Annotated in this window: 54 protein-coding genes (2 of these 54 cut by a window edge); 20 read left to right on the forward strand and 34 right to left on the reverse strand. The window is 62.5% G+C overall.

All coding sequences use genetic code 11. The features are described 5' to 3' along the window. A protein-coding gene (locus ACIPZC_RS15240; protein ID WP_400627803.1) for a molybdopterin oxidoreductase family protein crosses the window boundary here: on the forward strand, positions 1-754 show its end. Its footprint begins 1,355 nt before the window's first position; 754 of the gene's 2,109 nt are visible here — the last part of the coding sequence; the start codon falls outside the window, past its left edge; the stop codon is at positions 752-754. A gap of 91 nt (positions 755-845) precedes the next feature. Next, positions 846-1,181, forward strand: coding sequence for a Grx4 family monothiol glutaredoxin (gene grxD, locus ACIPZC_RS15245; protein ID WP_241804870.1), 336 nt, complete (start codon positions 846-848; stop codon positions 1,179-1,181). A gap of 57 nt (positions 1,182-1,238) precedes the next feature. Here the strand turns inward: grxD and bfr are convergent, their stop codons facing one another. Both bfr and ACIPZC_RS15255 read right to left on the reverse strand, forming a co-directional pair. Further along, positions 1,239-1,712: a bacterioferritin gene (gene bfr / locus ACIPZC_RS15250; RefSeq protein WP_241804871.1), complete on the reverse strand. Its 474-nt coding sequence runs from the start codon at positions 1,710-1,712 to the stop codon at positions 1,239-1,241. Positions 1,713-1,911: 199 nt separating this feature from the next. Further along, the gene (locus ACIPZC_RS15255; RefSeq protein ID WP_039601808.1) at positions 1,912-2,133 is read right to left on the reverse strand and encodes a bacterioferritin-associated ferredoxin; all 222 of its coding nucleotides are present in this window, start codon (positions 2,131-2,133) and stop codon (positions 1,912-1,914) included. A 213-nt stretch (positions 2,134-2,346) separates the two neighbouring features. Between ACIPZC_RS15255 and ACIPZC_RS15260 the strand changes: the two genes are divergently transcribed. After that, entirely contained in the window at positions 2,347-2,949 is a 603-nt protein-coding gene (locus ACIPZC_RS15260) for a peroxiredoxin (protein ID WP_012273884.1), read from the forward strand. Between the two features lie 190 nt (positions 2,950-3,139). On the opposite strand, the gene rnt is transcribed toward ACIPZC_RS15260, so the two are convergent. Both rnt and pyrC read right to left on the reverse strand, forming a co-directional pair. Then, on the reverse strand, positions 3,140-3,751 hold the full coding sequence (gene rnt / locus ACIPZC_RS15265; protein WP_372490474.1) for a ribonuclease T: 612 nt from the start codon (positions 3,749-3,751) through the stop codon (positions 3,140-3,142). Between the two features lie 59 nt (positions 3,752-3,810). Beyond that, entirely contained in the window at positions 3,811-4,857 is a 1,047-nt protein-coding gene (pyrC, locus tag ACIPZC_RS15270) for a dihydroorotase (RefSeq protein WP_267821412.1), read from the reverse strand. A 130-nt stretch (positions 4,858-4,987) separates the two neighbouring features. Between pyrC and ACIPZC_RS15275 the strand changes: the two genes are divergently transcribed. Next, on the forward strand, positions 4,988-5,962 hold the full coding sequence (locus tag ACIPZC_RS15275; RefSeq protein ID WP_400627807.1) for an OmpA family protein: 975 nt from the start codon (positions 4,988-4,990) through the stop codon (positions 5,960-5,962). 127 nt (positions 5,963-6,089) lie between these two features. Further along, entirely contained in the window at positions 6,090-7,307 is a 1,218-nt protein-coding gene (locus ACIPZC_RS15280; protein WP_241804875.1) for an argininosuccinate synthase, read from the forward strand. 164 nt (positions 7,308-7,471) lie between these two features. On the opposite strand, the gene ACIPZC_RS15285 is transcribed toward ACIPZC_RS15280, so the two are convergent. Then, positions 7,472-7,978 (reverse strand): hypothetical protein, encoded by a 507-nt coding sequence (locus ACIPZC_RS15285; protein WP_400627809.1) that lies wholly within the window; start codon positions 7,976-7,978, stop codon positions 7,472-7,474. Positions 7,979-8,342: 364 nt separating this feature from the next. Here ACIPZC_RS15285 and ACIPZC_RS15290 point away from each other — a divergent pair, with 364 nt between their 5' ends. Beyond that, a complete protein-coding gene (locus tag ACIPZC_RS15290) occupies positions 8,343-8,969 on the forward strand; it encodes a response regulator transcription factor (protein ID WP_241804877.1) in 627 nt (208 codons plus the stop codon). A gap of 46 nt (positions 8,970-9,015) precedes the next feature. On the opposite strand, the gene ACIPZC_RS15295 is transcribed toward ACIPZC_RS15290, so the two are convergent. The 7 genes from ACIPZC_RS15295 to metG form a co-directional block, all read right to left on the reverse strand. Then, complete coding sequence (locus ACIPZC_RS15295) at positions 9,016-9,192, reverse strand: PA3496 family putative envelope integrity protein (protein ID WP_241804878.1); 177 nt, start codon at positions 9,190-9,192, stop codon at positions 9,016-9,018. 104 nt (positions 9,193-9,296) lie between these two features. Then, a complete protein-coding gene (gene nth / locus ACIPZC_RS15300) occupies positions 9,297-9,935 on the reverse strand; it encodes an endonuclease III (RefSeq protein WP_400627812.1) in 639 nt (212 codons plus the stop codon). A 4-nt stretch (positions 9,936-9,939) separates the two neighbouring features. After that, entirely contained in the window at positions 9,940-10,464 is a 525-nt protein-coding gene (locus ACIPZC_RS15305; protein ID WP_400627814.1) for an Rnf-Nqr domain containing protein, read from the reverse strand. Then, entirely contained in the window at positions 10,457-11,059 is a 603-nt protein-coding gene (locus tag ACIPZC_RS15310) for an RnfABCDGE type electron transport complex subunit G (RefSeq protein ID WP_400627816.1), read from the reverse strand. The genes ACIPZC_RS15305 and ACIPZC_RS15310 overlap by 8 nt, the downstream gene beginning before the upstream one ends. After that, a complete protein-coding gene (locus ACIPZC_RS15315) occupies positions 11,056-12,039 on the reverse strand; it encodes an RnfABCDGE type electron transport complex subunit D (RefSeq protein ID WP_400627818.1) in 984 nt (327 codons plus the stop codon). Before ACIPZC_RS15315 ends, ACIPZC_RS15310 begins: the two co-directional genes overlap by 4 nt. Beyond that, positions 12,036-12,584 (reverse strand): Rnf-Nqr domain containing protein, encoded by a 549-nt coding sequence (locus ACIPZC_RS15320; RefSeq protein WP_400627820.1) that lies wholly within the window; start codon positions 12,582-12,584, stop codon positions 12,036-12,038. Before ACIPZC_RS15320 ends, ACIPZC_RS15315 begins: the two co-directional genes overlap by 4 nt. A gap of 93 nt (positions 12,585-12,677) precedes the next feature. Beyond that, positions 12,678-14,723 (reverse strand): methionine--tRNA ligase, encoded by a 2,046-nt coding sequence (gene metG / locus ACIPZC_RS15325; protein WP_400627822.1) that lies wholly within the window; start codon positions 14,721-14,723, stop codon positions 12,678-12,680. A 156-nt stretch (positions 14,724-14,879) separates the two neighbouring features. On the opposite strand from metG, the gene apbC reads away from it, so the two are divergent. After that, entirely contained in the window at positions 14,880-15,974 is a 1,095-nt protein-coding gene (gene apbC, locus ACIPZC_RS15330; protein WP_400627824.1) for an iron-sulfur cluster carrier protein ApbC, read from the forward strand. Positions 15,975-16,131: 157 nt separating this feature from the next. Here the strand turns inward: apbC and ACIPZC_RS15335 are convergent, their stop codons facing one another. Further along, a complete protein-coding gene (locus tag ACIPZC_RS15335; RefSeq protein ID WP_016488765.1) occupies positions 16,132-16,341 on the reverse strand; it encodes a cold-shock protein in 210 nt (69 codons plus the stop codon). A gap of 329 nt (positions 16,342-16,670) precedes the next feature. Between ACIPZC_RS15335 and dcd the strand changes: the two genes are divergently transcribed. Both dcd and ACIPZC_RS15345 read left to right on the forward strand, forming a co-directional pair. Then, a complete protein-coding gene (gene dcd / locus ACIPZC_RS15340; RefSeq protein ID WP_145187793.1) occupies positions 16,671-17,237 on the forward strand; it encodes a dCTP deaminase in 567 nt (188 codons plus the stop codon). Between the two features lie 98 nt (positions 17,238-17,335). Further along, positions 17,336-17,563 carry a hypothetical protein gene (locus ACIPZC_RS15345; RefSeq protein ID WP_012313047.1) on the forward strand — a complete coding sequence of 76 codons (228 nt, stop codon included), beginning with the start codon at positions 17,336-17,338 and terminating at the stop codon, positions 17,561-17,563. Positions 17,564-17,576: 13 nt separating this feature from the next. Here ACIPZC_RS15345 and pdeM read toward each other — a convergent pair whose 3' ends face one another. The 11 genes from pdeM to ACIPZC_RS15400 all read right to left on the reverse strand — a co-directional run bounded on the left by pdeM (position 17,577) and on the right by ACIPZC_RS15400 (position 29,473). Further along, positions 17,577-18,236 (reverse strand): ligase-associated DNA damage response endonuclease PdeM, encoded by a 660-nt coding sequence (pdeM, locus tag ACIPZC_RS15350; protein ID WP_400627827.1) that lies wholly within the window; start codon positions 18,234-18,236, stop codon positions 17,577-17,579. Further along, positions 18,233-20,686: a ligase-associated DNA damage response DEXH box helicase gene (locus tag ACIPZC_RS15355; RefSeq protein WP_400627829.1), complete on the reverse strand. Its 2,454-nt coding sequence runs from the start codon at positions 20,684-20,686 to the stop codon at positions 18,233-18,235. Before ACIPZC_RS15355 ends, pdeM begins: the two co-directional genes overlap by 4 nt. Positions 20,687-20,754: 68 nt before the next feature. Next, positions 20,755-21,870 carry a succinylglutamate desuccinylase/aspartoacylase family protein gene (locus ACIPZC_RS15360; protein ID WP_241804888.1) on the reverse strand — a complete coding sequence of 372 codons (1,116 nt, stop codon included), beginning with the start codon at positions 21,868-21,870 and terminating at the stop codon, positions 20,755-20,757. Between the two features lie 97 nt (positions 21,871-21,967). Continuing rightward, the gene (locus tag ACIPZC_RS15365) at positions 21,968-23,629 is read right to left on the reverse strand and encodes an ATP-dependent DNA ligase (protein WP_400627831.1); all 1,662 of its coding nucleotides are present in this window, start codon (positions 23,627-23,629) and stop codon (positions 21,968-21,970) included. Continuing rightward, complete coding sequence (locus ACIPZC_RS15370) at positions 23,626-24,642, reverse strand: ligase-associated DNA damage response exonuclease (RefSeq protein WP_241804890.1); 1,017 nt, start codon at positions 24,640-24,642, stop codon at positions 23,626-23,628. The genes ACIPZC_RS15365 and ACIPZC_RS15370 overlap by 4 nt, the downstream gene beginning before the upstream one ends. Before the next feature lie 107 nt (positions 24,643-24,749). Beyond that, complete coding sequence (locus ACIPZC_RS15375) at positions 24,750-25,088, reverse strand: hypothetical protein (protein ID WP_400627834.1); 339 nt, start codon at positions 25,086-25,088, stop codon at positions 24,750-24,752. Between the two features lie 106 nt (positions 25,089-25,194). Next, positions 25,195-27,636, reverse strand: coding sequence for a penicillin acylase family protein (locus ACIPZC_RS15380; protein ID WP_400627836.1), 2,442 nt, complete (start codon positions 27,634-27,636; stop codon positions 25,195-25,197). 172 nt (positions 27,637-27,808) lie between these two features. Next, complete coding sequence (locus ACIPZC_RS15385; RefSeq protein ID WP_012313055.1) at positions 27,809-28,012, reverse strand: SEC-C metal-binding domain-containing protein; 204 nt, start codon at positions 28,010-28,012, stop codon at positions 27,809-27,811. 7 nt (positions 28,013-28,019) lie between these two features. Next, complete coding sequence (locus ACIPZC_RS15390; RefSeq protein WP_400627838.1) at positions 28,020-28,496, reverse strand: LEA type 2 family protein; 477 nt, start codon at positions 28,494-28,496, stop codon at positions 28,020-28,022. Between the two features lie 2 nt (positions 28,497-28,498). Continuing rightward, entirely contained in the window at positions 28,499-28,975 is a 477-nt protein-coding gene (locus tag ACIPZC_RS15395; protein WP_400627840.1) for a YchJ family protein, read from the reverse strand. A gap of 3 nt (positions 28,976-28,978) precedes the next feature. Continuing rightward, positions 28,979-29,473, reverse strand: a complete 495-nt coding sequence (locus ACIPZC_RS15400) for a DUF6231 family protein (RefSeq protein WP_241804895.1) — start codon at positions 29,471-29,473, stop codon at positions 28,979-28,981. A gap of 158 nt (positions 29,474-29,631) precedes the next feature. On the opposite strand from ACIPZC_RS15400, the gene ACIPZC_RS15405 reads away from it, so the two are divergent. The 3 genes from ACIPZC_RS15405 (at position 29,632) to ACIPZC_RS15415 (ending at position 31,417) form a co-directional block, all read left to right on the forward strand. Continuing rightward, the gene (locus tag ACIPZC_RS15405) at positions 29,632-30,324 is read left to right on the forward strand and encodes an OmpA family protein (RefSeq protein ID WP_241804896.1); all 693 of its coding nucleotides are present in this window, start codon (positions 29,632-29,634) and stop codon (positions 30,322-30,324) included. A gap of 87 nt (positions 30,325-30,411) precedes the next feature. Then, positions 30,412-31,125 (forward strand): OmpA family protein, encoded by a 714-nt coding sequence (locus tag ACIPZC_RS15410; RefSeq protein ID WP_400627842.1) that lies wholly within the window; start codon positions 30,412-30,414, stop codon positions 31,123-31,125. Positions 31,126-31,144: 19 nt separating this feature from the next. Further along, positions 31,145-31,417 (forward strand): DUF1145 domain-containing protein, encoded by a 273-nt coding sequence (locus tag ACIPZC_RS15415; protein ID WP_400627844.1) that lies wholly within the window; start codon positions 31,145-31,147, stop codon positions 31,415-31,417. On the opposite strand, the gene ACIPZC_RS15420 is transcribed toward ACIPZC_RS15415, so the two are convergent. Further along, positions 31,406-31,870 carry a CopD family protein gene (locus tag ACIPZC_RS15420; RefSeq protein ID WP_241804899.1) on the reverse strand — a complete coding sequence of 155 codons (465 nt, stop codon included), beginning with the start codon at positions 31,868-31,870 and terminating at the stop codon, positions 31,406-31,408. The genes ACIPZC_RS15415 and ACIPZC_RS15420 overlap by 12 nt on opposite strands. A 98-nt stretch (positions 31,871-31,968) precedes the next feature. Between ACIPZC_RS15420 and dinG the strand changes: the two genes are divergently transcribed. The 6 genes from dinG to ACIPZC_RS15450 all read left to right on the forward strand — a co-directional run bounded on the left by dinG (position 31,969) and on the right by ACIPZC_RS15450 (position 40,129). Continuing rightward, positions 31,969-34,113 (forward strand): ATP-dependent DNA helicase DinG, encoded by a 2,145-nt coding sequence (gene dinG / locus ACIPZC_RS15425; protein ID WP_400627847.1) that lies wholly within the window; start codon positions 31,969-31,971, stop codon positions 34,111-34,113. Between the two features lie 81 nt (positions 34,114-34,194). Next, entirely contained in the window at positions 34,195-36,462 is a 2,268-nt protein-coding gene (locus ACIPZC_RS15430) for a beta-galactosidase (protein WP_400627849.1), read from the forward strand. A gap of 106 nt (positions 36,463-36,568) precedes the next feature. Continuing rightward, positions 36,569-37,714, forward strand: a complete 1,146-nt coding sequence (locus ACIPZC_RS15435; RefSeq protein ID WP_241804902.1) for a serine hydrolase domain-containing protein — start codon at positions 36,569-36,571, stop codon at positions 37,712-37,714. Positions 37,715-37,813: 99 nt separating this feature from the next. Beyond that, complete coding sequence (locus ACIPZC_RS15440; protein ID WP_400627851.1) at positions 37,814-38,797, forward strand: OmpA family protein; 984 nt, start codon at positions 37,814-37,816, stop codon at positions 38,795-38,797. Positions 38,798-38,816: 19 nt separating this feature from the next. Next, complete coding sequence (pdxH, locus tag ACIPZC_RS15445; protein ID WP_400627853.1) at positions 38,817-39,464, forward strand: pyridoxamine 5'-phosphate oxidase; 648 nt, start codon at positions 38,817-38,819, stop codon at positions 39,462-39,464. Between the two features lie 200 nt (positions 39,465-39,664). Further along, on the forward strand, positions 39,665-40,129 hold the full coding sequence (locus tag ACIPZC_RS15450; protein ID WP_241804905.1) for a glycine zipper 2TM domain-containing protein: 465 nt from the start codon (positions 39,665-39,667) through the stop codon (positions 40,127-40,129). A 119-nt stretch (positions 40,130-40,248) separates the two neighbouring features. Here ACIPZC_RS15450 and ACIPZC_RS15455 read toward each other — a convergent pair whose 3' ends face one another. From ACIPZC_RS15455 to ACIPZC_RS15485, 7 genes are all read right to left on the reverse strand, one after another. Further along, positions 40,249-41,856: an NAD(P)/FAD-dependent oxidoreductase gene (locus ACIPZC_RS15455; RefSeq protein WP_400627855.1), complete on the reverse strand. Its 1,608-nt coding sequence runs from the start codon at positions 41,854-41,856 to the stop codon at positions 40,249-40,251. A gap of 103 nt (positions 41,857-41,959) precedes the next feature. Continuing rightward, the gene (locus tag ACIPZC_RS15460) at positions 41,960-42,634 is read right to left on the reverse strand and encodes a COG3650 family protein (RefSeq protein WP_400627857.1); all 675 of its coding nucleotides are present in this window, start codon (positions 42,632-42,634) and stop codon (positions 41,960-41,962) included. Between the two features lie 334 nt (positions 42,635-42,968). Then, complete coding sequence (locus tag ACIPZC_RS15465; protein ID WP_012313071.1) at positions 42,969-43,670, reverse strand: ABC transporter ATP-binding protein; 702 nt, start codon at positions 43,668-43,670, stop codon at positions 42,969-42,971. Continuing rightward, positions 43,671-44,438: a high-affinity branched-chain amino acid ABC transporter ATP-binding protein LivG gene (livG, locus tag ACIPZC_RS15470; protein WP_241804908.1), complete on the reverse strand. Its 768-nt coding sequence runs from the start codon at positions 44,436-44,438 to the stop codon at positions 43,671-43,673. After that, on the reverse strand, positions 44,435-45,691 hold the full coding sequence (locus tag ACIPZC_RS15475) for a high-affinity branched-chain amino acid ABC transporter permease LivM (protein ID WP_267821479.1): 1,257 nt from the start codon (positions 45,689-45,691) through the stop codon (positions 44,435-44,437). The genes livG and ACIPZC_RS15475 overlap by 4 nt, the downstream gene beginning before the upstream one ends. Beyond that, complete coding sequence (gene livH / locus ACIPZC_RS15480) at positions 45,688-46,611, reverse strand: high-affinity branched-chain amino acid ABC transporter permease LivH (RefSeq protein WP_008097482.1); 924 nt, start codon at positions 46,609-46,611, stop codon at positions 45,688-45,690. The genes ACIPZC_RS15475 and livH overlap by 4 nt, the downstream gene beginning before the upstream one ends. Positions 46,612-46,797: 186 nt before the next feature. Then, a complete protein-coding gene (locus tag ACIPZC_RS15485; protein ID WP_400627861.1) occupies positions 46,798-47,913 on the reverse strand; it encodes a branched-chain amino acid ABC transporter substrate-binding protein in 1,116 nt (371 codons plus the stop codon). A 359-nt stretch (positions 47,914-48,272) separates the two neighbouring features. On the opposite strand from ACIPZC_RS15485, the gene ACIPZC_RS15490 reads away from it, so the two are divergent. After that, on the forward strand, positions 48,273-48,587 hold the full coding sequence (locus ACIPZC_RS15490; RefSeq protein ID WP_241804911.1) for a DUF2288 domain-containing protein: 315 nt from the start codon (positions 48,273-48,275) through the stop codon (positions 48,585-48,587). Between the two features lie 159 nt (positions 48,588-48,746). Then, positions 48,747-49,634, forward strand: coding sequence for an NAD(P)-dependent oxidoreductase (locus ACIPZC_RS15495; protein WP_400627863.1), 888 nt, complete (start codon positions 48,747-48,749; stop codon positions 49,632-49,634). Here ACIPZC_RS15495 and ACIPZC_RS15500 read toward each other — a convergent pair. Both ACIPZC_RS15500 and rapA read right to left on the reverse strand, forming a co-directional pair. After that, the gene (locus ACIPZC_RS15500; RefSeq protein ID WP_400627865.1) at positions 49,534-51,798 is read right to left on the reverse strand and encodes a putative bifunctional diguanylate cyclase/phosphodiesterase; all 2,265 of its coding nucleotides are present in this window, start codon (positions 51,796-51,798) and stop codon (positions 49,534-49,536) included. The genes ACIPZC_RS15495 and ACIPZC_RS15500 overlap by 101 nt on opposite strands. Before the next feature lie 197 nt (positions 51,799-51,995). Further along, positions 51,996-54,751: the 3' portion of an RNA polymerase-associated protein RapA gene (gene rapA, locus ACIPZC_RS15505; protein ID WP_400627867.1), read on the reverse strand. 91 nt of this gene lie beyond the right edge of the window; the window shows 2,756 of its 2,847 coding nt (coding positions 92-2,847); its start codon lies off the right edge, out of view — the gene reads right to left on this strand; it ends in the stop codon at positions 51,996-51,998.

Genomic DNA, 54,751 nt, shown 5'->3' on the forward strand with positions numbered 1-54,751 from the left:
TGTGCGCAATGTCACCCGCTTCAACCGGGCCATACTGGCCAAGCCTGCAGGCGCGTTGCACGACTGGGAAATATTCGTAGGCCTGGCGCAAGCCTTTGCCAAGCGTGCAGACCAGGAGCTGAAACCGACCCTCGCACCTGCGCAGATGATCGACCTGGCGTTGCGCAAGGGCCGCTATGGCGACGAAAGTCCCCGCAAGCTTTCCGTCGAAACGCTTGATCAATACCCCCATGGCCTTGATCTGGGCCCCCTGGGCGCTAACCTGCGAGGGCGTCTGGCAACGGCCAGCAAAGCCGTGGAAGCGGCGCCCCAGGTTGTGCTGGATGACTTGCGCCGGTTGGCTGAATGCGTGCCGACGGCCGCGGGTGATTTGCTGCTTATTGGCCGTCGTCATGTACGCAGCAACAACTCATGGATGCACAACTACCATCGCCTGGTCAAAGGTAAGCCACGCCATCAGTTGTTGATGCATCCCCAGGACATGCGTCAGCGGCAGTTGGAGGATGGCCAGCGGGTGCGTATCCGCTCGCGCACCGGTGACCTGGAAGTCGAGGTGCAGGCCTGTGAGGACATCATGCCTGGCGTGGTCAGCCTGCCCCATGGCTTCGGTCATGGCCGCCAGGGCGTCAATCTGCAGATCGCCCAGGCGCAACCCGGCATCAGTGCCAATGACCTGACCGATGAGCGCCTGCGTGATGCTGTGTCCGGAAATGCGGCGCTCAATGGCGTACCCGTGCAAGTGAGTGCCGCCTGAGCACCGGCAAGGCCGAGCACAAGGCTCAGGTTTCCGATACAATGCGTCACCGTGCCGACCATCGAGTCGGAAAGTTCAGACGAGGTGTTCCATGGATATCATCGAAACGATCAAAGAGCAGATTGCCAACAACACCATTCTGCTTTACATGAAGGGCTCGCCGAATGCCCCGCAGTGCGGGTTCTCGGCCAAGGCATCGCAAGCTGTGATGGGTTGTGGCGAAAAGTTTGCTTACGTGGATATCCTGCAGAACCCGGAAATCCGCGCCAATCTGCCCAAGTACGCCAACTGGCCGACCTTCCCGCAACTGTGGGTAGCTGGCGAGCTGGTCGGCGGCAGCGACATCATGTTGGAGATGTTCGAGAACGGTGAGCTTCAAGCACTGATCAAGGACGCCGCTGCCAAGGCCAAGGCTTCTGAAGCCTGATCTTCCGGCAAGCATGAAAAAACCCGCTCATGGCGGGTTTTTTTATGGGGCTGGAATTTATTCTTCGCCCATCTGCGACTGCAGGTAGTTCTCGAGGGTGATCTTGTCGATCAGGCTCAATTGAGTTTCCAGCCAGTCAATGTGTTCTTCCTCGGACTCGAGGATGTCTTCAAGCAGTTCACGCGAGCCGAAGTCACCGACGGTTTCGCAGTGGGCGATGGCGGCTTTGAGATCGATCAGGCCTTTCTGCTCGATCTTCAGGTCGCACTCGAGCATTTCCTTGGTGTGCTCGCCGATCAGCAGCTTGCCCAGGTCCTGCACGTTAGGGATGCCTTCGAGGAAGAGAATACGCTTGATCAACTTGTCAGCGTGTTTCATCTCATCGATGGATTCTTTGTACTCATGCTTGCCGAGCTTGTTCAGGCCCCAATCTTCGTACATGCGTGCGTGCAGGAAGTACTGGTTGATCGCGACCAGCTCGTTTCCGAGGATCTTGTTGAGATGCTGGATGACGCTTACGTCGCCTTTCATTGCGGGTTCCTGCCCTAGAAGTGTGCCAATACAGCGAAGTTTGAGCCTGATACTTAGGGCTGTCAAACCTAAGTTCTTGAATAATAAGTGAAAATTAATAGGAATAAGAATGTTTGTGAACCGCGTTGGGGCGCTAACTTATTGAATTTTAGGCATAAAAAAACCGGACACGAGGTCCGGTTCTTCGAATTGGGCGATATCAGGCGGCGGTAAATTCCACCGGATAGGGCAGGGCGGCTTGCTGGCTCACCTGAAGCTCGGTCAGGGTCTCGCGGACGACCTGCTTGGCCAGGCAGGCGCATTTGCCACATTGGCTGGCGACATTGGTCGCGGCTCTGACGTCCTTGTAGCTGCAGCATCCTTCATAGATCGCATCGCGGATCTGTCCGTCGGTCACGCCGACACAAAGACACACATACATAAAGTCGGACCATCGCTGGTTGAGTCGATGGGTGGAGAGTAATGGTAATGAGAATGCTTGTCAAAACACTTTCTGTAAGTGCCGTGCTTGAGCGACCGGCGGTTGGATTCGGCCTGTCAGCGGAAGCCGTGTATGATGGTCGGCCTTTGTTGGATGTCGGGCAAGCCCGCCTTGGCCTGGCAAACGGTTCTTCACCCTCATCTGGAGATTACAATGAGCGTACTCGTTGGCAAAAAAGCCCCCGACTTCACCGTCCCGGCTGTACTGGGCAATGGCGAAATCGTCGACAGCTTCAACCTGGCCTCGGCCATCAAGGGCAAGTACGGCCTGGTGTTCTTCTACCCACTGGACTTCACCTTCGTATGCCCGTCCGAGCTGATTGCCCTGGACAACCGCATTCCGGACTTCCAGGCCCGCAACGTTGAAGTGATCGGCGTTTCGATCGATTCGCACTTCACCCACAATGCCTGGCGTAACACCCCGGTCAACAATGGCGGTATCGGCCAGGTCAAGTACACCCTGGCAGCCGACATGACCCACGAAATCTGCAAGGCCTACGACGTTGAGTCCGAAGGCGGCGTGGCTTTCCGTGGCGCTTTCCTGATCGATACCAACGGTGTTGTCCGTTCGCAGATCATCAATGACCTGCCACTGGGCCGTAACATGGACGAGCTGCTGCGTCTGGTCGATGCCCTGCAATTCCACGAAGAGCACGGCGAAGTCTGCCCGGCCAACTGGAAAAAAGGCGACAAGGGCATGAACGCTTCGCCAGAAGGCGTTGCTGCATACCTGAGCGAGAACGCTGGCAAGCTGTAATTGCTGAGCGCCAAAAAAAACCGGCCTTCGTGGCCGGTTTTTTTTAGCTGCAAGCTTCAAGCTTCAAGCTTCAAGCAAAAGCCAGAGCGATCCGCGTACTGCTTTGGCTTTTTCTTGTAGCTTGTAGCTTGTAGCTTGTAGCTTGTAGCTTGTAGCTTGTAGCTTGTAGCTTACAGCTTGCAACTGCACCTCAATCGTTGAAATCGCGCCAGCCGCCCATCTCTTTCCAGCGGTTGACGATGCCGCAGAAGAGTTCGGCGGTCTTCTCGGTGTCGTAACGTGCCGAGTGCGCCTCACGGCCGTCGAAGTCGATGTCAGCGCTCTGGCAGGCCCTTGCCAGCACGGTCTGGCCGTACGCCAGGCCAGCCAGGGTGGCGGTGTCGAAGCTGGAGAACGGGTGGAACGGGTTGCGCTTCAGATCGTTGCGCGCTACCGCGGCATTGAGGAAACCCAGGTCGAAGCTGCTGTTGTGGCCGACCAGGATCGCCCGCTTGCAGCCATTGGCCTTCAATGCCTTGCGCACGCCGCGAAAGATGTCGGTCAGCGCGCTGTCTTCGCTCACCGCCATGCGCAGCGGGTGGTCCAGCTTGATACCGGTGAACTCCAGCGCGGCAGCCTCGATATTGGCCCCCTCGAACGGCTCCACACGGTAGAAGTAGGTGTGCTCCGGGAACAGGAAACCTTTCTCGTCCATACCGATGGTTACCGCCGCGATTTCCAGCAGGGCATCGGTGGCGCTGTTGAAACCGCCGGTCTCCACATCCACCACTACTGGCAGATAGCCGCGGAAGCGCTCGGCCATCGGGTGGCGCGAGCCGCTGCCGGCTTGCCCGTCCTGGTCGTCTTCGTAGAGGTCTTCGCTCACGCGTTGTCCTCCAGCAGGCGCCAACGCAGTTTTTCACCGGCGCGCAGCGGGATCACCGTCTGATCGCCAAACGGCAGGCTGTCCGGGGCCGTCCATTCTTCACGGACCAGGGTAATGGTGTCGGTATTCGCTGGCAGGCCATAGAAGGCCGGGCCATGCAGGCTGGCGAAACCTTCCAGCTTGTCCAGCGCATGACGCTGTTCGAAAGCTTCGGCGTACATCTCGATGGCGGCATAGGCGGTGTAGCAACCGGCACAACCACAGGCAGCTTCCTTGGCGTGGCGGGCGTGGGGTGCCGAGTCAGTGCCGAGGAAGAACTTCGGGTTGCCACTGGTAGCCGCGTCCAGCAGCGCCACCTGATGGGTGTTGCGCTTGAGGATCGGCAGGCAGTAGAAGTGCGGTCGAATGCCGCCGACCAGCATGTGGTTGCGGTTGTACAACAGATGCTGTGCGGTGATGGTCGCCCCGACGTTGGCAGGCGCCTCGGTGACGAATTGCGCTGCATCGGCGGTGGTGATGTGCTCGAACACCACTTTCAGCGTGGGGAAGCGCTCGACCAGGCGACGCATGTGTTCGTCGATGAAGCGTTTTTCGCGGTCGAACACGTCGATCTCGCTGCGGGTCACTTCACCATGCACCAGCAACGGCATGCCGACTTCAGCCAGCGCTTCGATGGCCGGGAAGATATTGTCGATGCTGGTCACGCCGGAATCGGAGTTGGTGGTGGCGCCGGCCGGGTACAGCTTGGCGGCGTACACGATGCCGCTGGCCTTGGCCGCGCGGATGTCCTCGGGGCTGGTGCGGTCGGTGAGGTACAGCACCATCAACGGCTCGAAGCGGCTACCGGCCGGGCGGGCATTGAGGATGCGCTCACGGTAGGCCCCGGCTTCGTCGGCATTGCGTACCGGTGGAACCAGGTTGGGCATGATGATGGCACGGGCGAAAGTACGCGCCACATCGCCAACGGTATGGGGCAGGACGGCACCATCGCGCAGATGGATGTGCCAGTCGTCGGGACGCAGGAGGGTCAGGCGATCGGACATTGGGGATTCCAGGCGGGTCGAACTCAGGCCCCAATGCTACCGGAAAACCCTCGCCCGAGCACGGCTATCAAGTTTTCCGGCGAGCGTCCGATAGCCTGCCTGTAAGCCGTCAGAATTAGTGGAGCCTCCCGTGCGCCAGCGTTACCTAGCCCTGTTGACCCTGTTCGCCAGCCTGCCGGCCGGCGCATTGACCTTCCAGACCCGCATGGAAAACATCGCCTGGAAAGTCGAGGGTGATCAGTTCGAGTGCCGCCTGATTCAGCCGATCGATGGTTTCGGCAGTGGTGAGTTCGTGCGCCGGGCCGGTGAGCAGCCAGTGTTCCAGCTGCGCTCCGGCAGTACTGTGCTGGGCGCAGGTTCCGCTACGCTGCTGGCGGCTGCGGCCCCCTGGCAGCCGGGCCGTGGCGATATCAACCTGGGGGCGGTGCGGCTGGCGCGTACTGGCGTGCTGTTCAGTTCATCCCAAGGCCAGGCCAGCCGCTTGATCAACGGGCTGCTCGATGGCCGCAGCACGGTGGTGCGAAGCTACGCCGGGGAGGCGGGGCGGCCGATCGAAGTGCGTGTACTGCCGGTCAGTTTTGCCAAAGCCTGGAGTGATTACCAGGCCTGCGCCGGCAAGATGCTGGCAATGAACTATGACCAGGTCCGCCAGACGCAGGTGGGGTTCCCTGGGGGGGGCATCGACCTGGATGCGGCGGCGCGCGCGCGACTGGATGTGGTCCTGGAGTATTTGAAGGCCGATCCGACGGTCAACCATATCGAGCTCAATGGCCACTCGGACAACAGCGGCAATCGCTTGACCAACCGTGATACCTCGCGGCGCCGTGCGCTGGCGGTCGCTGATTACTTCAAAGCCCATGGGGTGCCGGAGGAGCAGATTACCGTGCGCTTCCATGGCGAACGTTATCCCCTGGTGAAGAACAACAGCGCCGCAAACCGCGCACGCAACCGGCGCGTCAATATCGAGCTGGATCGTGTCGCACCGGTCGAAAAGCCGGCCGCCCAACCTGCCCAGCAACCGGCCCCGGCAACCGCACCCGCGACCGCGCCTGCGCCAGCCCCGGCCAGCGCTACTGCTGCCCCGCCCGCCGCGAAACCGTCCTGACGCTGCAGGGCGTCGCCCCGTCGACAGTTCCTGTCGCTTTGTCGTCAGAAGCTGTCGCGCCACTGTAAATTTATCCGCAACGCCGGTAGAATCGACCCCTTTCCGTACAACCCCGTGGAGTGATGGCATGGCGGACGTAAAAAAGGTCGTACTGGCGTATTCCGGCGGCCTTGATACTTCGGTGATTCTCAAGTGGCTGCAGGATACCTACGACTGCGAAGTGGTGACGTTCACCGCTGACCTGGGTCAGGGCGAAGAAGTCGAGCCGGCTCGCGCCAAAGCTCAGGCAATGGGCGTCAAAGAGATCTATATCGACGACCTGCGCGAAGAATTCGTGCGCGACTTCGTCTTCCCGATGTTCCGCGCCAACACCGTCTACGAAGGCGAGTACCTGCTGGGTACTTCCATCGCCCGTCCGCTGATCGCCAAGCGCCTGATCGAAATCGCCAACGAAACCGGCGCTGATGCCATTTCCCACGGCGCTACCGGCAAAGGTAACGACCAGGTGCGTTTCGAGCTGGGTGCCTATGCACTCAAGCCGGGCGTCAAGGTCATCGCCCCATGGCGCGAGTGGGACCTGCTGTCGCGCGAGAAGCTGATGGACTACGCCGAGAAGCACGGCATCCCGATCGAGCGCCACGGCAAGAAGAAGTCCCCGTACTCGATGGATGCCAACCTGCTGCATATCTCCTACGAAGGCGGTGTGCTGGAAGATACCTGGACCGAGCACGAAGAAGACATGTGGCGCTGGAGCGTCTCGCCAGAGAACGCGCCGGACCAGGCGACCTACCTCGAACTGACCTACCGCAATGGTGACATCGTCGCCATCGATGGCGTCGAGAAGACCCCGGCCACCGTCCTGGCCGACCTGAACCGCATTGGCGGTGCCAACGGTATCGGCCGTCTGGACATCGTCGAAAACCGTTACGTGGGCATGAAGTCGCGCGGCTGCTACGAGACCCCGGGCGGCACCATCATGCTCAAGGCTCACCGTGCCATCGAGTCGATCACCCTCGACCGCGAAGTCGCACACCTGAAAGACGAGCTGATGCCCAAGTACGCCAGCCTGATCTACACCGGCTACTGGTGGAGCCCGGAGCGTCTGATGCTTCAGCAGATGATCGACGCTTCGCAGGTCAACGTGAACGGTGTCGTGCGCCTGAAGCTGTACAAAGGCAATGTCACCGTGGTCGGCCGCAAGTCGGACGACTCGCTGTTCGATGCCAACATCGCGACCTTCGAAGAAGATGGTGGCGCGTACAACCAGGCTGATGCTGCGGGCTTCATCAAGCTCAATGCACTGCGCATGCGTATCGCTGCCAACAAGGGCCGCGCGTTGCTCTAAGCCTCATTGTTGTTGCATGAACCCCGGTTTCGGGCTAATGCCAGTCAGTTAGCGTCATCGGGCTGCAAAGCAGCCCCCTCTCGCTCAACTGCCAGGCATCTGGCTCGGCCGGGGTTTTTGTATGCACGAATAGGTTTTACCTGGCGTGCAAGGCCGTGGGCCGATCAATTCTTCAGGTGTGCCGCGTTGTCCGGCAACTCACAGACCGACACGCGAAAACATTGTTGCTTATCCAGGTTGCAGTAAACCCAGGTGCCTGAATTAACGTGAGGTTGTGCAAGCGTCCTCAGCACATGTTGCTCGATCATTCTTTGCGCATCAGGGCCTGACAGCATGACAGTTACAGGCTCCGCTTCGAGTGAGGGTTGTCGAGCGTTCTGCACGGAACTGGCCGAGGAGGGGATAACAGGTAAAACAGTCGTCGTTGGCTGCGGCGCACTGGTTGCCTCGTCAGCGGAAGTGCTTTCGGGTTTGTACAGTGATTTATAGTTGAAGTTCAGCGTCAGGAAAAACAGCCCGGTCAGAAAGAACGGAAAGCCCACTAGAAACCAAGTATAGAGGCTTTGACTTTTTTCGCTGAGAAACGGAAGTGTCGCCAGTGCAGAGGCCTCGATGATGCCTGCAAAGATGGCGATGATCGTCATGGGGGCGGTGGGTTGGTTTTCAGCCATGATAGTGGCCTCCTGCGTTTTTTCAATCAATACCTTACCGAGCCGCTCAACCAAATTATGCACCGTTTCCGGAAAGTGAAATGGATCCCGGTGTTTCGAAATATCTGAAACGGTTTTTGTTTTGCGGCGGGTTTGATTGTTGGGTAATGCAGGCTTTACTTCTGTTTTAACAGAGTGGTCATGCGCTTTTGCGTCTAGACAGGTATTTATATTGGATGATTAGTTGTGCGTTGTAGGAAAATTCCTAAACCGACGTAAGGCTCATCTATTCATGTGTTTGCGAAGGAAATAGGCGCGCCATAATGCGTGCTGCTCGGTTATGGTGGTGTGTAGTCAAAGCAAATAATGAATGAATGGATATCGCATGAATAAAGTCCTTATCGTGGATGATCATCCTGTCATACGCTTGGCAGTGCGAATGCTGATGGAGCGGCATGGATACGATGTGGTCGCGGAAACCGACAACGGCGTGGCAGCTTTGCAGCTAACCCGGGAGTACCTGCCCGATATCGTGGTACTGGATATCGGCATTCCCAAGCTCGATGGGCTGGAAGTCATCGCCCGCATGGCTTCGGCAAGCCCGGGCAGCCGGGTGCTGGTGCTTACCTCGCAGGCCCCCGGGCATTTCTCGATGCGTTGTATGCAGGCGGGGGCTTCAGGCTACGTGTGCAAGCAACAGGAACTCACCGAACTGCTCAGTGCGATCAAGGCTGTGCTGTCTGGTTACAGCTATTTTCCCAACCAGGCATTGCACAAGTCGCGCGGCCGGGTTGGGGGGGGCAGCGAGACGGAGATGGTCGATCGCCTGTCGGCGCGGGAGATGATGGTGCTGCAGCAACTGGCGCGGGGCAGGTCCAACAAGGAGATAGCCGACAGCATGTTCCTCAGCAACAAGACGGTCAGTACCTACAAGACCCGTCTGCTGCTCAAGCTCAATGCTCACTCGCTGGTGGACTTGATCGAATTGGCCCGGCGCCATGGCCTGACGTGACCCTGGGTACAGGCAGCCTCCTTGAAGGAGGCTTTCTCGCCCGTGGTTACAGGTCGTAGTCGAAATCGGCGAGTTGCCGTTGCAGGCGCCGCTCTTCCAGAAGGTTGTCGATAGTACGCCGCTTGCTCAGGTTGGTCTTTGCGGTTTCAACCAGGGGTTCGGCGTCGTCTTCTGCGGTGGCAAAGTCTTCTTCGATCGACAGTTCGTCTTTATCGTTACTCATGAGTCGCTCCAAGCCAAGGGGCCATTGGCCGTCCTTATAGCGAGAAAGCGAAGTTTGGTAAAAAAGATTTTTTCAATCGGGACGTGCGTGAATTCGCTATCGAATCAATCGTCAGACGTCTTCTGCTTGAACTCGCACAGGTCCTCGATCCGGCAACTGCCGCAGCGTGGCTTGCGCGCCTGGCACACGTAGCGCCCATGCAAGATGAGCCAGTGATGGGCATCGAGCAGGTAATCCTTGGGCACGAACTTGAGCAGTTTTTTCTCGACGTCCAGTACGGTCTTGCCCGGTGCGATACCGGTGCGGTTGCTGACCCTGAAAATATGCGTGTCGACCGCCATGGTGGGCTGGCGGAAGGCGGTATTGAGCACCACGTTGGCGGTCTTGCGGCCAACACCGGGTAGCGCCTCCAGCGCCTCCCGGTTTTGCGGAACTTCGCCCCCATGCCGTTCGATCAGCAAGCGACAGGCTTCGATCACATTCCTGGCCTTGCTGTTATACAGCCCGATGGTCTTGATGTACTCGCTCAGGCCTTCGACCCCGAGTGCGTAGATGGCGTGGGGCGTATTGGCGACCGGGAACAGGCGGGCGGTGGCCTTGTTGACCCCGACATCGGTGGACTGTGCCGACAGTGTCACGGCCACGAGTAGTTCGAAAGGCGTGGTGTAAGCCAGCTCTGTCTTGGGGTCGGGATTGTCTTCGTGCAGCCTGCGAAAGATCTCCAGGCGTTTTGCGGCATTCATGGGGTCAACGCTTTCCTTGACGACGTGAGAGGGCGGGGCCCGGGCGTAGACGATTGTACAAGGCCAGCAGCACACCGAGCAGTATCAGTGCGCCGGGCGCCAGGCTGGCCGACGCAATGCCCAGCCCCTCGGTCAGCCATTGGCGGATAACGCCGAGCAACAGGCACAGGCCCATCAGGCCGACCATCTGTAGGCAAAGTTGACGCCACCGGTCCTTCTCTACCAACAGGTGGTCCGTAACCAGGCACTGCAGGCAAATCAGCGCCGGGAAGTAACCCATCGCCAGCGCAAGCGGTAATGCCCAGGCTCGCAATGCCATCTGCAGGCAGCTGGCGAGGGCCGCTAGCAGTAGCAGGCTTGCCAGTGTGTACAGGCGACCTTCGAGCCTGGGGCGCACAACGGCCAGCAAGGCCTGGTGCAGCACCGTAAGCACCAGCATGCTGGCGCCGATGACGGCGGCTTGAGGGAGCGTACGTGTAGCGCCGAGGACAGGCGCAAGGCCGGCTACCAGCAGCCAGTACCTAGTCATGGTTGAGCGTTCCGAGTAGACGTGCGCGATGTTGGTCGAAGTAGCGCAGGGCATCCTGCTGTGCCTGGATCACCGCACGCGAAGTGACCGTTGCGCCGGCCAGTTGGTCGAAATCACCCTGGTCACGCTTGATTGCCCAACGATCCTCCAGGCGACGGTTGGCGAACTGCCCCAGCCAGTTCACCTGGGGATCGTTGATGCGTCCTCCCAGCCCAGGGCTTTCCTGCTGTTCGATGACTTGCGTGCCTATCAGTCGGCCTTGCGCGCTTATGGCAATGGTCAACCGAATGGGGGCGGCGTAACCCTGGACCTGGCTAATCAGTACGACGGCCACGGGGGTCGTGCCGCGTTCGGCGCGGTAGGCGGCCATTATGCGGCTATGCGGCGGTTGCTCTGCCGGGAGTGACACCGCGTTGCTCAGTGGCTGGTTGTCATAGCTCTGCGGTGCCAGCACCGAGAGGAACCTGCGTGCGTAAAATTGTTTCTCGGCCTCGGCGATGGGCGCGCGGGTCCAGCGCTGCCAGGCCAGCGTGCTCGCCAGTGCCAGGCCGGCCACTACCAGCAGTATCAATACACTGCGCACGGGTCGCCTCATGGCCTCACCTGCCGATACCTTGAGGCCAGGCGGTCCAGGGAGGGTACCGCAAGGTTCATCAGCAGGATGGCGAAAGCGGTACCATCGGGGTAACTACCCCAAGTCCTGATCAGGTAGATCAGTGCCCCGGCGCCCAGCCCGAACAGCAGTCGGGCGAGCTCGGTCTTCGGGCCGGAAACAGGTTCCGTGGCAATGAAAAACGCTGCCAGCATGGTCGAACCGCTGAGCAGGTGCAGCAGCGGTGAGCCGTTCGTGTCCGAGCCGGAGCCATTCCAGGCCAGCAGGCTGAATAGAGACAATCCGGCCAGCAAACCCACTGGCGCATGCCAACTGAATACCTTGCGCTGCAACAGAAACAGCCCACCCAACAAGAACGCCAGATTGACCCATTCGCTGCCATGGCCGCCAACGTTGCCGAAGCCTGGGTGGCTGGCAAACAGCTCATCGATGGTCAGGCTGCGGTTGTGCCTGAGGCCGTCGAGTGCCGTGGGGCCGGCCCACGCGTCGATCTGCTCGCCGTTGGCGAAGACCAGCTGCAGGCTGGCGCTGAAGCCTGGTGCGTGCGCTGGCCAGTGGTTCATCTGCAGTGGAAAGCTCAGCACCACGAAGGCGTACCCAACCATCGCCGGGTTGAACACGTTATGGCCGGCCCCGCCGAACGCTTGCTTGCCCAGGCCTATGGCCATCCCCGCTGCAACCATCGGCAACCACCACGGCGCCCCAGTGGGCAGGGCGAGGGCCAGCAGCACTGCAGTGACCAGGGCGCTGCCGTCACTCAACGCCGATGTGACCGGCTGATTGCGCAACGCAAGCGCTACCGCCTCGCAGCAAACGGCGGTGATTGCACACAGCGCCAGGCTCCAGAGCAGGCCCCAGCCCAGTAGCCAGAGCGAAGCCAGCAGGCCAGGCAGGCAGGCCAACAAGACCAGGCCCATGGCATGGCGCAGGCGAGGGTCAGGGGATGCCAGGGTCGGGCTCATTGCGTGAACATCCCGTTGAGGCCAGAGAGCGCCATGCCCATCACACCTGCACCAAGCAGCGCGATGGGTAACCCGCGCAGTGCCTCTGGCACCTGTGCGTGTTCGCTGCGCTGATTGAGGTCGTCAAACAACGCCAGGACCAGCCAGAAGCCGAGCCCGGCCAGAACAGCCCAGCTCAGCGTGGCTTGCCATTCGCGCTGTTCACCTACAACCTGCAGCGCCATGCCCAGCACCACGGCATTCCCCACTATCGGCCACGCGAGGCCCTGTGTGGGCCATTGCGGCCGCAGCCTGGCAAGCGTCTGGGGGATGCCCCACGCCAGTAGTGCCTGCCAGGGCAGCAGCAGGAACAGACGCAGGTGCTGCAGTTTCCAGGGCGCCACGATCAGGTGTTCGAGCAATTGGCCGCCGGTGACTGCCAACATGATCGACAGCGCGCCGGCCAGGCCGCATACATGGACCCGCAGCCGGGAGGCAGGCTGTCGTCGCAAAAACAGGTGGCTGACCAGTGCGGCACTGATCAGCATCAGGACATAGTCGTTCATTCAAATGACGATAGCCGTGAATCACCTGCGCTGTCCGGCGAAGCGCTAGGGGGATGAAAAAGCCCCGGCGGTGAGGCCGGGGCTTGGGGGAGGTTACTTGATACGCTGGCCTGGTTTTGCGCCACTGTCAGGGCTGAGCAGGTAGATTTCTTCACCGCCAGGGCCTGCTGCCATGACCATGCCCTCGGAAATGCCAAAGCGCATTTTCCGTGGCTTGAGGTTGGCAACCATCATGGTCAGCCGGCCTTCGAGCAGGGATGGGTCAGGGTAAGCCGACTTGATACCCGAGAACACGTTGCGGCGTTCGTCACCGATGTCCAGGGTCAGTTGCAGCAGCTTGTCGGCACCTGGCACCGCTTCGGCCTTGACGATCAGCGCCACGCGCAGGTCGACGGCCGCGAAGGTGTCGAATTCGATCTCTGCCGACAGCGGGTCCTTGGCCAGTTCGCCATTGCCGGCCGGCGCCTGGGCTTGGCCTTCGGCTGCCAGCAGGTCTTCCTTGCTGGCGGCAATCATGGCTTCGACCTTGGCAGGTTCTATGCGGCTCATCAGGGGTTTGAACGGGTTGAGCGTGTGGTTTTCCAGGCGCGACAGGTGGTCGTCCCAGGCCAGCGGCGCAACATTCAGGAACGCCTCGGCGTCGGTAGCCAGCACCGGCAATACCGGCTTGAGGAAGATCACCAGCTGGCGGAACAGGTTGATGCCCTGGGCACAGATCGCCTGCACTTCGTCCTGCTTGCCTTCCTGCTTGGCCAGCGACCAGGGCGCTTTGTCGGCGATCCATGCATTGGCGCGGTCGGCCAGGGTCATGATTTCGCGCATGGCACGGCCAAAGTCGCGGGCTTCATAAGCGTCGGCGATGCTCGGGGCAGCAGCCAGGAAGGCCTCGGTCAGCTCCGGGGCAGCGTCGCCGGCAACCATCACGCCGTCGTTGCCTTTGTGGATGAAGCCTGCGCAGCGGCTGGCGATGTTGACCACCTTGCCGACCAGATCGGAGTTGACCTTCTGCACGAAGTCCTCAAGGTTGAGGTCCAGGTCGTCGACGCCGCGCCCAAGTTTGGCGGCGTAGTAGTAGCGCAGGTATTCGGGCTGCAAGTGATCCAGGTAGGTGCGGGCCTTGATGAAGGTGCCGCGCGATTTCGACATCTTCGCGCCGTTGACGGTCAGGTAGCCGTGCACGTTGACCGCTGTCGGCTTGCGCAGGCCTGCGCCTTCGAGCATGGCAGGCCAGAACAGGGCGTGGAAGTTGACGATGTCCTTGCCGATGAAGTGGTACAGCTCGGCTTTGGAGTCCTTGTTCCAGAACGCATCGAAATCCAGCTCCGGGCGGCGCGCGCAGAGGTTCTTGAAGCTGGCCATGTAGCCGATCGGCGCATCCAGCCAGACATAGAAGTACTTGCCCGGCTCGCCGGGGATCTCGAAGCCGAAGTACGGCGCATCACGCGAGATATCCCATTCCTGCAGGCCGGCATCCAGCCATTCGGCGAGCTTGTTGGCCACCGCATCCTGCAGGGTGCCGCTGCGGGTCCACTGCTGCAGCATGGCCTGGAAGTCCGGCAGCTTGAAGAAGAAATGCTGCGAGTCGCGCAGTACCGGGGTGGCCCCGGAGATGGCCGACTTGGGGTTTTTCAGCTCGGTCGGGGCGTACGTGGCGCCGCATTTTTCACAGTTGTCGCCGTACTGATCCTCGGCCGCGCACTTGGGGCAGGTGCCCTTGATGAAGCGGTCGGCCAGGAACATGCCCTTTTCAGGGTCGAAGTACTGGGTGACCGAACGGGTGGCAATGTGACCGGCGTCGCGCAGGCGCGAGTAGATCAGGCTCGACAGTTCGCGGTTTTCTTCGCTGTGGGTGGAGTGGAAATTGTCGAAATCCACCAGGAAGTCGGCAAAGTCGGTGCTGTGCTCGGCCTGGACGTTGGCAATCAGTTGCTCTGGCGTGATGCCTTCCTTTTCGGCGCGCAGCATGATGGCCGAACCGTGGGCGTCATCGGCACAGACATAGATGCACTGGTTGCCGCGCAATTTCTGGAAGCGAACCCACATATCCGTCTGGATGTACTCGAGCATATGGCCAAGGTGGATGGACCCATTGGCATAGGGCAGGGCGCTGGTGACGAGAATCTGACGTGGCTCGGACATGGTGGCTCGGCTACTTATCTGGCTCGGGGTAAATTGAAGGTGATCGGCCACTATAAAGGGCTGGCGAATATATTTCACCCCATGGGCGCAACGGCTGACGATTGACGGGTTAGGATAGGCGCCTGTTCGACTAATCGTATGCCAATGGGAGCCTCCATGAGTGCCGTCACCCGTGCCGCCGTCGAAGGCGTGCTTCGTCAGTACACCGACCCTTATCTGAACCAGGACCCTGTCAGCGCCGGCTGTGTGCGTGCCATCGACATCCAGGGCGGGCAGGTCGCTGTGCAGCTGCAGCTGGGGTATGCCGCCGGTTTGTTCAAAAATGGCTGGGCGCAGGTGCTGCAGACCGCGATCGAGAACCTTGACGGTGTCAGCTCGGCCCAGGTAACGATCGACTGCGTGGTCGCCGCGCACAAGGCTCAGGCCCAGGTGCCGGCCATGGCCAACGTCAAGAACATCGTCGCCGTGGCCTCGGGCAAGGGCGGTGTCGGCAAGTCGACCACCGCCGCCAACCTGGCCTTGGCCCTGGCCCGCGAAGGGGCACGAGTGGGCATCCTCGACGCCGATATCTACGGCCCCAGCCAGGGCGTGATGTTCGGTATCGCCGAAGGCACGCGGCCGCAGATTCGCGAGCAGAAGTGGTTCGTGCCGATCAGGGCGCATGGGGTTGAAATCATGTCGATGGCGTTCCTCACCGATGACAACACACCCATGGTATGGCGTGGCCCGATGGTTTCTGGTGCGCTGCTGCAACTGGTGACCCAGACTGCCTGGGATGACCTCGATTACCTGGTGATCGACATGCCGCCGGGTACCGGCGATATCCAGCTGACGCTGGCGCAGAAGGTTCCAGTGGCAGGCTCGGTGATCGTTACCACGCCGCAGGACCTGGCGCTGCTGGATGCGAAGAAAGGCGTGGAGATGTTCCGCAAGGTCAGCATCCCGGTGCTGGGCGTGGTCGAGAACATGGCGGTGCACATCTGCTCCAATTGCGGCCATGCCGAGCACCTGTTCGGTGAAGGTGGTGGCGAGAAGCTGGCGGCGCAGTATGGGGTGGAACTGTTGGCTTCACTGCCCTTGTCGATGCTGATCCGTGAGCAGGCCGACAGCGGCAAGCCGACTGCGATTGCCGAGCCACAAAGCCAGATCGCCATGGTTTACCAGGAACTGGCGCGCCAGGTTGGGGCGCGGATCGTATTGCAGGAAGCGGCTGCGCCCGCGATGCCGAGCATTACCATCAGCGAAGATTGATACCCCGGTACAGTGCTGCCGCCGTTTTGGCAGGGCTGCCTTGCAGCCCTTCGGCGGCACTGACCCGCGGTCACAATGGCCTGCAGCGCCTTTTCCAAGGCATAAAAAAAACCCGCCTGATGGCGGGTTCTTTTGAAAGCTAGGAAGCTAAATCGACTTAGGCGATTTGAACTTCTTCAGCCTGCATGCCTTTCTGGCCGCGGGTAGCGACGAAAGTAACAGCCTGGCCTTCTTTCAGGGTTTTGAAGCCGTCAGCTTGGATGGCTTTGAAGTGTACGAACAGATCGTCGCCCGACTGAGGGGTGATGAAGCCGTAGCCTTTCTCATCGTTGAACCACTTAACGGTACCGGATTGACGGTTGGACATTTTTCTGTCTCCTTGGACAAAGTAGATAACGGTCAGGAAAAACCCTGGCCGGGACTGAGTGCAAAGAGAGCAGAAAATTCAGCGATGGTGCGATCAGGATCGTGCATCAAACTAGAGATTCTCGGTGTCACGTGCAGCACAGTGGCGTCACCTTAACCCACTTTCCACGACCTGCCAATCTCCAAAACAGCCTTTGATGAAATTCGGATCGGCGGCGGCCGCAAGCCCCGTCTGGCGCGGGATACGGTATGGAACTTTAACCTGAGCGCCGGGACCGGTAATATGCGCTTCTCGTTTTTTCACCTCGCAACTCTCAGGACACCCCCGCCATGAGCATCAAATCGGACAAGTGGATTCGCCGCATGGCGCAGGAACACGGCATGATCGAGCCGTTCGTCGAGCGCCAGGTGCGCGGCGAGCACGACAGCCGGGTGATCTCGTTCGGCGTCTCCAGCTACGGTTACGACGTGCGCTGCGCCGATGAATTCAAGGTGTTCACCAACATCAACTCGGCCACCGTCGACCCGAAAAACTTCGACGCCGGCAGCTTCGTCGACATCAAGAGCGATGTCTGCATCATCCCGCCGAACTCCTTTGCCCTGGCCCGCACCGTCGAATACTTCCGCATTCCGCGCAATGTCCTGACCATCTGTCTGGGCAAGAGCACCTATGCCCGCTGCGGCATCATCGTCAACGTCACCCCGCTCGAGCCAGAGTGGGAAGGCCACGTGACGCTGGAGTTCTCCAACACCACCACCTTGCCGGCCAAGATCTACGCCAACGAAGGCGTGGCGCAGATGCTCTTCCTCGAATCCGACGAAGAATGCGAAGTGTCGTATAAAGACCGTGGTGGCAAGTACCAGGGCCAGCGCGGCGTCACCCTGCCACGCACCTGAGCCGACGAGCGCGGGGAATTAGTTTTCGCTCGGGCACTCCAAGCTAGTGAACAGTGCCGCCATGCATGAAGCGTGGCGGCCCTTGTCAGGAGTTGCCCATGAAACTCGATCCCGCAATCAGTGCGAAGCTGGCTGTCCTGCAGCCCAACCAGATCGGCTTGCTGGCGTGGTCCCTGCTGGCCCACCCGGCTCCCATGCATCTGGGCGGAGTACCAGGTCAGCCCGACCCGGATACCCCGCAACCGGCTCAACCTGGCGACACCCCGCCGATGGAGCCGGGTGAGCCAACCCTGCCCGACGAACCTCCGCCTGCGCCGGTGGCATGAACCCTCGATGACATCACCCTTGCAGGGCCCAGACCTGGTCTGTGCCCGCAAGATAGATACGGCTCTCTTGCCTGGGTTCGACATTCCATCCCCCGGTGAACTCGCCGAACGCCGGTAACAGGCTGACCTGCTGGTCCATCAGGAAGCAGGGCAGCCTGAGCCGCTGGCGAGCGCGGCCGCGCAGGACGAATACCGGGTGCACATGGCCGCACAGCACGGGGTGTTCGGGGTGGGCGACCGGTTCGTGCTGAAGCGCGAACGGTGCCAGCAGCCAAGGTTCTTCTGCTACCTCGATATTCAGGTCGGCTGGAGGATCACCGGCATGGCGGTCGTGGTTACCGCGTACCAGCACGATGCGCAAACCACTGTGCTGTTCTCGCCAAGCCTTCATCTGCGCCATGGTGGCAGGCGCCTGGGCAGTTCGGGCATGCAAGAAGTCGCCAAGAATGATCAACTGCTCGCAGTCACAGGCTGCCAGCAGCGCGTCCAGGCGCTTGAGTGTGGTTTCGGTGGTGCCGCGCGGCACGGGTTGATGCAGCGCGCGGTAGCTGGCGGCTTTGCCGATATGCACGTCCGCGACCAGCAATGCGCGGCGTGCCGGCCAATAGAGCGCGCGGTCTGGCATCAGCCACAGCGTTTGCCCGCAATGCTCGATGGTCAGGTGCTTGCTCATGCTTTCGTGCCTGCGGCTTTTTCGAGGTCCGCCACCATGCGCGCAATGCGATCGGCCAGCTTTTCTGTGCTCAGGGTCTCACGCATACCTTCGACCAGGAGGGTGAAAGCCAAGGGCCCGGGCCGTCGAAGCTCACGCACATCCAGGCGCAGCTTGCTCATTTTCGCCAATTGATCTTGCAAGCGTTCGATCTCCAGTTCCTCACGCAGTACCTCATCGCGCGCCTGGCCAAGCAGCAGGTTATCGGCGTCATGTTTGCGAAATACCTCGTAGAACAGCCCGCTGGAAGCCTGGATCTGCCGGGTGCTTTTCTGCGCGCCAGGGTACCCGCCGAACACCAGCCCGGAGATCTGGGCGATTTCGCGAAAGCGCCGCAAGGCCATTTCACTGGCGTTCAGGCTGGCCAGTACATCGTCCAGCAGGTGCTCGGTGGACAGCGCTGCGGGCAGGTGGCTCGCCCAGTCCACAGGGGCTGGGCTAAGCAGTTCGAAGCCGTAGTCGCTGACGGCAATGGATACCGAAAGCGGCTGGTTGCGGCTGACCCGCCAGGCAATCAGGTTGGCCAGGCCAAGGTTGGCCATGCGGCCGGCGAACGGGTAGACGAACAGGTGCCAGCCTTGGCGTGTGGCAAGGGTTTCGGCCAGCAGCGTTTGCGTGGTGGGCAAGGCCGACCATTGCCCTTGGAGTGCGAGCAAGGGCTGCACGGTGCGCATTTCAGGGTCGTCGAAATGGCCGTGGGCTGCGGCGTCGAGTTTTTCCACCAGGGCATCGGCCAGCTCGCTGGACAGCGGCATGCGCCCGCCATTCCAGCGCGCTACAGCGGCTTTGCGGGCAGTGCTGCGGCGTACATAGGCGGTCATGTTTTCCACCCTGACAAGCTCGAGTATCCGCCCGGCGAACACCAGGGTATCGCCCGGGCGCAGGCGGGCGATAAAGGCTTCCTCGACACTTCCCAGATGCTTGCCACCGCCGCCTTTGCTCCAATACTTGAGCTGCAGGCTGGCGTCGCTGACGATGGTGCCGATGCCCATGCGGTGACGCCGCGCCAGCCGCTCACTGACGACCCGCCAGATACCATCGCTGTGGGCCTCGACGCGCTGGTAATCGGGGTAGGCGCCGAGCGAGCTGCCGCCGTGGCAGACAAAATCCAATGCCCACTGCCACTGGCTGTCGCGTAAATCGCCGAAGGCCCAGGTGCTGCGTACCTCGGTGAGTAGCTCAGCGGGGCGAAAGCCGCAGCCCAGCGCCATGCTGACCAAGTGCTGAACCAGCACATCCATGCACAGCCGCGGGGAGCGTCGGGCCTCGATATGGCCTGCCGCAATTGCACTGCGTGCGGCTGCGGCCTCGACCAGCTCCAGGCTGTGCGTCGGCACCAGGGTGACCCGTGACTGGCGCCCCGGCGCGTGCCCGGAGCGCCCAGCCCGTTGCATCAGGCGGGCGACGCCCTTGGCCGAGCCAATTTGCAACACCCGTTCCACGGGCAAGAAGTCCACACCCAGGTCCAGGCTGGAGGTGCAGATCACGGCCTTGAGCGTGCCCTGCTTGAGGCTCAGTTCCACCCAGTCGCGGGTTGCGCGGGCCAGCGAGGCGTGGTGCAGGGCAATTTGCCCAGCCCAGTCGGGACGGGCGTCAAGCAGGGCCTGGTACCACAGCTCGGCTTGGGCACGGGTGTTGGTGAATACCAGGCTGCTGGCGCTGGTGTCGAGCTCCCGGGCGACCTGAGCGAGCATCTTCAGCCCCATGTGCCCTGCCCAGGGAAAGCGTTCGATGGCCTCGGGCAGGAGTGTGTCGACTACCAGGCGCTTGTCCTGGCGGCCCTTTATCAGCCGGCCACCGTTGGGCACCAGCACCTCGAGTGCATGCGGCAGGTTGCCCAAGGTGGCAGACAGCCCCCAGGTCACCAGTTGCGGTTGCCAGCGACGCAAACGGGCGAGGGCCAATTGCAACTGTACGCCGCGCTTGTTGCCGAGCAGCTCGTGCCATTCATCCACCACGACCATGCGCAGGCTGGCGAAATCATCGCAGGCCTTGGCCCGCGTCAATAGCAGGGTCAGGCTCTCGGGGGTGGTGATCAATGTACTCGGCAGGCGCCGGGCCTGGCGGGCGCGCTCGGCGCTGCCGGTGTCGCCGCTGCGCACGCCGACACTCCAGTTCAGGCCAAGGTCGTCCAGCGGCGCTTGCAAGGCGCGTGCGGTATCGGCCGCCAGCGCGCGCATGGGGGTAATCCACAAGACCTGCAATGGCGCCGGCTGCCGCCCTGCGCCCTGCTTGGCGAAGGCGCGCAGTGCGGCCAGCCACAGGGCGTAGGTCTTGCCGGCGCCGGTACTGGCATGCAGCAGCCCCGACTCGCCACGCTCGACCGCCGCCCAGGTTTGCCGCTGGAAGGCGAAGGGCGTCCAGCTGCGCATGCGAAACCAGGCATTGGCAATGTCAGGAGGGCTTGGCATCGGGCCGTCGGGTCCTTCGAAGGTTGTGCTTCTACTGACCATCGGCCCGGTGGTTTGGTTTTACCGGGTCAGTTGGCCAGCAGGTAACCGCTGCGACACACCTGTTCACCGGCGACATGGGCGATGACCATGCCCGTCGTGGCCATGCGCCGAACGCTGCGGGCATACAGCAGGCCAGGCTGGCGGTTGCGCACGGCCGTCACCCGGTCGCTGAGCGGGTCGATGACCTCCGCGACCAGTTGCCCTGCCTCAAGGTACTGACCGGGGCGGGCGTGGTACACCAGCAGCCCACCGAGCGGGGCCGAGATCGGTTCTACGGCAGCCAGGGGCGTCGCGGCGCGGGGCAGGGGGGGCAAGGGCGCTGCAGGGCTTTCGATGACTTCGGCGTGAATCAGGTAATCGAGGATCGCCTGGCAGTCATGGCTGGCCAGGTCATGGCTGACATCGGCCTGGCCACGCAACTCGACCGTTACCGACACGCTACCCAATGGGATCGGGAAGCGCTTGCCGAAGCGTTGCTGCAACTGCCACCAGACCAGGCTGAAGCATTCGTCGAACGACTGCCCGCCGGAATCGGTGGCCAGCAAGCTGGCCTGGGCACCCAGGTAGCGGGCCAGCGGCTCTACTTGAGGCCAGGCTTCCGGGGTGGTGTAGAGGTGCTCTACCGCCTCGAAGTCGCAGTGCAGGTCCAGGATCAGGTCGGCATCGCAGGCCAGCCGCTGCAGGGTCAGGCGCTGGGACTGCAGCGGTGTGTGTGCCGGATGTGCGTCCAGGCCACGGCGCAGGTACTCGCGAATCAAGGTACGGTTGTGGTCGGCATCCTGGGTCAGGTGGCCCTCTACCTGGTCGCCGATGGCGTCGGAAAGGTCGACGAAGTTGCGGTTGAAGTTCTCGCCGCTCTGTAATTCGAAACGACCCAGTGGTGCGTCCAGCATCACTTGCTCCAGGCCTACCGGGTTGGCCACCGGCACCAGGACGATTTCGCGGCGCAGGCGCCCTTGCTGCTCCAGTTCGGCCAGGCGACGCTTGAGGTGCCAGGCCACCAGCATGCCGGGTAACTCATCGGCATGCAGCGAGGCCTGTATGTACACCTTGGCGCCACCGCGGGGGCCGAAGTGGAAGCTGTGGAGTTGGCGAATGATGCCCGGTACGGGCGAGAGCAGGTCGTGTGTCGAATGGTGCATGGTGGTCCTGGCTGCGTGGCGAAAACGGTCTGCGACACGGGTCGGCACAAAGATAGAAGCATAATTTTAGCCAGTATGCTTCACCGTGTTGGCTTCTTCAGGCCAGCAGCGCTTGCAGGGTCGCCAGGTCATCGGCCTCCTCCACAGGTTTATCCAGGCGCCAGCGCAGCATGCGCGGAAAACGCACGGCTATCCCGCTCTTGTGCCGTTTAGACAGGGCGATGCCTTCGAACCCCAGTTCGAACACCAGCGTTGGCTTGACGCTGCGCACCGGCCCGAAGGTCTCCACCGTGGTCTTGCGAATGATTGCATCGACCTTGCGCATTTCTTCATCGCTCAGGCCCGAATAGGCCTTGGCAAAAGGTACCAGGGCACGCTCAGGGTCGCCGGGTGGTGCGTTCCACACCGCGAAGGTGTAGTCACTGTAAAGGCTGGCGCGTCGGCCGTGGCCGCGCTGGGCATAGATCAGCACGGCATCCACGCTGAGCGGGTCGATCTTCCACTTCCACCACACCCCCATATCCTTGGTCCGGCCCACCCCGTACAGCGCATCGCGCTGCTTGAGCATCAGGCCCTCGACGCCCAGGCTGCGCGATCGTTCGCGCTGGATGGCAAGCGCGTGCCAGTCCGCCCCTTCGAGCAGAGGCGAAAGCAGTACCGGGGCCAAGGGGTAGGCGTCGACCAGACGCTGCAATTGCTGGCGGCGCTCATGTTGGGGGCGGTTTCGCCAGTCTTCGCCTTGCCACTCCAGCAAATCGTAGGCTTGCAGTACCACCGGAGCATCGGCGAGCAGCTTCTTGCCCAGCGTCTTGCGGCCAATGCGCTGCTGCAGCAGTGCAAACGGTTGCACGGCCAGTGCCTGGTCGCCGCTGGCATCAGGCTTCCAGACCAGGATCTCACCGTCGAGCACAACGCCGTCGGGAAGGTTCTGCGCCAGGCTGTGCAGCTCCGGGAAGCGCTCGGTGACCAGTTCTTCGCCGCGTGACCACACCCAGACATGGCCGTCGCGCTTGACCACTTGGGCGCGGATGCCATCCCACTTCCATTCGATCTGCCAGGCGCTGGGCGGGCCGAGCAGGGCGTCGAACTGTCCGATCGGGGCCTGCAGGGCATGGGCCAGGAAGAACGGGTAAGGTTGGCCACCCCGTTGGCTATGTTCATCGGCCGATTCAGCAGCGACCAGCGTGTGGTAACTGTTGGCTGTGGGGCGATGGCTGATGTCGGTATAGCCGACCAGGCGCTGCGCTATGCGTTTGGCATCCAGCCCGGCCAGTTGCGCCAGTGCCCGGGTGACCAGCAGCTTGGACACGCCCACGCGAAAGCTGCCGGTGATCAGCTTCAGGCACAGCATCAGGCTGGGGCGATCCAACTGTGCCCACAGTGGCGGTAGGCGCTGTTGGACCTCTTCGGCGGGCAGCCCACGCAATGGCAGCAGATGGGCTTCGACCCAGTAGGCCAGCCCGCTGTCGCTACCTTGCTGGTTTTCAGGCAGCAACAAAGAGATGGTCTCCGCCAGGTCGCCCACGGCCTGGTAGCTTTCTTCGAATAACCAGCCCGGCAGCCCGGCCAATGCCGTTGCCAGTTCGCGCAGCACCCGGGTGGGGACCAACTGCCGTGGCCGGCCACCGGAAAGAAAATACACAGCCCAGGCGGCATCCTCGGCGGGCGCTGCGGCAAAGTACTCGCGCAATGCTTGCAGCTTGGCATTGCTGGAGGTCGTGGCATCCAGGCGCAGGTACAGCTGGGCAAAGGCCTTCATGCCTCGGCTTCCGTGGCTGGCGTGTCATCCTCTTCACCGTACTCGGTAACGAACGCTCGCGCGTCCAGGCCCCGCTCACTGAGGTAGCGCACCAGCACGTTGACCGAACCATGGGTGACCATGACGCGCTCGGCCCCTGTCTGTTCGATGGCCCATAGCAGCCCCGGCCAGTCTGCATGGTCGGAAAGTACGAAACCGCGGTCTACGCCGCGCCGGCGTCGCGTGCCGCGCAGCAGCATCCAGCCACTGGCGAAGGCGTCGCTGTAATCACCGAAGCGACGCATCCAGCTGCTGCCGGCAGCAGAAGGGGGCGCCAAGACGATGGCCTGGCGCATGAGCGGGTCATTACGGGGAACATCACCGGCATAGAGGGTTTGTGGCAGATGTACACCGCCCTCTCGGTATACCTGGTTCAGTGGCTCTACTGCGCCGTGTACCAGGATCGGCCCGATGCTCGGATCCAGGCCATGCAGTATTCGCTGGGCCTTGCCGAAGGCATAGCAGAACAACACGCTGGCCTTGCCTTGGTCGCGATTGGCCCGCCACCATTCATTCACCCCCGCAAATACCTCGGCCTGGCTGGGCCAGCGGTAGATGGGCAGGCCGAAGGTCGACTCGGTGATGAAGGTGTGGCAGCGCACCGGCTCGAACGGCGCACAGGTAGCATCCGGCTCGACCTTGTAGTCCCCGGAGGCAACCCAGACTTCGCCGTCATGTTCCAGGCGTACCTGTGCCGAGCCCAGCACGTGCCCGGCAGGGTGCAAGCTCAGGGTGACGCCGTGGTGGCGGATGCGCTCGCCGTAGGGCAGGGCCTGCAGGTCGATATCCTGGCCCAGGCGGCTGCGCAGGATGCCGGCCCCAGGGGCGGCGGTCAGGTAATGTGTATTGCCACGACGGGCATGATCGCCATGGCCGTGGGTGATGATGGCGCGCTCCACCGGCCGCCAAGGGTCGATGTAGAAATCACCGGGTGGGCAGTACAGGCCTTCGGGGCGGGCGATGACGAGGTCCATGGCGATGCCTGGCAAGAGGGCTTACAGGCTCAGAGCATCAGCGGGACGTGGAAGTTCGCGTGGTGTTGGTAGCCAACCCTGCAGCGCAGGGCTGGCTGTGGGGCTATTCAGCGCAGCGCCATTTTCCAGGCCGCGCCTTTGGTCTGCGCCACGCTGATTTTTTCGGCGTGGGCAATGTTCTTGATGAAGCCACCCTGCACCAGCCTTGGGGAGGTATGGAAGTATTCCCAAGTGGTGGTGCCGTCCTGGCTCTGCAGGTCTTGGCTGTCGTAAGAGATTTCAAGGGTAACTGGCGACGTGGTCGCTGGCGTCGAGAACTCGCCGTCGATCATGCTGTAGCCTGCTTGCTCGTTGCCGGCCCACAGCTGAAGATCAATGGTGCTGCCCTCCGGTACGGCCAGCGATGCAGGCCAGGACACTTCGATCGTCAGGGTTTCTTTGCTCATGCTGAACATCCTTCTTTGATGGGTTGACCGCACTCGCGGTGTGAACGAGCGCGGCAAGAAGGGATGCTAAGCAGCGAGGCGGCAGGGATGCAGATGGAAACCGGACCTATCGTCCGGGTACCAGGGTCAGCCGCTGGTTGCCATAGGCCCGGGCAAAATGCTGCGGCTGGAGTGGCAGGCTCATGAACCGGCCCTTGAACCAGGCATCGAGCCCGTCGCTGTAGTGGGCGCTGGCCGGGTTACCGGATTGCCCAGTACTGGTCAGTACCTGTAGGGGTTCTGCCTGGCCGAAGTCGACGATCATGCGCGCCGAGGCCGGCAGGTGCGTGTCGAAATCGCTGCCCCACGCATAGGGCGTCAGGGCCACGGTGCTGAAGTCACCGCCGGCCGCCTGGGGCGAGCGGCTCAGCGCATCGCCCAGGCCGTGGTACGCAGGGGCAGGCCAACGGTATTGGTGCAATTTGCCCCATTGCCAGGCGCGGCGGTCGGCACCCAGCTGGGCATTGCCGGCATCCACGGCAGCGGCCAGGCTGCGGGCCAAAATGGCCGGTTTGTCTTCTTTTTGCGCCGTGCTGCGATCATCCCAGAACGGGCTGTCTTCGCGGCCAAGCAGGTGGTCGGCCTGGGCCGAGTAGGACAGGCGCGCATTGCTGACGAACGCCTGCCAGGCAGTGCTGGATTGCGGACCGAGGTCGTCGAGGAAGGTCTGGCGCGCCACTTCCTGGAGGAACAGTTCATACAGCGCGGCATCCGCTGAGACCGGGCTCAGGCGACCATCGAACGCTTTGAGGCGGGCCAGCGCGTCGCGGGCCTTGTCGCGCTGGGCGGCAGGCAGGGCGTCGATCGCTTGCTTGAGCGGTTGGGCCATGCCTGGGGCGTCGAACATCTGCTTGAGCTTGTCGGCCAGCAGCGTCTGCTGGTCGTTCTGCAGGGCCATCAGGCTACGGCTGTCGTGACGGCCATTGCCGGCCAGCTCGCCAAGGCGCTCGGCGCGTTCGGGGTAATACCAGGTGTTGGACAACTGCATGCCGTAGCCGCGCGGCAAGCTGCGCTGGTTGGCATGGGCGATCCAGCCGCTCGGTGGGTCCTGGTCGTAGGGGTGCAGCATCGGGTCGGCGTAACCGTCCCAGTCGTAGCGACCCTCCCATCCCGGGGATGGCAGCAGGCCCTGGCCCTCACGGCGGTTCGGGTAGCGGCCGCTGACCTGCCAGCCAATATGCTCAGGTTCGGCGAACACGAAGTTGAGCGCCACCGCCGCGACCTCGCGGGTGCTGTCGAACGCGCGTTCCACGGTTTGCGCTCGGGTCAGGTCGAACAACGCATCCAGGCTGCGATCACCCTTGGGCTGCGGCAAGTTCAGGGCCAGACCTAGGCTGGGGCTGCCGGGCTGGGCGAGCAGGGTGCCATGACGGGTGTCGTACATCACTTCGCGCAGCGGGCGTTGGCCGCGGATGAAGAAGGTTTCGCTGCGTGCGCGTGCGGGCAGCCACTTGCCGTCGGCCAAGTAGCTGACCTGGGTGCCCTGATGGCGCAGCCGCTCCAGGTACAGGTCCTGGTTGTCGGCCATTACCGCGCTGCTGCTCCAGGCCAGCTTGCCGTTGTAGCCGGCCAGGACGATGGGCAGGCCCGGCAGCGACAGGCCTGCAACCTGGTACTTGCCGGTGTGGATCTGCACCGGGCTCAGGGCCCAGGCGGCGCGGCTGTCGCTTGCCAACAGGCTTTTGCCGCTGCGGCTGCGTTGCGGGCCCAAGGCCAGGTTGGCCGACCCCGGGCTGCCGAGCAGGTCGAGGTCGGCGAGCTTCTGGCTGGCGGCTGCGAGCGCAGCCAGGCCCGGTAGTTGGCTGCTCAGGTTCAGCCCCTTCAGCTTTTCCACTTCAGCGTCAGCCAGGGGTTCGTCTGGCGCGCCAGGCAGTAGCCAGGGCAGCTTATCGCTGCCGACCTTCTGCGCCAGGGTCAGGGCACTGAGTTCTTCCTGCAGGTTCACTGACTGGCTGAAGGCATACAGGCTGAAGACCAGCGCCGAATCCTCGGGCTTCCAGTATTCGGGGCGGTAGCCGCTGCTGGCGAGGTTGGCCGGTAATTTGTCACGGTAGCGGAACAGATAGGCATTGACCCCGCGGGCGTAGACTTCGAAGAAGCGCTTGAGCCGGGGCGAAGCATCGGCGTATAGCTCGGCGGCGTTGTGCTTGAGGTTGGCAGCGCGCATCAGGCGGTCGATGTCCAGCGCCTCGCTTCCGGCCAGTTCCGCCAGGCGGCCCTGGGCCAGCAGGCGCATGGCGAGCATTTGCTCGATACGGTCGCCGGCGTGCACATAGCCGAGGCTGAACAGGGCGTCATGGAAGCTGCTGCTTTCGATCAGCGGTGCGCCCATGGCGTTACGGCGTACCGAAACATTCTGCGCCAGGCCTTTGAGCGGCTGCACGCCGGTGGTCGGTGGCACACTGTCCTGATAGCCGCCCAACTGGCAACCGGCAAGCGCGAGCATGCCGAGCAGCGTGGCAGCGGCGGCGAACCGTGGGCGGAAGGGCGGAAGGACGGGGGCGGCCATGACAAAGGCTCCTGCAAGGCGTGGCGGGGGTCGAATGGCGCTAAGGTAGTGAGCGCGCAGGCGCCGTGCAAGGTGCGGGGACGCTTTATTTACCAGCGGTCGGTCGCTTCAAGCTGCACCAGGTGCGGGCCTGCTTTTTCCAGCAGCTTGAAGCTTGCCGCTTAGCGCTTGATCAGGCCCCGTGGCACTTCTTGAATTTCTTCTCGCTGCCGCACGGGCATGGATCGTTGCGGCCGACGTCTTTCAGAGCATTGCGAACCGGCTCCTGATGGCCGTGATTGCAATGCGGGCCGTGCACATGGCCATGGTCGTGATCATGGTGATGATCGTGTCCGTGGTTGCAGTCGGGGCCATGAACATGGGGTTGTTGGGTCATTGCAGGGTTACTCCGGTATGAAATCACTGGGGATTATCTCACCACTGCGCGATAAGTGCAGGTCCCGGTGGATGATCAGCCCGGTCTCGAGGTCGCCTTGCAAGCGGTAGTGCAGCGGTTGTTCGCTCTTGAGCAGCTTGGCCAGCGGCTTGAGGTGGCGCCACAGGTTGGTCCGCGCGGTGATCTTGAAGGTGCGCCGGGCATGCCCGCCGACACTGCGCCAGATACTGGCCTGATCCTCTACCAGCATCAGATCGTTGAGCCAGACCGAATACGCCAGGTTGCGGATGAACAGGCGGCTGTCATTGGGGTTGTCGATACGCAGGTGCAAGACGAACTCCTGCTCCAGCAAGCGCGCCTTGACTGTCTCGACCTTGACCAGGTGCACCTGCGGGTCGCGCCAGTCATCGTCGCCCCATATCGCGCAACCTGCCAGCAACGTCAGCGCAGCGCTGAGCAGGAACAGGCGGGCCAAGGCCATCACCCTCAGTTACCCACGTAACCGGCGCAGCACTTCTTGAATTTCTGACCGCTGTTACAGGGGCAGGGGTCATTGCGGCCAGCCTTGAGCGTTACGCTCGGGTCGATGAAGTACCAGCGCCCGTCATGCTGCACGAAGGCGGAGCGCTCGCGGTGCTGGTGATCACCCTCCAGATCGTGCCAGCGCGCAGTGAACGTGACAAAAGCATGTTCGGGCTGGCCACCGAGCACCTCGGCGTTCTCCACTTCAAGGCCAAGCCAGGTGCTCTGTGCGCTCCAGGCCGCTATCGCGCTGCGATCCAGACCGCTTCGCTGGGCTGGCAAGGTGGTGGCTACCAGGTAATCGATCAGGCCGAGCACGTAGGCGCTGTAGCGCGAGCGCATCAGTGCCTGGGCATCCGGCGCCGGGGTGCCGGCATGGTAGTGCCCGCAGCAGGCGTCCAGCAGGTTACCGCTGCCACAGGGGCAAACCGAGACACTCATTCATCACCACCAGTACTTGCCGAAGTTTTCAGGGTTGGCCCAGAACCTGGCGTTGAGCCAGTCGGGGACCTGTTTGTAGTCATGTAGATCATAGGTGAACAAGCTCAAGACCTGCTCGTCGCGGCGGAATTTCTCGCTGGCCGACAGGGCCAAGGCAAAAAAATCGGTTTCCTGCCAGCCACAGGCGCGCAGGTCGGCCAGCACCGCGACGCGGCTGGCGTTGAGGTTGCGGATGCCGCCCAACAACTCCAGGCCAGTGCGTTTGGGCAAGTGCTCCAGGCAGTCCACCAGTAATGCCAGGTCGAAGCGTTGTGCGGCAACAGGCGCTGCAAGCGCGCCTGGCTGGCAGGTCTCGATCGTCACCTGCGGGTGTGCCTGGGCAAAGGCCTCCAAGGCAGGAAAGCGCGTGCCTACCAGCAGCAGACGTTGCGGGGTGAAGCGCTCCAGCAGGGCCGCCAAGGCTTGCTGGGGTGTACGTTGGGAAAAACCGTCGGTCATTGCCAATCCTCGTTCAGGTCTTCCAAGACTAACGGGCTGTCGGCCGTGGGCAAAGCGCCGTATGACCGTGTCGTGGCTTATTGCTGGCAGGGATCAGATGTGCGGTCTTTACTCCCATGGATCGGCCTTATGCCGATTCCCCTAGGAGAAGCTACGAAATGAGCATAGTACGCACAGCGATACCCCTGGTACTGCTCACCAGTGTGTTGACTGGTTGTGCAGGTTTGCAAAAAACCGACTGGCCGAAGTGTGCTGCCGTCGGGGGCGTGGGCGGTGCTGCCCTGGGTGCCATCGAAAGCTCCAGCTGGGCTGGCTGGGGTGCATTGTTGGGCGGCGGCCTGGCAGCTGGCTATTGCTGGGCCAAGGGCGATGGCGACGAGGATGGCGATGGTGTGCCGGACAGCCGTGACAAGTGCCCTGGCACACCTCGTGGTGTGCAGGTCGATGCCAATGGCTGCCCGCCCGAGCCGGCGCCCGTGGTCGAAGAAGTCGTGGTGCAGAAAGAGGAAGTCATCGTCATCCGTGACGTGCACTTCGAGTTCGACTCTGCGCGCCTGACCGCAGCCGACAAGGAGCGCCTGAACACCATTGCCACGCGCCTCAAGCAGGAAGCACCGAGCGCTCGACTGAGCGTCACCGGTCATACCGACAGCGTTGGCTCCGACAGTTACAACCAGAACCTGTCCGAGCGCCGTGCCCACTCGGTGACCGATTACCTGGTCGAGAGCGGGGTGCCACGCGCCAGCTTCGTGTCCGTGGTCGGTGCCGGCGAAACCCAGCCTGTAGCGGACAACGCCACAGCCGATGGGCGTTCGATGAACCGTCGCACCGAGATCAGGATCGAGCGCTGACGGCGTGCGCCTGCGCCTTGAGAAGTGGCGCGGGCGCGTCTTTACTCCTGTAGGCCGGTTGCGGCCAACGACACAGGAGCATTGATCATGAGTGTCATGTCAAAGGCGGCGCTGCCGTTGCTGGTGGTTTCCAGCCTGCTGGCAGGCTGCGCCACCCACAGTGACGGCAGTGCGCCCCTCAATCAACGGACCTGGCCCATCTGCAGCCTGCTCGGTGGGCTGGCGGGCGGCGGCCTGGGCGCTATAGAAAGCTCGAGCTGGGCTGCAGGCGGTGGCGCCCTGGGTGTGATCGCCGGCGGCCTGATCTGTTACGCCCAGGATGGGGATGAAGATGAAGATGGCGTGTTCGATCGCCGTGACCGTTGCCCCGACACGCCTGCCGGCACCGCCGTCGACCATATGGGCTGCCCGCTGCCGCAGTATCCGCCCAGCCAACCTGCGCCCGAACCGCAGCCCGAGGTGATCTCCCTCGACGACCAGGGCCAGGTGATGTTCGCGTTCGACTCTGCCGACTTGACGGCGGGCAGCCAGCAACGGCTGCAAAGCCTGTTACCCAGGCTCAATGAGCTGGGGGTATCGCGGATCAAGGTGGTCGGCCATACCGACAATGTCGGGTCCGACAGTTACAACCAGGCCCTCTCCGAGCGGCGTGCCGCCAGCGTCGCACAGTACCTGATCAGCCAGGGCCTGGCCCCGCAGAAGGTGACCAGTGAGGGGCGTGGGGCGAGCGAGCCGGTGGCAGAAAACGACACCGAAGAAGGCCGTGCGCACAACCGGCGGGTGGACCTGCACCTTAACTGAGCAGCGATGGGAGCAGCAGATGAAATTCATTCTGGGCCTGGGTAAGACCCTTACCATCGCTTTCTGGGGCGTGGTGATGTTCAACCTGATGCTGCCGCAGCCGCTGCCGTTCAACCTGTTGATCACTGCTGCGGGCATTGCTTTGCTGGGCCTGCACTTTCTGGAAGTGCTGTTCTTCAACGGCAGCTTGCGTGGGCGCAGCCACCGCTGGTTCGATCGTTTGCAGATACTGCTGACGGGCATTTTCCATGTGATGTCCATACCGCGGCCGGCAGAACTGCTACGCCGGTAACCGCGAACTGGCTACCGCCACCACCGCCAACCCCAGCAGGAGGTTGGCCCCCACCAGGCGCCGGATCCGGCCTAGCGCCGCAGCGCCTGCGGCCCAGTCTTCGGCTTGCACCGCAGCCTTGAGTTCAGGCAGCAACAGTGCCTGGATCCGCATGAACAGCGCGAACATGGCGATCCCGCCCCCCATCATCACCTGCACATACCTGGGGGCTGTCTCGAAGCCGTTGAAGCGCAGGTGCAACATGCCGACACCGCTTATCGCCAGAATGGCGATCGCCAGCCAGACCCATCTGAAGAAACGTCGGAAAACGTCCACCCAGAGCCGAAGCCGGGCAGGCCCCTCAAGGGCTGCAACCGTGGCAGGGCGCAGCACCAGCCAGGCGAAGAACATGCCGCCGACCCACACAAGGGCGGCCAGGACATGCAGTGTGTAGGGGAGGGCAAAGGCAAGCATCCGGATCTCCATGCGGCACAATGGGCAATAGCGGGGTATGATAGCCGCCCCATGCGAAACACTGAAAATATATCCAGCCCTTCGGGCGCCTGCAGACCATGATCAGCAACGAACTCAAAGCCACCATTCAGGGCGCCTACTCGCGTTTTCTCGAAGCCAAGAGCCTCAAGCCGCGTTATGGCCAGCGCCTGATGATCGCCGAAGTGGCCAAGGTCCTGGGCGACATTGCCTGCGACGACGAAGGCCGCCGCGCGGGCGAGCCTGCCGTGGTCGCGGTGGAGGCGGGCACCGGTACCGGCAAGACGGTCGCCTACAGCCTGGCCGCAATCCCGGCCGCCAAGGCGGCTGGCAAGCGCCTGGTGATCGCCACCGCGACCGTGGCCCTGCAGGAACAGATCGTCTTCAAGGACCTGCCCGACCTCATGCGCAGCAGCGGTCTGAACTTCAGCTTCGCCCTGGCCAAGGGCCGCGGCCGCTACCTGTGCCTGTCCAAGCTCGACATCCTGCTGCAGGAGGGCCACGCGCAATCGGCCACTGCACAGCTGTTCGAGGAAGAGGGCTTTCATATCGAGGTCGACGAGCGCAGCCAGAAGCTGTTCAACAGCATGATCGAGAAGCTCGCCGGCAATCGTTGGGACGGCGACCGTGACAGCTGGCCCGAAGCCCTGGAAGACCAGGACTGGGCGCGGCTGACCACCGACCACAGCCAATGTACCGGCCGCCACTGCCCGAACTTCCAGCAGTGCGTGTTCTACAAGGCCCGCGAAGGCATGGGTAAGGTCGACGTGATCGTCACCAACCACGACATGGTCCTGGCCGACCTGGCCCTGGGCGGCGGCGCGGTGCTGCCTGACCCGCGCGACACCCTGTACGTGTTCGACGAAGGCCACCACCTGCCCGACAAGGCCATCGGCCATTTCGCCCACTTTTCGCGTTTGCGTTCCACTGCCGACTGGCTGGAGCAGACTGCCAAGAACCTGACCAAGCTGCTGGCCCAGCACCCTTTGCCGGGCGATCTGGGTAAGCTGATCGAGCAGGTGCCGGAGCTGGCGCGGGAAATCCGCACCCAGCAACAGTTCATGTTCACCTTGTGCGAGCAAGTCGCCGACTTCCGCCCCAGCGAAGACGTGGAGGGGCGAGAGCGCCCGCGCTATCGCTTCGAAGGCGGCGTGGTGCCCGAGCAGATTCGCGAAGTCGGCATCGAGCTGAAAAAGGGCTTCGCCCGCCTCAACGATCTGTTCACCCGCCTGGCCGACCTGCTCAAGGAAGGCATGGACGGCGAGGTCAACATCGGTATCGCCAGCCACCAGGCTGAAGAGTGGTATCCCTTGTTCGGCAGCCTGGTCACCCGCGCCCAGGGCAACTGGGAGCTGTGGACCGCCTTCACGGCCGAGGACCCAGAGGACAGCCCGCCCATGGCCCGCTGGTTGACCCTGGCCGAAAGCGGGGCGCTGTTCGACATCGAGGTCAACGCCAGCCCCATTCTGGCAGCCGAAATGCTGCGGCGTAGCCTGTGGAGCGTTGCCCATGGCGCGCTGGTCACCTCGGCGACGCTGACCGCGCTGGGCAAGTTCGACCGTTTCCGCATGCGCTCGGGCCTGCCGCGCGATGCGGTGACCTGCGTGGTGCCCAGCCCGTTCGTGCATGGCGATGCCGGCCTGCTGCGGGTGCCCGACCTCAAGGCCGACCCGCGTGATGCCGCGGCGCATACCGCTGCGATCATCCGCGAGCTGCCGAACATCGTCGAAGATGCCCGCGGTGCGCTGGTGCTGTTTTCCTCGCGCAAGCAGATGCAGGAAGTGTTCGACGGCCTGGACCGCGACTGGCGCAAGCTGGTGCTGATCCAGGGCAACCTGTCCAAGCAAGAGACCCTGAACAAGCACAAGGCGCGGGTCGATGATGGCCAGCACAGTGTGTTGTTCGGTCTGGCCAGCTTCGCCGAGGGCGTCGACCTGCCGGGTGCCTATTGCGAGCATGTAGTGATCGCCAAGATCCCCTTCGCCGTGCCTGACGATCCGGTCGAGGCGGCACTGGCCGAGTGGATCGAGGCCCGCGGTGGCAACCCCTTCATGGAAATTGCCGTGCCCGATGCATCGTTGAAGCTGATCCAGGCCTGTGGTCGCCTGCTACGTACCGAACAGGACCGGGGCGTGATTACCTTGCTTGACCGGCGTTTGGTCACCCAACGCTACGGCAAGGCTATTCTCAATGCGCTACCGCCCTTCCGGCGGGAGATTTCCTGAAGGCCGGAGCATGATGTGCCGGCCCGTTGTCCACCACGCTGTCGGGGGCCCATGAGGGCCTCACAGGAGAGCCTGAGCCCTATGATCCGCCGCACCTTGCCTGCTGTTCTCACCTTGTTGTTCAGCGCATCTGCACTGGCGGGGCAGCAGACGCTGTTCAGCTTCGTGCGCCCGGCCTCGGTCGTCAATGTGGTGACCGAAGGGGCCGGGATGCCGCAGTACAACGCAGAACAGACCGCAGAAGGCGAGGTGTTGCGGCGGGTGGTGTTCAACCCGGTTGAACGGCCTACCCTGCGCCTGAGCCCACAGAGTGGCGCATGGGATTGGTCGGCTGGGCAGTTTCTGACCTTGCGCCTGCAAAGTGCCATGGATTGGGCGCTGACCGTCGATGTCACGGTGCTGGGCAGCGACGGGCGTACTCTGACCAGCCGTATCGACCTGCCGGCAGGGCCTGCGCAGACGGTCATGGTGCCGCTCAAGGCCAGTTCCCCCCTTAGCCAGGGCATGCGCGCCGGCCCACCGATGCCCTGGAACCATGAGGGGCAACGGTTGCTGCTGACCAGCAGCGCCGGTGAGGTCGATCTCAAGCAGGTGGTTTCCGTCAGCTTGAGCATTCCCGGCCCCAAGGTTGCGCAGAACCTGCTGATCGAGAAGGTCGGTATCCAGGACGATGACCTTGCCTACCAGGCCGCCTACCACGCGCTGATCGACGCTTACGGCCAGTCCACCCGCAGCCGCTGGCCCGAAAAGGTGGTCAACGATGACCAACTGAAGGCTGCCGACAGCCGCGAGCAGCAACAGCTCAAGGCCTGGCTGGCCGAGCATCACAAGCAACAACTGGACATCTACGGTGGCCTGCTGGCGGGGCCGGCGTTCGAGGCCAAGGGTTTCTTCCGTACCGAAAAGCGTGACGGCCGCTGGCACCTGGTAACCCCCGATGGCCATCCCTTCTACTCGCTGGGGGTCAATGCCGTGGCTGCCGATGGCGGGCGTACCTATGTCGCAGGGCGCGAAGGCATGTTCGAGGCGTTACCGGGCGAAGGTGACGCACTCGGCGCCTTTTATGGCGAGAGCAACAACGATGATGGCAATGCCTCGTCGCAGGGGCGCAACTTCAAGAAAGGGCGTTGGTTCGACTTCTATGCGGCCAACATTTACCGCGCCCATGGCAAGCCTTGCCCGCCGGAGGGCGAATCGCAACCTGCCGCGTCCTGCCCGCCGCCTGCGCTGGACAGCGCTCGTTGGCAGGCGCATACGCTCGACCGGTTGCAGGCCTGGGGCTTCAACACCCTGGGCAACTGGAGCGACCCCGAGCTCGGCCAGGCCAAGCGCATGCCTTATACACTGCCGCTGTCGATCGTCGGTGACTATGCCAGCATCAGCACAGGCATGGACTGGTGGGGGCGCATGCCCGACCCGTTCGATCCGCGTTTCGCCATGGCCACCGAGCGTGCTGTGGCCATCGCCGCACGGGACCACCGGGATGACCCCTGGCTGATCGGTTACTTCGCCGACAACGAGCTGGCCTGGGCTGCGCCTGGCAACGACCCGAAGGCCCGTTACGGCCTCGCCTATGGCACCCTGCGTCTGACAACCGATGTGCCGGCCAAGCGTGCTTTTCTCAAGCAGCTGCGTGACAAGTACCGTAACCAGCAGGGGCTGTCCAAGGCCTGGGGCATCGACCTGCAAGCCTGGGAGTTGATGGAAGACCCGGGCTTCGAGGCGCCGCTGCCCAACCCCGAGCACCCTGAGATCGAACGCGATTACCAGCACTTTCAGCAGGTGTTCGCTGAAACCTATTTCAAGACCATCGCCGATTCGCTGAACTGGCATGCGCCCAACCACCTTCTGCTGGGCGGGCGCTTTGCCGTCAGCACACCCGAAGCGGTCAAGGCCTGCGCCGAGTTCTGCGACGTGCTGAGCTTCAACTTCTATACCCTCAAACCCGACGACGGCTACGACTTCGCCCGCCTGGCCGAGCTGGACAAGCCCGTGCTGGTGTCCGAATTCCAGTTCGGTTCGCGTGACCGTGGGCCTTTCTGGCCAGGGCCGGTGGAAGTGGCACGTGAAGAGGAGCGGGGGCCGGCCTACGGCAACTTCCTCAAGGCGGCATTGGCGCAGCCGATGATCGTCGGTGCCCACTGGTTCCAATACCTCGACCAGCCCGCCAGCGGGCGCTTGCTCGATGGCGAAAACGGGCACCTTGGCTTGGTGGCGATCACCGATATGCCGTATCCGGCTTTTGTCGAGGCGGTGCGCAAGAGTAACCGGCAGGCCGTTGGTCAGTTGAGCAGCCTGTTGCACAAAGAGGGCTCTACCTCGGGCGCGGCAACCGAAGAGGCGCCCTGAAAAGGGCGCTTTTCTGCGTGATCAACCCGCCTTGACCAGTAGGCAAAACCGCCAACTACTGAAACAATGCCCCCTTTTTCGGCAAGGTCGAACGGAGAACGAGCGGGTGCAGATCCAGGGTCACTATGAGCTGAAGTTCGAGGCAGTGCGCGAAGCGTTCGCGGCATTGTTCGATGATCCTCAGGAGCGCGGCGCCGCGCTGTGCATTCAAGTCGGTGGCGAGACGGTAATCGACCTTTGGGCGGGCAGTGCCGACAAAGACGGCCAGCAGGCCTGGCACAGCGATACCCTCGCCAATCTGTTCTCCTGCACCAAGACGTTCACTGCCGTCACGGCGCTGCAGCTGGTCGGTGAGGGCAAGCTGGCGCTGGATGCGCCGGTGGCGCGCTATTGGCCAGCGTTTGCCCAGGCAGGCAAGGAGAGCGTCACCCTGCGCCAACTGCTCAGCCACAGGGCGGGTTTGCCCGCCATCCGCGAGCTGCTGCCAGCAGAGGCCCTGTATGACTGGCAAACCATGGTCGATGCGCTGGCCGCCGAGACGCCTTGGTGGGCGCCGGGTACCGCGCATGGCTATGCCGCCATCACCTACGGCTGGCTGATCGGCGAGTTGATCCGCCGCGCCGATGGCCGTGGCCCAGGGGAGTCGATCGTGGCGCGTACCGCACGGCCGCTGGGGCTCGACTTCCACGTAGGCCTGGCGGACGATGAATTCCATCGTGTGGCGCATATTGCGCGCGGCAAGGGCAACGCCGGCGATGCCGCCGCCCAGCGCCTGCTGCAGGTGACCATGCGTGAGCCCGAGGCGTTGTCTACCCGTGCGTTCACCAACCCGCCGGCCATCCTCACCAGTACCAACAAGCCTGAGTGGCGCCGCATGCAGCAACCGGCGGCCAATGGCCACGGCAATGCCCGTAGCCTGGCGGGTTTCTACGCCGGCCTGCTCGACGGCAGCCTGCTCGAGTCCGAGCTGCTCGATGAACTGACGCGTGAACACAGCATCGGCGAGGATCGCACCCTGCTGACCAAGACCCGCTTCGGCCTCGGCTGCATGCTGGACCAGCCCACCGTGGCCAACGCCACTTTCGGCCTGGGCGCGCGGGCCTTTGGCCATCCCGGCGCAGGGGGTTCGGTGGGTTTTGCCGACCCCGAGCACGACGTTGCTTTCGGTTTCGTGGTCAATACCCTCGGCCCTTACGTGCTCATGGATCCCAGGGCCCAGCAACTGGTGCGTGTCCTTGGCACTTGCCTTTGATCGGGTAACGCGGGTATTGCGCAATCCCTTTGACTATCCTCAATGCCAACGCCTCGAGTGTGTGGGCAAAATTTCTTTCTATTTCATGGTGTATCGCTGATGTCTTCACATAAAACCTTAGCTCTCGCCCTGTGCCTGACCGCCATGACCGGCTGCGCCAGCCATTCCCAGGATGCCTCCAAGGGCGGCCTCAGCAACTGGTGGCCATTCGGTTCGGACGAGGTTGCCGAGCAGGAAGTGAAGCAGGCCGTTACCGAAAAAGTCGCCAAGGCCGATGCCAAGTCCGAGAGCGCCAGCCGCTGGTGGTGGCCATTTGGCGGTGACGACAAGCAGGCCAAGGGCCCGGCTGTGCCAAAAATTGACGAAAAGGCCACTCAGGCCTGGCTCGATCAGTACGAGCCAAAGCTGCGTGAAGCGATCAAGGACAGCAAGCTGGAGTTGGAGCGCCGCGAGAATGTGCTGGTGGTGACCCTCCCGGCTGACAGCTCCTACAACCCGGATCGTCCGAACATGCTGCTGCCCATGAGCCTGGGCCCGATTACCCGTGTGGCCAAGGCTGTCGAGGGCGATCCCAAGACTGCCGTGCTGGTGCTTGGCCACGCCGACACCAGCGGTGCTGCGGCTACCAACCAGAAGCTCAGCCTGGAGCGCGCCGCTTCGGTGTCGGCGATTTTCCGCTTGAGCGGTTTGAACCGTGACCGCCTGTCCCTCAAGGGCATGGGTTCGGAAATGCCGCGGGCAGCGAACGACAGCGTTGAAGGCCGTGCCCTGAACCGCCGCGTGGAGATGATGCTGACCCCGCAGAACACCATGCTTGCCTTGATGGCCAAGTATCAGCGGCCAGCGCCGGCACCGAGCACGATGGTAGCTGTCCAGGACACCAAGGCACCCGCCACCAAGCCAGCCGAGACCAAGCCAGCCGCCAAGGCAGCGGCCAAACCTGCTGCGAAGAAGCCTATAGCCAAAGCCAAGGCATCGACCAAAACCGCCGCTAAAAAGAAAGCTGCGCCGGCCAAGCCCGCGGCCAAGAAAGCTACCGCCGAGAAAAAAGTAGCCGCCAATAGCCCTGCGAAGACCAACTGATCGTCAAGGAAACGCAGCCATGACCCAATCCCTGGCCGATATGCGCCGCGACTACACCCGTGATGGCCTGGCTGAAGCCCAGGCGCCGGGCGAGCCGTTCGCTTTGTTCCACCAGTGGTTCGCCGATGCGGTGAAGACCGAGCAGCCACCGGTGGAGGCCAACGCCATGACGCTCGCCACGGTCGACGGTGATGGCCGTCCCCATTGCCGTGTATTGCTGCTCAAGGGGCTCGATGACCGCGGCTTCACCTTCTTTACCAACTACTACAGCGCCAAGGGCCAGCAACTGCTGGCCAACCCCTACGCTGCCATGACCTTTTTCTGGCCGGCGCTGGAGCGTCAGGTGCGCATCGAAGGGCGTGTGGAAAAGGTTACGCCCCAAGAGTCGGATGACTACTACCAGGTCCGTCCGCTGGGTAGCCGCCTTGGCGCATGGGCTTCACCACAAAGCCGGGTGATCGCCAGCCGCGAGGCGCTAGAAGGGCTGGTGAAGGCCACTGAAGCCCGGTTCTGCAACACCCAGCCACACTGCCCCGAGCATTGGGGAGGCTACCGCGTGCTGCCGGAGCGCATCGAGTTCTGGCAGGGACGGGCGAGCCGGCTGCATGATCGGCTGAACTATCGATGGGTCGATGGCCAGTGGCTGCGCGAGCGCCTGGCGCCGTAGGGTGCGGGGGGCTGCTTGGCAGCCCCTGCATGCCGTTAGCACTTCAATGCAGTAAACCCTGACTATCTTCTGTCTAGATGTCCAGGCCCGGCTCGGAGGCTGTACCGTAGCTGAACGGAAATATTTTTTATGGCTTTGCTATCGTGACAGCCGTCGAAGTGCAGCGTCTAATGGACACCTGACTTATGGAGACTTTACCCATGCGTAAATCCGCTTTGCTGGTGGCGACGTTCACCACCCTGTCGTTGCTGTTGGGCGGCTGTGCTTCCAGCCTGACCGGCGACAGCTACTCCCGTGATGAGGCCCGTCGCGTGCAGACCGTGCGCATGGGGACCATCGAGTCCCTGCGTCCGGTCAAGATCGAAGGCACCAAAACCCCTATCGGCGGCGGTGCAGGCGCAATCGTCGGTGGTGTTGCCGGCAGTGCCATTGGTGGTGGCCGTGGCAGCATCGTTGCTGCGGTAATCGGCGCCGTGGCGGGTGGCCTGGCGGGTTCCGCTGCCGAAGAAGGCATCACCCGCACCCAAGGTGTCGAAATCACCGTGCGTGAGGACGATGGCAGCATGCGCGCCTACGTGCAGGCCGTGCAGGAGAACGAAATCTTCCGCGTCGGTGAGCGTGTGCGCATCATGACAGTCGACGGTACCAGCCGCGTTACGCACTGATTGCGGCAAAAACAAAACCCCGAACTGGCCAGGCCCGTTCGGGGTTTTTTATGTGCCTGTCCTGGCCCTGTCGCTGGCAATCCGGCTCCAGGCTTCAGGCTGGGGTAGGCGCTGGCGGCTTACAGCCCGAGGATGTCCCGCGCCACGGCCTCGGCAATGCGAATGCCATCCACGCCCGCCGAGAGGATGCCCCCGGCATACCCGGCACCCTCACCTGCAGGGAACAGCCCCCTCACGTTCAGGCTCTGGTAATCCGTGCCGCGGGTAATGCGTAGCGGCGAGGAGGTACGTGTCTCGATCCCGGTGAGCACAGCGTCATGCAGGTTGTAGCCTTTGATCTGTCGATCGAAGGCTGGCAGCGCCTCGCGGATTGCCTCGATGGCGAAAGCCGGCAAACTTGGCGCCAGGTCACCCAAGGTCACGCCCGGCTTGTAGGACGGCTCGACACTACCCAGCGCGGTGGAGGGTTTGCCTGCCACGAAGTCGCCGACCAGCTGGGCCGGTGCCTGATAGTTGCTGCCGCCCATCACGTAGGCATGCGCTTCCAGGCGCTCCTGCAGTTCGATACCGGCCAGCGGGCCGCCCGGGTAATCGCGCTCAGGGTCGATACCGACCACGATGCCGGAGTTGGCGTTGCGCTCGTTACGCGAATACTGGCTCATGCCATTGGTAACGACGCGGCCTGGTTCGCTGGTGGCTGCGACCACGGTGCCGCCGGGGCACATGCAGAAGCTGTACACAGAGCGGCCGTTCTTGGCGTGGTACACCAGCTTGTAGTCAGCGGCACCCAATTTCGGGTGGCCGGCATATTTGCCAAGGCGCGCCTTGTCGATCAGCGTTTGCGGGTGCTCGATACGGAAGCCCACCGAGAACGGCTTGGCCTCCATGAACACGCCTTTGCCGTGAAGCATGCGGAAGGTATCGCGGGCGCTGTGGCCCAGGGCAAGCACCACATGGCGCGACTGCAACTGCTCGCCGCTCTCCAGCACCACGCCGCTCAGTTGGCCATCGTCGAGCAACAGGTCGGTGACTTTCTCCTGGAAGCGCACTTCGCCGCCCAGGGCGATGATGTCCTGGCGCATCTGCTCGACCATGCCGGTCAGGCGGAAAGTACCGATATGCGGCTTGTTGATGTAGAGGATCTCGTCCGGCGCACCGGCTTTGACGAACTCCTCCAGTACCTTGCGGCCATGGTGAAGCGGGTCCTTGATCTGGCTGTACAGCTTGCCGTCGGAGAAGGTCCCGGCACCGCCTTCGCCGAATTGTACGTTGGACTCGGGGTTGAGCACGCTCTTGCGCCACAGGCCCCAGGTGTCCTTGGTGCGCTGGCGCACTTCCTTGCCACGCTCGAGGATGATCGGCTTGAAGCCCATCTGGGCCAGCAGCAGACCGGCGAAGATGCCGCACGGGCCGAAGCCGACCACGATCGGGCGCTCCTGCAGGTCGGCCGGTGCGTGGCCAACGAACTTGTAGGTGACATCCGGTGCGACGGTGATGTTGCGGTCGTCAGCGAACTTGCCCAGCAGCTCCGCTTCGTTGCTGGTTTCAAGGTCGATGGTGTAGATGAACAGCAGTTCGCTGTTCTTCTTGCGCGCATCGTAGCTGCGCTTGAACAGGTTGAAGCTGAGCAGTTGCTCATCACGGATGCCCAAGCGCTGAACAATGGCTTCGCGCAGCGCTTCGTCGGGATGGTCCAGGGGCAGCTTCAGTTCGGTGATTCGTAGCATGGCAGGGTCCAGTATCCCGGCCATGGGCGGCCGGCGGCTTTACACAAACCGCCAAGTATAAGCTGTTCGCCGCCCTGACTGGCAGGATAAAAGTGCCCGGCGATCAGTTGTCGCGTGCACCGCCGTAGTAGCCGCAGCCCTGCAGGGTCTGGCCATCGATGCGCAGCTCGGCACGCAGGTGTTGCACGGCACCGGTGGCAGTATCGACGCAACGCTGCGGGGCAGCCCACAGTTCCACATGCTGGCCGTTGGCTTCGCTGGTCAGGGTCAGGCCGCCGCCGGGCACTTCCTCTTCCAGGAAAGGCAGCGGCAATGGCTCCTTGCCAATGCGGTTGATCACCATGCCTTTGCCACTGGCCTTGACGTCCCACTCGGGCTCATGGCCGCTGGCGCGCAGGGTCAGTTGCTTGAAGTTGGGGTCTTCGCAGGCGCGGGTGGACGGATCCAGGCGGTACAGGGTGCGCACCTCGAGCTGGCCGTCGTTGTCGGCCTGCTTGCTGCCGGTGAGGCGCCCGCGCACATCGGCGAACAGTTTGTCACCGGCGTCGTCTGCCAGGTTCGCGGCTTCCTGCAAAATGCCGGTGCCGGCGACATCCTTGATCACGAACCGGCGGGCTTCGTTGCAGGGCTTGAACAGCAACTGGCCGCCACCGGCGCTCAACTCGCCCTGCATGCGTGTAGTACCGATGTTCGGGTCGCTTGGTGGCGCGGCCAGCATCTGGCAGCCGGCGAACAGTGGCAGCAGGGCGGTGAGTACAAGGGAAGGGGTGAGGCGCATGGGGCGGGGCTCCGGGATGCTTGCATGAAGTGCAGGCCACGGTACGCATGCCAGGCGCCGATCACAAGAGGTGGGTACGGGCGGTGCATCTGCATCAGGCAGAAAATGGGTTGAGGTCCTGATGCCATTCAGGTGAGCGATTTGGGGCCGCGTTGCGGCCCATCGCCGGCAAGCCGGCTCCCACTGGGACCGCGCAATTTTCGAGCGTTGCGCTGTAACTATGGGAACCGGCTTGAGCGGGTAGCGCGCAGGCCTGAAGCACTGCGCGGTCGAGGTGGGAGCCGGCTTGCCGGCGATGGGCTGCGTAGCAGCCCTGAAACGCTAACTGACAGCGTCAACCGCCGAGGTAGGCGTCACGCACTTTCGGGTCGGTCAGCAGCGCCTCTCCCGTGCCCTGCATGACAACCCGGCCATTCTCCAGCACATAGGCCCGATCAGCGACTTTCAACGCCTGGTTGGCGTTCTGTTCCACCAGAAACACCGTCACGCCATCGCGGCGCAACTGTTCGATGATGTCGAAGATCTGCTGGATGATGATCGGCGCCAAACCCAGCGAGGGCTCGTCGAGCAGCAGCAGCTTGGGCTTGCTCATCAGCGCCCGGCCGATGGCCAGCATCTGCTGCTCGCCGCCGGACATGGTGCCGCCGCGCTGCACATAACGCTCTTTCAACCTCGGGAACAGTTGCAGGACTTTGTCCAGTTGCTCCTGATAGTCGCCCTTGTCGGTGAAGAAGCCACCCATGGCGAGGTTTTCCTCGACGGTCAGGCGGGCGAACACCCGGCGCCCTTCCGGGACCACGGCGATGCTCTTGCGCATGATGTGCGAGGAAGGCTGGCCGACCAGCTCCTCACCCAGGTACTTGATGCTGCCGCTGTGCGCCTGGGGCGAGCCGCACAGGGTCATCAGCAGGGTCGACTTGCCCGCGCCGTTGGCACCGATCAAGGTGACGATTTCACCCTGATTGATCTCGACGTTGACGCTATGCAAAGCCTGGATCTTGCCGTAGAAGGTGGAGACGTTCTCGAACTTCAGCATTTACGCTTCCCCCAGGTAAGCTTTGATCACGTCAGGGTTGTCGCGAATTTCCTCCGGTGTGCCGTTTGCCAGGGGCGTGCCCTGGTTGATGACGACAATATGGTCGGAAATGCTCATCACCAGCTTCATGTCGTGTTCGATCAGCAGCACCGTGACATCGTGCGACTCTCGCAGATAAGCGATCAGCGCTTTGAGATCCTCGGTTTCCTTGGGGTTCAGGCCCGCTGCCGGCTCGTCGAGCATGATGATCCGTGGCTGGGTCATCATGCAGCGGGCGATTTCCAGGCGGCGTTGCTGGCCGTAGGCGAGGGTGCCGGCGGTACGGTTGGCGAACTCGGTCAGGTTGACCTTCTCCAGCCAGTACTGCGCACGCTCCAAAGCCTCTTTCTCGCTGCGGCGGAAGCTTGGGGTCTTGAACAGGCCGGCCAAGAAGTTGGTGTTGAGGTGGCGGTGCTGGGCGATCAGCAGGTTTTCCAGCGCGGTCATCTCTTTGAACAGGCGCACGTTCTGGAAGGTCCGCACCACGCCCTTGCGGGCGATCTGGTGGCCGGCCAGCCCCTGGATCGGCTGGCCATCGAGCAGAATGGTGCCGCCGCTAGGTTTGTAGAAACCCGTCAGGCAGTTGAACACCGTGGTCTTGCCGGCGCCGTTCGGGCCGATCAGCGCCACCACCTGTTTTTCCTTGACGGTCAGGCCCACGCCGTTGACCGCCAACAAGCCGCCGAAGCGCATGCTCAGGCCGCTGACTTGCAGAATTTCGCGGCTCATCGACGCAGCTCCATGTGTGGACGTTGCATAGGCAGCAAGCCTTGCGGACGCCAGATCATCATCAACACCATCAGCGCACCGAACATCAGCATCCGGTATTCGCTGAACTCACGCATCAGCTCAGGCAGCAGGATCATCACGATGGCCGCGAGGATCACGCCCAGTTGTGAGCCCATGCCGCCAAGCACGACGATGGCGAGGATGATCGCCGACTCGATGAACGTGAACGACTCAGGTGTCACCAACCCTTGGCGGGCGGCGAAGAAGCTGCCGGCGAAACCGGCGAAGCAGGCGCCCAGAGTAAATGCCGAGAGTTTGATCACGGTCGGGTTCAGGCCCAACGCACGACAGGCGATCTCGTCTTCACGCAATGCTTCCCAGGCTCGCCCGATCGGCATGCGCAGCAGGCGATTGATGACGAACAGCGCCAACAGGGCCAGCAGCAGTGCCACCAGGTAGAGGAAGATGACCTTGTTGATCGAGTTGTACGGCAGCCCGAAGTACTCGTGGAAGGTCTGCATCCCCTCGGCGGCACGGCGTTCGAAGGTCAGGCCGAAGAGTTCCGGTTTGGGGATGTTGCTGATGCCGTTGGGGCCGCCGGTCCAGTCGGTCAGGTTGCGCAGGAACAGGCGGATGATCTCGCCAAAGCCCAGGGTCACGATCGCCAGGTAGTCACCGCGCAGGCGCAGCACCGGGAAGCCGAGCAGGAAGCCGAAGGTGGCGGCCATCAGGCCAGCGATCGGCAGGCATACCCAGAAGCTCCAGCCCAGATAGTGCGACAGCATCGCGTAGCTGTAGGCGCCGACAGCGTAGAAACCGACGTAACCCAGGTCCAGCAGGCCCGCCAGGCCGACCACGATGTTCAGGCCCAGGCCCAGCAACACGTAGATCAGGATCAGCGTGGCGATGTCGACGGCTCCGCGCGAGCCGAAGAACGGCCACACCAGCGCTACCACGATCAGGCCGATGATGATCCAGCGCTGCGTCTTGGGCAACGTCAGGAAATTGCTTACCGCCGGCGAGATCAGCTTGCGATCCGAGCGGCGGCCCATCACCGAGCTCCACTGCCTGTCGAACAGCACACGCAGGAACATCAGCACCGAGCAGGCGGCGATGATGCCGATGGTGAACGAGCCCTGGGTGTGCACCACCAGGCTGATGCCATCGATGCTCAGTTTCAGGCCCAGCACCGGGAAGGCCACGGCCCACACCAGCAAGGCGCTGAAGAACGCCTGTTTGAGATTTCTGTTCATACTTTTTCAACCTCCGGGCGGCCGAGGATGCCGGTCGGCCGGAACAGCAGGACAAGAACCAACAAGCCGAATGCCACCACGTCCTTGTACTGGTCGCCAAAGATGTCGGCGCCAAAGGCTTCGGCCACGCCCAGCACCAGGCCACCGAGCATCGCGCCCGGAATGCTGCCGATGCCGCCCAGTACTGCCGCGGTGAAGGCCTTCAGGCCCACCAGGAAACCGGCGTTGGGGTTGATCACGCCGTACTGCATGCTCAGCAGCACAGCCGCCACCGCCGCCAGCGCGGCACCGATGACGAAGGTCAGGGCGATGATGTTGTTGGTGTTGATGCCCAGCAGGTTGGCCATCTTGATGTCCTCGGCGCAGGCGCGGCAGGCGCGTCCCAGGCGAGAGCGGGAGATGAACAGGGTCAGCAGGGTCATGGCCACCAGGGTGACCACGAATACCAGGATCTGCATGTAGCTGATCAGGACTTCTTCAGCACCGCCCGGCCCGAATGAGAAGCTCCCGGGGATCAGGTTGGGGATGGATTTGTCCTTGGAATCCTGCGAAAGCAGCACAGTGTTCTGCAGGAATATCGACATGCCGATGGCGGAAATCAGCGGGATCAGACGGTTGCTGTTGCGCAGGGGGCGGTAGGCAACCCGTTCGATGCTGTAGCCATAGGCGCTGGTGACGAAGATCGTCGCGACGAAGGCAACGGTCATCAGGATCGGTAGCGAATGGATACCCATCATGGCCAGCCCTGCGAGGGCGATGAAGGCCACGTAGGACCCGATCATGTACACCTCGCCATGGGCGAAGTTGATCATGCCAATGATGCCGTACACCATCGTGTAACCGATGGCGATCAAGGCATAGGTGCTGCCGATGGTCAATCCATTAACCAGTTGTTGGAAGAAATGGTAGATCTCAGGCATTACAGCGCTCCTAAAAACCTGATTTGCATTTCGCTGGCAGGGGTAGGCCAGGAAACCGCGAGTGACGGTTTTAAGATTTTCAGGTGAACCGGCCCCCGGATCGCGGGAGTCAGGTCCATGAACCTCGTAAAACAAAGCCCACTGCTCGCACAGTGGGCTTTTACGGTCAGCTATTTAGTCACGCAGTTATTGAGGGGAGACTTCGGTCTTCGGCTTGCCGAAGTGCCATTCGTAGACCACGAACTTGAAGTCTTTCAGGTCGCCTTTTTCGTCGAACGACAGCGTGCCGGTCGGGGTCTTGAAGGAGCCGGCGTGGATGGCGTCTGCCACCTTGTCGGTGTCTTCGGACTTGGCGGCCTCGATGCCTTTGGCGATCAGCTCCACGGCGGAGTAGGCCGGGAACACGAACGGACCGCTCGGGTCCTTGCCGTCAGCCTTGATGGCGTCGACGATGGCCTTGTTCTCAGGGTCAGCGTCGAACGACTTCGGCAGGGTGACCAGCAGGCCTTCGGAGGCGTTCTGGGCGATCTGCGAGATCGAGTCGTTACCCACGCCCTCTGGGCCCATGAACTTGGCGTCCAGGCCTTTTTCCTTCGCCTGACGCAGGATCAGGCCCAGCTCTGGGTGGTAGCCGCCGTAGTAGACGAAGTCGACGTTGTTCTGCTTGAGCTTCTGGATGATCGAGGAGAAGTCCTTGTCACCAGCGTTCAGGCCTTCGAACACGGCAACCTTGGTGCCTTTCTTTTCCAGGGTTTGTTTGACCGCAGTGGCGATGCCTTCGCCGTATTGCTGCTTGTCGTGCAGCACTGCAACGACCTTCGGCTTGACGTAATCGGCGATGTAGTTGCCGGCGGCCGGGCCCTGGGCGCTGTCCAGGCCGATGGTGCGGAAGATCAGCTTGTAGCCACGGGCGGTGATTTCCGGCGAGGTGGCGGCCGGGGTGATCATGATCACGCCTTCGTCTTCGTAGATGTCGGACGCTGGCTGGGTGGAGCTGGAGCACAGGTGGCCGATGACGAACTTGACGCCGTCGTTGACCACTTTGTTGGCGACTGCCACGGCCTGTTTAGGGTCGCAGGCGTCGTCGTATTCCTTGGCTTCAAGCATTTTGCCATCCACGCCGCCCTTGGCGTTGATGTCCTTGATGGCCTGTTTCGCGCCGATGAACTGCATGTCGCCGTATTGGGTCACAGGACCCGTCTTGGGACCGGCGATGCCGATCTTGATGGTATCGGCGGCAAACGAATGGCTGGCTACCCCGGCCAGTACCATTGCGGCGAACAGCTTGGAAATCTTGATCATAGTGCTCCACTCATTCTGTTGTAATTCTTATAGTCCTGGCGGCCAGGGCTACAGACCGGGCGGGACTCGCGGTATGGCCACGCCATACTGCATGCCCACCTTCCCCCGGAACATGTCCCGGAACTGTACCGGTACAGTGTAGAGCGCTGCCCGAGCGCTTGAAAAGCGGGCGAAAAGCGCCTGTTTCGCGGGTTGTCGCATGGTCGACACAAAGATACAGAAAGGCGCCATTAGATTGCCTGCATCTTCGGCCCAACCCCACAAGTTCTGGGCCAATCGACCAAATTACATATTTGAAACCGGGTTTTTCTGCAAAAATGCCGACCTTTTTTATTGGCTGATATTTGCGGTAAAAACCCATGACTGATCAAACAAGCACCCTCTATGCCAAATTGCTGGGCGAGACGGCAACTATCGAGTGGAAAGCTTTGGAGCGTTTCTGGGCAAAGGGTGACCTGATTTGGGTCGACCCTGGCCTGGACCTGATAGCGGTTGCCGAAGTGATGGCTGAGAATCGCAGCGAGATGTTCGCCAAATGGCGGGATGATGGCACTGTGGGCCCTGTCTCGGCCGAACAGGCGCTCGACCTGCAAAGCCGCGATCCAGAGATATGGGCAGTGGTGGTTTCGCCGTTCATCCTGATTCAAGTGAAGAGCGCGAATTCTGCCGGTTGATTTTGGTGCGTAAAAATGCGCAGGCGCCCCATTATGGTGCTCGACGGCGTTCAGCTGGGGTAGAGGTAGGTAACAATTTGGCGTGGCGGTAACAGTTTACGGGATGCGTAATGGGGCCTGATAAGGCCCGGATAACCATTGGATTTGCCAGGAGTCGTTATGAGCACTGAACTGCCTTCGCTTGGATTCGCCGGGATCGGTCTGATGGGGCTGCCCATGTGTCGGCGCCTGTTGGCCGCAGGTTACCCGCTGACCGTCTGGAACCGCAGCCCGGAGAAGTGTGCCGAGCTGGTCGCAGCCGGCGCCCGGCTGGCTGCAGATCCTGCGGCGTTGTGCCGGGGCAGTGACATGGTGCTGCTGTGCCTGGCGGATACGGCGGTGGTACGCGAGGTGGTTTTCGGCGAGCGAGGTATCGCCCAGGGTGGGCGCAGTGGGCAACTGCTGATCGACTTGTCCAGCCTTGAGCCGACCGCCACCCGCGAGATGGCTGCCGAGTTGGCCGCCTTGTGCGGCATGGCCTGGCTGGATGCACCCGTGTCCGGTGGCACGCCGGGCGCCGAGGCCGGCACCTTGGCGATCATGGTCGGCGGCGAGGCTGCCGACCTGGAGCGAGCGCGCCCGGTATTGCTTACCCTTGGCCAGCGGGTCACGCACATGGGCGGGGTGGGGGCGGGGCAGGTGACCAAAGCCTGCAATCAGATGATCGTGGCCTGCAACGCCTTGGTGATTGCCGAAGTGGTGGCGTTGGCCGAGCAGTCAGGCGTGGACGCGACGCTCATCGCCCAAGCCCTGGCCGGTGGTTTTGCCGACTCCAAGCCGCTACAGATCCTGGCACCGCAAATGGCCGAGCGCCGCTTCGAACCGGTCAAATGGCACGTGCGCACGTTGCTCAAAGACCTCGACGGGGCGGTCAAGCTGTCCCGGGAGCAGGGCGCGGCGACCCCGCTCAGTGCCCTCGCCGCGCAATTGATGCGCTTGCACGGTAGCCAGGGGTATCTGCAAAAAGATCCGGCGACCCTGGTAGAGCTGTATCGCAACACGCGCTGACGGCGGCTTCCTGGCGGTCGAGCCGCTCCAGGATCGGCCGCAGTTCGGCCAGCGGTACCGGCCGGCTGAGCAGGTAACCCTGCAGGTAGTCGCAGCCGTTGGCGGCCAGAAACTCGTGCTGCTCGACGGTTTCTACACCCTCGCTGACCACCTGAAGATGCAGGGTATGGGCCATTGCGATGATCGCCTGTACGATTTCACGGTCTTTCAGGCTGGCCGGCACGTCCTGAAGAAAGCTGCGGTCGATCTTGAGGACGTCCAGAGGCAGGCGCTTGAGGTAAGCCAGTGACGAGTACCCCGTGCCGAAGTCATCGATCGAAAGGCTGACACCCTGGCCACGGATTCGCTTGAGCAGGCTGAGCGTGCGCTGGATGTCGCCCATCAGGGCATTCTCGGTGACCTCAAGTTCCAGGTGTCGAGGGGCCAGCCCCGCCTGGAACAGGGCCATTTCCACTTCTTTGGGCAACCCGTCATGGCCCAGGGTCACCGCTGAGCAGTTGACCGTGAGCTTGAGGTCGGCGAAGCCATGGCGATGCAACTGCGCCAGGTCATCGCAGGCGTGGCGTAGTACCCAGAGATCCAGGTCGACGATCAGGCCGTTGGCTTCGGCAATGCCGATGAAGCGGTCCGGGCTCAGCAACCCATGCTGCGGGTGCTGCCAGCGTACCAGCGCTTCAAGCTTGGCGACCTGGCCGGTGCCCAGGTGATAGATGGGCTGGTAATGCACGCGCAGCCCACGTTCTTCAAGCAAGGCGATGCGCAGTTCTTCTTCCAGTTGCAGTTCAAGGGTGGCGCGGGTTTTCAGGCTGCTGTTGAAAAAATGCAGGCTGTTGCGCCCACTGCCCTTGGATTGATACAGGGCAAGGTCGGCATGCTTGAGCAGCTCTTCAGCGGTGAGGCCGTCGTCGGGGTAAATGCTGACGCCGATGCTGGTGGTCATGACCATGCGCCGCCCGCCCAGGTCGATGGGGTCCTTCATGCGCTGCATGATGCGCTGTGCCAGGTGGCGTGCTTCGTCAGGCCCATTGAGGCTGGTCACCACGCAGAACTCGTCGCCGCCGAAGCGTGCCACCAGGTCGTGGCTGCGTGTGGCTGCTTTGATATGGCTGGCGATCACCTTGAGCAGTTGGTCTCCGGCGTCATGGCCGAGGCTGTCATTGATCCGTTTGAAATGGTCGATATCGAGGAACATCACCGCCAGGCGATGCTCTTCGGGATCCTGTTCGGCCAGGCGTTCGGCGAACACCTGATTGAAACCTCGCCGGTTGACCAGGCTGGTCAGTGCATCGTAGTGAGCGGCTTGCTGCAAAGAGGCGCGCGCCTGGTCCAGTTGGCTGAGCAGCATATTCACCCTGCGCAGGTCGTGTTCCTTGCTCTGCAGCTTTTTGTCGGCCAAGGCTGCGCTGATGCTGCTTGCGCTGATCAGCAGGGTGATGAAAGCCACCGTCAGGCCCAGTTGCAGGCTGTTGTCGGCGGATGGCAAATGCAGGGCGGTGTCGGCAGGAATGACCAGCGTCATGGCGGCCATGGCGGTGAAATGGGTAGCCACGATGCCGCCGGCCATGAGCAGGCTCGCGCCATATTTCAGGGCTTGGTGCAGCGTGCCGCTGCCGTTGCGGAAGTAGCGGGCCATCAGCAGTGCGGCCAGGCTGGTCAGCAGGGCGATGACGGTGCTGGCCAGCAAAAGCTCGGTTTGGTAGTACTGCTTGGCCCCGGTCTGCAACGCCGCCATGCCGACAAAGTGCATCAGCAGGATGCCCAGGCCGATCAGCAGGGCGCTTTGCAGGTAGTGCTGTGGGCCCATGCGCTCGCGGTCGAGGCTGGTCATCGCCATCCAGGCCGCACCCAATGCAATCAGCAGCGAAAGGCCGCTCAGCGGTGCATCGTAGTGCAACTCCAGCGGCGCCCTGAACGCCAGCATGCTGATGAAATGCATCGCCCAGATACCCCCGGCCAGGCAGCAGGCACCCAGCATGCGCCATTGCCTCTGTGCAGCCGGTTGTTCGCTGTGTGACTGGCGCTCGGCCATGTCCAGGGTGGCGAAGCAGGCAGCGCTGGCCACCGCGAAGGCGATCAGGATCAGTAGTGGTTCATGACGGCAGTCGATGACGATGCTGCCGCTAGCCGGCACATCGGAGAACAGTTGCAGTCCCAGCCATTCCATTGCGTGCCCCATGGTCGAGTTCGCACGGGTCTCCATTCAATCCCCAGGAGACTATCCACAAAGGAGTATAGGAACCGGTGATTAAACCTTCCGGGGTAATGGCTCTTTGATTGCAACGATTTGGTTATGAGGTCGATAACGCAGAGGTATAAAGGAGCGGGAGATGCGCTGGCACCTCCCACTACCCGCGGTCGGGCTTAGCCAGCCACCAGCACGCGGATGGCCTCAAGGCGCAGCGCTGCCTTTTCGAGCATCGCCAAGCCATCTTCACGTTGCTTGCGCAGGGCGTCGATTTCGCTGTCGCGTACGCTTGGGTTCACGGCTTTCAGAGCGGTCAGACGCGCCAGTTCTTCGTCCGCTTCGGCGGCCAAGCGGCGTTGCGCCTCTGCCACGCGCTCGACGTGGGTCGGCATGATCTTGGCTTCACCGCCACTGATGCGCTTGGCCAGCACGTCGCGCTGGGCCTGCACGAACTTGTTGGCACTGGCCCGAGGCACGCTTTCGAGTTGCTCGTTGAGCGTTTCGAAGGCCACGCGCGAGGCCAGGTCGTTGCCGTTGGCATCGAGCAGGCAGCGCAGCGCCGCAGGCGGCAGGTAGCGGCCCAGCTGCAGGCTGCGCGGCGCGACCACCTCGCTGACGAACAGCAGCTCCAGCAGCACGGTGCCAGGCTTGAGCGCCTTGTTCTTGATCAGCGCGACGGCGGTGTTGCCCATCGAGCCGGACAGCACCAGGTCCATGCCGCCCTGCACCATCGGGTGTTCCCAGGTGAGGAACTGCATGTCTTCGCGCGACAGCGCCTGGCCACGGTCGTAGGTGATGGTGACGCCTTCGTCATCGCCCAGCGGGAAGCTGGCGTCGAGCATCTTTTCGCTCGGCTTGAGGATCAGGGCGTTCTCCGAGTGGTCTTCGCTGTCGATGCCGAAGGCGTCGAACAGGGTTTCCATGTAGATCGGCAGTGCGAACTGGTCGTCCTGCTCAAGGATGTCCTGGACCAGCGCCTGGCCTTCGCCAGCACCGCCGGAGTTGAGCTCCAGCAGGCGGTCGCGGCCGCTGTGCAGTTCTGCTTCCAGGCGTTCACGCTCGCCTTTGGCTTCTGCTACCAAGGCATCCCATTGCTTGCTGTCCCCGCCTTCGAGCATCGGCAGCAGGCGTGGGCCGAACGTGTGCTGCAGGGCGTTGCCGGTCGGACAGGTATTGAGGAAGGCGTTGAGTGCTTCGTGGTACCACTGGAACAGGCGCTCTTGCGGGCTTTCCTGCAGGTAAGGGATGTGCAGCTGGATGACGTGCTTCTGACCGATCCGGTCGAGGCGGCCGATGCGCTGCTCAAGCAGGTCGGGGTGGGCCGGCAGGTCGAACATCACCAGGTGGTGGGCGAACTGGAAGTTGCGCCCTTCACTGCCGATCTCGGAGCAGATCAGCACCTGGGCGCCGAACTCTTCGTCAGCGAAGTAGGCTGCGGCGCGGTCGCGCTCAAGGATGCTCATGCCTTCATGGAAGACCGAGGCCGGAATGCCGGAGCGCACGCGCAGGGCGTCTTCCAGGTCCATGGCGGTTTCGGCGTGGGCGCAGATCACCAGGACCTTGGTGCGCTTGAGCATCTTCAGCGTGTCGATCAGCCAGTCGACGCGAGGGTCGAAACGCCACCAGCGCTCGTCGTCGCCGACTTCACCTTGGGCCTGGAACGCGACTTCCGGGTACAGCTCGGCGTGCTCGCCGGCTGGCAGGTCGCGGTACTGTTCTGGCATTGGCAGCGGGTAGGGGTGCAGTTCGCGCTCCGGGAAGCCCTGGATGGCCGCACGGGTGTTACGGAACAGGACGCGGCCCGTGCCATGGCGGTCAAGCAGTTCGCGGATCAGGCGGGCGCTCGCCTGGCTGTCGCCATCGCTGACGGCGGCCAGCAGGGCGTCGCCCTCGGCACCCAGGAAACCTTGAATGGTGGCGTGGGCCTTGGGCGACAGGCGGCCTTCGTCGAGCAGTTCCTGGACGGCTTCAGCCACCGGGCGATAGTGCTCGCTTTCGGCGCGGAAGGCTGCCAGGTCATGGAAGCGATTGGGGTCGAGCAGGCGCAGGCGCGCGAAGTGACTGTCCTGACCAAGTTGTTCGGGGGTGGCGGTGAGCAACAGTACGCCCGGGATGACCTGGGCCAGTTGCTCGACCAGGCTGTATTCGGTACTGGCCTTGTCTTCGTGCCACACCAGGTGGTGGGCTTCATCGACTACCATCAGGTCCCAGCCCGCAGCGAACAGCGCATCCTGGGCCTTTTCATCCTCGACCAGCCATTCCAGGGCGACCAGCGCCAACTGGGCGTCCTCGAACGGGTTGCTGGCGTCGCTTTCAATGAAACGTTCGGCGTCGAACAGTGCCACCTGCAGGTTGAAGCGCCGGCGCATTTCCACCAGCCATTGGTGCTGGAGGTTTTCCGGCACCAGGATCAGCACGCGGTTGGCACGCCCGGTCAGCAACTGGCGATGGATCACCAGGCCCGCTTCAATGGTTTTGCCCAGGCCCACTTCGTCGGCCAGCAGTACGCGAGGGGCGCTGCGGTCCGCCACTTCACGGGCGATGTGCAACTGGTGGGCGATCGGCTGCGCGCGGCAGCCACCCAGGCCCCACAGCGATGACTGGACCTGCTTGCTGGTGTGCTGCAGCGTGTTGTAGCGCAGGCTGAACCAGGACAATGGGTCGATCTGGCCGGCGAACAACCGGTCGCTGGCCAGGCGGAACTGGATGAAATTCGACAGCTGGGTTTCCGGCAGGGTGCGCGGCTGGTTCTGGCCGTCGAGGCCGTGGTAGACCATCAGCCCGTCGATGTCCTCGACTTCGCGTACCGTCAGTTTCCAGCCTTCGAAGTGGGTGATCTGGTCACCTGGCGAGAAGCGCACGCGGGTCAGCGGCGCATTGCGCAGGGAATACTGGCGGGTGTCGCCAGTGGCCGGGTAGAGCACGGTCAGCA

The sequence above is a fragment of the Pseudomonas sp. NPDC089743 genome (assembly GCF_044748785.1).
GTDB classification, from domain to species: Bacteria; Pseudomonadota; Gammaproteobacteria; order Pseudomonadales; family Pseudomonadaceae; genus Aquipseudomonas; species Aquipseudomonas putida_X.

Excerpts from the sequence above, each read along its gene's own strand:
- grxD (WP_241804870.1), top strand. The coding sequence starts at position 846 with ATGGATATCATCGAAACGATCAAAGAGCAGATTGCCAACAACACCATT.
- bfr (WP_241804871.1), bottom strand. The coding sequence starts at position 1,712 with ATGAAAGGCGACGTAAGCGTCATCCAGCATCTCAACAAGATCCTCGGA.
- ACIPZC_RS15255 (WP_039601808.1), bottom strand. The coding sequence starts at position 2,133 with ATGTATGTGTGTCTTTGTGTCGGCGTGACCGACGGACAGATCCGCGAT.
- ACIPZC_RS15260 (WP_012273884.1), top strand. The coding sequence starts at position 2,347 with ATGAGCGTACTCGTTGGCAAAAAAGCCCCCGACTTCACCGTCCCGGCT.
- rnt (WP_372490474.1), bottom strand. The coding sequence starts at position 3,751 with ATGGCCGAGCGCTTCCGCGGCTATCTGCCAGTAGTGGTGGATGTGGAG.
- pyrC (WP_267821412.1), bottom strand. The coding sequence starts at position 4,857 with ATGTCCGATCGCCTGACCCTCCTGCGTCCCGACGACTGGCACATCCAT.
- ACIPZC_RS15280 (WP_241804875.1), top strand. The coding sequence starts at position 6,090 with ATGGCGGACGTAAAAAAGGTCGTACTGGCGTATTCCGGCGGCCTTGAT.
- ACIPZC_RS15285 (WP_400627809.1), bottom strand. The coding sequence starts at position 7,978 with ATGGCTGAAAACCAACCCACCGCCCCCATGACGATCATCGCCATCTTT.
- ACIPZC_RS15290 (WP_241804877.1), top strand. The coding sequence starts at position 8,343 with ATGAATAAAGTCCTTATCGTGGATGATCATCCTGTCATACGCTTGGCA.
- ACIPZC_RS15295 (WP_241804878.1), bottom strand. The coding sequence starts at position 9,192 with ATGAGTAACGATAAAGACGAACTGTCGATCGAAGAAGACTTTGCCACC.
- nth (WP_400627812.1), bottom strand. The coding sequence starts at position 9,935 with ATGAATGCCGCAAAACGCCTGGAGATCTTTCGCAGGCTGCACGAAGAC.
- ACIPZC_RS15305 (WP_400627814.1), bottom strand. The coding sequence starts at position 10,464 with ATGACTAGGTACTGGCTGCTGGTAGCCGGCCTTGCGCCTGTCCTCGGC.
- ACIPZC_RS15310 (WP_400627816.1), bottom strand. The coding sequence starts at position 11,059 with ATGAGGCGACCCGTGCGCAGTGTATTGATACTGCTGGTAGTGGCCGGC.
- ACIPZC_RS15315 (WP_400627818.1), bottom strand. The coding sequence starts at position 12,039 with ATGAGCCCGACCCTGGCATCCCCTGACCCTCGCCTGCGCCATGCCATG.
- ACIPZC_RS15320 (WP_400627820.1), bottom strand. The coding sequence starts at position 12,584 with ATGAACGACTATGTCCTGATGCTGATCAGTGCCGCACTGGTCAGCCAC.
- metG (WP_400627822.1), bottom strand. The coding sequence starts at position 14,723 with ATGTCCGAGCCACGTCAGATTCTCGTCACCAGCGCCCTGCCCTATGCC.
- apbC (WP_400627824.1), top strand. The coding sequence starts at position 14,880 with ATGAGTGCCGTCACCCGTGCCGCCGTCGAAGGCGTGCTTCGTCAGTAC.
- ACIPZC_RS15335 (WP_016488765.1), bottom strand. The coding sequence starts at position 16,341 with ATGTCCAACCGTCAATCCGGTACCGTTAAGTGGTTCAACGATGAGAAA.
- dcd (WP_145187793.1), top strand. The coding sequence starts at position 16,671 with ATGAGCATCAAATCGGACAAGTGGATTCGCCGCATGGCGCAGGAACAC.
- ACIPZC_RS15345 (WP_012313047.1), top strand. The coding sequence starts at position 17,336 with ATGAAACTCGATCCCGCAATCAGTGCGAAGCTGGCTGTCCTGCAGCCC.
- pdeM (WP_400627827.1), bottom strand. The coding sequence starts at position 18,236 with ATGAGCAAGCACCTGACCATCGAGCATTGCGGGCAAACGCTGTGGCTG.
- ACIPZC_RS15355 (WP_400627829.1), bottom strand. The coding sequence starts at position 20,686 with ATGCCAAGCCCTCCTGACATTGCCAATGCCTGGTTTCGCATGCGCAGC.
- ACIPZC_RS15360 (WP_241804888.1), bottom strand. The coding sequence starts at position 21,870 with ATGCACCATTCGACACACGACCTGCTCTCGCCCGTACCGGGCATCATT.
- ACIPZC_RS15365 (WP_400627831.1), bottom strand. The coding sequence starts at position 23,629 with ATGAAGGCCTTTGCCCAGCTGTACCTGCGCCTGGATGCCACGACCTCC.
- ACIPZC_RS15370 (WP_241804890.1), bottom strand. The coding sequence starts at position 24,642 with ATGGACCTCGTCATCGCCCGCCCCGAAGGCCTGTACTGCCCACCCGGT.
- ACIPZC_RS15375 (WP_400627834.1), bottom strand. The coding sequence starts at position 25,088 with ATGAGCAAAGAAACCCTGACGATCGAAGTGTCCTGGCCTGCATCGCTG.
- ACIPZC_RS15380 (WP_400627836.1), bottom strand. The coding sequence starts at position 27,636 with ATGGCCGCCCCCGTCCTTCCGCCCTTCCGCCCACGGTTCGCCGCCGCT.
- ACIPZC_RS15385 (WP_012313055.1), bottom strand. The coding sequence starts at position 28,012 with ATGACCCAACAACCCCATGTTCATGGCCCCGACTGCAACCACGGACAC.
- ACIPZC_RS15395 (WP_400627840.1), bottom strand. The coding sequence starts at position 28,975 with ATGAGTGTCTCGGTTTGCCCCTGTGGCAGCGGTAACCTGCTGGACGCC.
- ACIPZC_RS15400 (WP_241804895.1), bottom strand. The coding sequence starts at position 29,473 with ATGACCGACGGTTTTTCCCAACGTACACCCCAGCAAGCCTTGGCGGCC.
- ACIPZC_RS15405 (WP_241804896.1), top strand. The coding sequence starts at position 29,632 with ATGAGCATAGTACGCACAGCGATACCCCTGGTACTGCTCACCAGTGTG.
- ACIPZC_RS15410 (WP_400627842.1), top strand. The coding sequence starts at position 30,412 with ATGAGTGTCATGTCAAAGGCGGCGCTGCCGTTGCTGGTGGTTTCCAGC.
- ACIPZC_RS15415 (WP_400627844.1), top strand. The coding sequence starts at position 31,145 with ATGAAATTCATTCTGGGCCTGGGTAAGACCCTTACCATCGCTTTCTGG.
- ACIPZC_RS15420 (WP_241804899.1), bottom strand. The coding sequence starts at position 31,870 with ATGCTTGCCTTTGCCCTCCCCTACACACTGCATGTCCTGGCCGCCCTT.
- dinG (WP_400627847.1), top strand. The coding sequence starts at position 31,969 with ATGATCAGCAACGAACTCAAAGCCACCATTCAGGGCGCCTACTCGCGT.
- ACIPZC_RS15430 (WP_400627849.1), top strand. The coding sequence starts at position 34,195 with ATGATCCGCCGCACCTTGCCTGCTGTTCTCACCTTGTTGTTCAGCGCA.
- ACIPZC_RS15440 (WP_400627851.1), top strand. The coding sequence starts at position 37,814 with ATGTCTTCACATAAAACCTTAGCTCTCGCCCTGTGCCTGACCGCCATG.
- pdxH (WP_400627853.1), top strand. The coding sequence starts at position 38,817 with ATGACCCAATCCCTGGCCGATATGCGCCGCGACTACACCCGTGATGGC.
- ACIPZC_RS15450 (WP_241804905.1), top strand. The coding sequence starts at position 39,665 with ATGCGTAAATCCGCTTTGCTGGTGGCGACGTTCACCACCCTGTCGTTG.
- ACIPZC_RS15455 (WP_400627855.1), bottom strand. The coding sequence starts at position 41,856 with ATGCTACGAATCACCGAACTGAAGCTGCCCCTGGACCATCCCGACGAA.
- ACIPZC_RS15460 (WP_400627857.1), bottom strand. The coding sequence starts at position 42,634 with ATGCGCCTCACCCCTTCCCTTGTACTCACCGCCCTGCTGCCACTGTTC.
- ACIPZC_RS15465 (WP_012313071.1), bottom strand. The coding sequence starts at position 43,670 with ATGCTGAAGTTCGAGAACGTCTCCACCTTCTACGGCAAGATCCAGGCT.
- livG (WP_241804908.1), bottom strand. The coding sequence starts at position 44,438 with ATGAGCCGCGAAATTCTGCAAGTCAGCGGCCTGAGCATGCGCTTCGGC.
- ACIPZC_RS15475 (WP_267821479.1), bottom strand. The coding sequence starts at position 45,691 with ATGAACAGAAATCTCAAACAGGCGTTCTTCAGCGCCTTGCTGGTGTGG.
- livH (WP_008097482.1), bottom strand. The coding sequence starts at position 46,611 with ATGCCTGAGATCTACCATTTCTTCCAACAACTGGTTAATGGATTGACC.
- ACIPZC_RS15485 (WP_400627861.1), bottom strand. The coding sequence starts at position 47,913 with ATGATCAAGATTTCCAAGCTGTTCGCCGCAATGGTACTGGCCGGGGTA.
- ACIPZC_RS15490 (WP_241804911.1), top strand. The coding sequence starts at position 48,273 with ATGACTGATCAAACAAGCACCCTCTATGCCAAATTGCTGGGCGAGACG.
- ACIPZC_RS15495 (WP_400627863.1), top strand. The coding sequence starts at position 48,747 with ATGAGCACTGAACTGCCTTCGCTTGGATTCGCCGGGATCGGTCTGATG.
- ACIPZC_RS15500 (WP_400627865.1), bottom strand. The coding sequence starts at position 51,798 with ATGGAATGGCTGGGACTGCAACTGTTCTCCGATGTGCCGGCTAGCGGC.